58 protein-coding genes and 3 pseudogenes are annotated in these 55,559 nt (G+C 65.3%); 29 read left to right on the top strand and 32 right to left on the bottom strand.

Going from position 1 to position 55,559, the window contains the following annotated elements; all coding sequences use genetic code 11:
• The 9 genes and pseudogenes from PV761_RS14095 to PV761_RS14135 form a co-directional block, all read right to left on the bottom strand.
• Positions 1-153 (bottom strand): annotated as a pseudogene (locus PV761_RS14095) (3-oxoadipyl-CoA thiolase); the annotation flags it as partial.
• Positions 150-590 (bottom strand): 4-carboxymuconolactone decarboxylase, encoded by a 441-nt coding sequence (gene pcaC / locus PV761_RS14100; RefSeq protein ID WP_347897626.1) that lies wholly within the window; start codon positions 588-590, stop codon positions 150-152. The pseudogene PV761_RS14095 and the gene pcaC, both read right to left, overlap by 4 nt.
• Positions 587-1,405, bottom strand: coding sequence for an alpha/beta fold hydrolase (locus tag PV761_RS14105; RefSeq protein ID WP_347897628.1), 819 nt, complete (start codon positions 1,403-1,405; stop codon positions 587-589). The genes pcaC and PV761_RS14105 overlap by 4 nt, the downstream gene beginning before the upstream one ends.
• Positions 1,398-2,885, bottom strand: coding sequence for a lyase family protein (locus PV761_RS14110; RefSeq protein ID WP_347897630.1), 1,488 nt, complete (start codon positions 2,883-2,885; stop codon positions 1,398-1,400). Before PV761_RS14110 ends, PV761_RS14105 begins: the two co-directional genes overlap by 8 nt.
• Positions 2,882-3,472, bottom strand: a complete 591-nt coding sequence (gene pcaG, locus PV761_RS14115) for a protocatechuate 3,4-dioxygenase subunit alpha (RefSeq protein WP_347897632.1) — start codon at positions 3,470-3,472, stop codon at positions 2,882-2,884. Before pcaG ends, PV761_RS14110 begins: the two co-directional genes overlap by 4 nt.
• The gene (gene pcaH, locus PV761_RS14120; protein ID WP_347897634.1) at positions 3,465-4,373 is read right to left on the bottom strand and encodes a protocatechuate 3,4-dioxygenase subunit beta; all 909 of its coding nucleotides are present in this window, start codon (positions 4,371-4,373) and stop codon (positions 3,465-3,467) included. Before pcaH ends, pcaG begins: the two co-directional genes overlap by 8 nt.
• A 45-nt stretch (positions 4,374-4,418) precedes the next feature.
• Positions 4,419-6,395 (bottom strand): TIM barrel protein, encoded by a 1,977-nt coding sequence (locus PV761_RS14125; protein WP_347897636.1) that lies wholly within the window; start codon positions 6,393-6,395, stop codon positions 4,419-4,421.
• On the bottom strand, positions 6,395-7,276 hold the full coding sequence (locus PV761_RS14130) for a shikimate dehydrogenase (protein ID WP_347897638.1): 882 nt from the start codon (positions 7,274-7,276) through the stop codon (positions 6,395-6,397). Before PV761_RS14130 ends, PV761_RS14125 begins: the two co-directional genes overlap by 1 nt.
• A gap of 166 nt (positions 7,277-7,442) precedes the next feature.
• Positions 7,443-8,183, bottom strand: a complete 741-nt coding sequence (locus tag PV761_RS14135; RefSeq protein ID WP_347897738.1) for an IclR family transcriptional regulator — start codon at positions 8,181-8,183, stop codon at positions 7,443-7,445.
• A gap of 358 nt (positions 8,184-8,541) precedes the next feature.
• Between PV761_RS14135 and PV761_RS14140 the strand changes: the two genes are divergently transcribed.
• Positions 8,542-9,861: an MFS transporter gene (locus PV761_RS14140; protein ID WP_347897640.1), complete on the top strand. Its 1,320-nt coding sequence runs from the start codon at positions 8,542-8,544 to the stop codon at positions 9,859-9,861.
• Positions 9,862-10,031: 170 nt separating this feature from the next.
• On the opposite strand, the gene PV761_RS14145 is transcribed toward PV761_RS14140, so the two are convergent.
• From PV761_RS14145 to PV761_RS14160, 4 genes are all read right to left on the bottom strand, one after another.
• On the bottom strand, positions 10,032-11,114 hold the full coding sequence (locus PV761_RS14145) for an ATP-dependent DNA ligase (protein WP_347897642.1): 1,083 nt from the start codon (positions 11,112-11,114) through the stop codon (positions 10,032-10,034).
• Positions 11,115-11,184: 70 nt separating this feature from the next.
• Entirely contained in the window at positions 11,185-12,558 is a 1,374-nt protein-coding gene (locus PV761_RS14150; RefSeq protein WP_347897644.1) for an NAD(P)(+) transhydrogenase (Re/Si-specific) subunit beta, read from the bottom strand.
• Positions 12,555-12,851 (bottom strand): NAD(P) transhydrogenase subunit alpha, encoded by a 297-nt coding sequence (locus PV761_RS14155; RefSeq protein ID WP_028271409.1) that lies wholly within the window; start codon positions 12,849-12,851, stop codon positions 12,555-12,557. Before PV761_RS14155 ends, PV761_RS14150 begins: the two co-directional genes overlap by 4 nt.
• A complete protein-coding gene (locus tag PV761_RS14160; protein WP_347897647.1) occupies positions 12,851-14,023 on the bottom strand; it encodes a Re/Si-specific NAD(P)(+) transhydrogenase subunit alpha in 1,173 nt (390 codons plus the stop codon). The genes PV761_RS14155 and PV761_RS14160 overlap by 1 nt, the downstream gene beginning before the upstream one ends.
• Positions 14,024-14,160: 137 nt before the next feature.
• On the opposite strand from PV761_RS14160, the gene PV761_RS14165 reads away from it, so the two are divergent.
• The 3 genes from PV761_RS14165 (at position 14,161) to PV761_RS14175 (ending at position 17,255) form a co-directional block, all read left to right on the top strand.
• Positions 14,161-15,147, top strand: a complete 987-nt coding sequence (locus PV761_RS14165; protein ID WP_347897649.1) for a TIGR03885 family FMN-dependent LLM class oxidoreductase — start codon at positions 14,161-14,163, stop codon at positions 15,145-15,147.
• Positions 15,144-16,835 (top strand): alpha-amylase family protein, encoded by a 1,692-nt coding sequence (locus PV761_RS14170; RefSeq protein ID WP_347897651.1) that lies wholly within the window; start codon positions 15,144-15,146, stop codon positions 16,833-16,835. Before PV761_RS14165 ends, PV761_RS14170 begins: the two co-directional genes overlap by 4 nt.
• A gap of 183 nt (positions 16,836-17,018) precedes the next feature.
• Positions 17,019-17,255 (top strand): hypothetical protein, encoded by a 237-nt coding sequence (locus PV761_RS14175; protein ID WP_028271406.1) that lies wholly within the window; start codon positions 17,019-17,021, stop codon positions 17,253-17,255.
• 5 nt (positions 17,256-17,260) lie between these two features.
• Here the strand turns inward: PV761_RS14175 and PV761_RS14180 are convergent, their stop codons facing one another.
• Genes PV761_RS14180 through PV761_RS14190 form a run of 3 tightly spaced genes read right to left on the bottom strand, consistent with a single transcriptional unit; the run spans position 17,261 to position 18,951 of the window.
• Positions 17,261-17,548 (bottom strand): MoaD/ThiS family protein, encoded by a 288-nt coding sequence (locus PV761_RS14180; RefSeq protein WP_028271405.1) that lies wholly within the window; start codon positions 17,546-17,548, stop codon positions 17,261-17,263.
• Between the two features lie 9 nt (positions 17,549-17,557).
• Entirely contained in the window at positions 17,558-18,691 is a 1,134-nt protein-coding gene (locus PV761_RS14185) for an exo-alpha-sialidase (protein ID WP_347897654.1), read from the bottom strand.
• 59 nt (positions 18,692-18,750) lie between these two features.
• The gene (locus tag PV761_RS14190) at positions 18,751-18,951 is read right to left on the bottom strand and encodes a hypothetical protein (RefSeq protein ID WP_028271403.1); all 201 of its coding nucleotides are present in this window, start codon (positions 18,949-18,951) and stop codon (positions 18,751-18,753) included.
• A 232-nt stretch (positions 18,952-19,183) separates the two neighbouring features.
• Here PV761_RS14190 and PV761_RS14195 point away from each other — a divergent pair, with 232 nt between their 5' ends.
• From PV761_RS14195 to PV761_RS14230, 8 genes are all read left to right on the top strand, one after another.
• Positions 19,184-21,514, top strand: coding sequence for a CHAT domain-containing protein (locus PV761_RS14195; RefSeq protein WP_347897656.1), 2,331 nt, complete (start codon positions 19,184-19,186; stop codon positions 21,512-21,514).
• On the top strand, positions 21,511-21,870 hold the full coding sequence (locus PV761_RS14200; RefSeq protein WP_051628915.1) for a CU044_2847 family protein: 360 nt from the start codon (positions 21,511-21,513) through the stop codon (positions 21,868-21,870). The genes PV761_RS14195 and PV761_RS14200 overlap by 4 nt, the downstream gene beginning before the upstream one ends.
• Positions 21,871-21,966: 96 nt before the next feature.
• The gene (locus PV761_RS14205) at positions 21,967-22,473 is read left to right on the top strand and encodes a universal stress protein (protein ID WP_028271401.1); all 507 of its coding nucleotides are present in this window, start codon (positions 21,967-21,969) and stop codon (positions 22,471-22,473) included.
• Complete coding sequence (locus PV761_RS14210) at positions 22,470-23,003, top strand: DinB family protein (RefSeq protein WP_347897659.1); 534 nt, start codon at positions 22,470-22,472, stop codon at positions 23,001-23,003. Before PV761_RS14205 ends, PV761_RS14210 begins: the two co-directional genes overlap by 4 nt.
• A 240-nt stretch (positions 23,004-23,243) precedes the next feature.
• Positions 23,244-24,443: an MFS transporter gene (locus tag PV761_RS14215; protein ID WP_347897661.1), complete on the top strand. Its 1,200-nt coding sequence runs from the start codon at positions 23,244-23,246 to the stop codon at positions 24,441-24,443.
• Between the two features lie 66 nt (positions 24,444-24,509).
• A complete protein-coding gene (locus tag PV761_RS14220) occupies positions 24,510-24,854 on the top strand; it encodes a metal-sensitive transcriptional regulator (RefSeq protein WP_347897663.1) in 345 nt (114 codons plus the stop codon).
• A 95-nt stretch (positions 24,855-24,949) separates the two neighbouring features.
• Positions 24,950-25,180, top strand: a complete 231-nt coding sequence (locus PV761_RS14225; protein WP_347897665.1) for a cation transporter — start codon at positions 24,950-24,952, stop codon at positions 25,178-25,180.
• 72 nt (positions 25,181-25,252) lie between these two features.
• Complete coding sequence (locus tag PV761_RS14230) at positions 25,253-27,655, top strand: heavy metal translocating P-type ATPase (RefSeq protein ID WP_347897667.1); 2,403 nt, start codon at positions 25,253-25,255, stop codon at positions 27,653-27,655.
• Here PV761_RS14230 and PV761_RS14235 read toward each other — a convergent pair.
• Entirely contained in the window at positions 27,652-27,924 is a 273-nt protein-coding gene (locus tag PV761_RS14235) for a DUF2277 domain-containing protein (RefSeq protein WP_028271395.1), read from the bottom strand. The two genes, PV761_RS14230 and PV761_RS14235, sit on opposite strands and share 4 nt — an antisense overlap.
• 230 nt (positions 27,925-28,154) lie before the next feature.
• On the opposite strand from PV761_RS14235, the pseudogene PV761_RS14240 reads away from it, so the two are divergent.
• Positions 28,155-28,417: pseudogene (locus PV761_RS14240) on the top strand (hypothetical protein).
• Between the two features lie 124 nt (positions 28,418-28,541).
• Here the strand turns inward: PV761_RS14240 and PV761_RS14245 are convergent.
• Complete coding sequence (locus PV761_RS14245) at positions 28,542-29,504, bottom strand: EamA family transporter (protein ID WP_347897740.1); 963 nt, start codon at positions 29,502-29,504, stop codon at positions 28,542-28,544.
• A gap of 158 nt (positions 29,505-29,662) precedes the next feature.
• Here PV761_RS14245 and PV761_RS14250 point away from each other — a divergent pair, with 158 nt between their 5' ends.
• Positions 29,663-30,205 carry a CGNR zinc finger domain-containing protein gene (locus PV761_RS14250; RefSeq protein ID WP_028271828.1) on the top strand — a complete coding sequence of 181 codons (543 nt, stop codon included), beginning with the start codon at positions 29,663-29,665 and terminating at the stop codon, positions 30,203-30,205.
• A gap of 113 nt (positions 30,206-30,318) precedes the next feature.
• Here the strand turns inward: PV761_RS14250 and PV761_RS14255 are convergent, their stop codons facing one another.
• From PV761_RS14255 to PV761_RS14265, 3 genes are all read right to left on the bottom strand, one after another.
• The gene (locus PV761_RS14255; RefSeq protein WP_347897670.1) at positions 30,319-30,693 is read right to left on the bottom strand and encodes a hypothetical protein; all 375 of its coding nucleotides are present in this window, start codon (positions 30,691-30,693) and stop codon (positions 30,319-30,321) included.
• 82 nt (positions 30,694-30,775) lie between these two features.
• Positions 30,776-31,372 carry a hypothetical protein gene (locus tag PV761_RS14260; protein WP_347897672.1) on the bottom strand — a complete coding sequence of 199 codons (597 nt, stop codon included), beginning with the start codon at positions 31,370-31,372 and terminating at the stop codon, positions 30,776-30,778.
• An 84-nt stretch (positions 31,373-31,456) separates the two neighbouring features.
• A complete protein-coding gene (locus PV761_RS14265) occupies positions 31,457-32,809 on the bottom strand; it encodes an MATE family efflux transporter (RefSeq protein ID WP_347897674.1) in 1,353 nt (450 codons plus the stop codon).
• Between the two features lie 146 nt (positions 32,810-32,955).
• On the opposite strand from PV761_RS14265, the gene PV761_RS14270 reads away from it, so the two are divergent.
• Complete coding sequence (locus tag PV761_RS14270) at positions 32,956-33,390, top strand: DoxX family protein (RefSeq protein ID WP_028271832.1); 435 nt, start codon at positions 32,956-32,958, stop codon at positions 33,388-33,390.
• A 261-nt stretch (positions 33,391-33,651) separates the two neighbouring features.
• Here the strand turns inward: PV761_RS14270 and PV761_RS14275 are convergent, their stop codons facing one another.
• A complete protein-coding gene (locus PV761_RS14275; protein WP_347897676.1) occupies positions 33,652-33,834 on the bottom strand; it encodes a hypothetical protein in 183 nt (60 codons plus the stop codon).
• Between the two features lie 309 nt (positions 33,835-34,143).
• Here PV761_RS14275 and PV761_RS14280 point away from each other — a divergent pair.
• Both PV761_RS14280 and PV761_RS14285 read left to right on the top strand, forming a co-directional pair.
• Positions 34,144-34,503 (top strand): annotated as a pseudogene (locus PV761_RS14280) (hypothetical protein); the annotation flags it as partial.
• Positions 34,504-34,611: 108 nt separating this feature from the next.
• The gene (locus PV761_RS14285) at positions 34,612-35,628 is read left to right on the top strand and encodes a hotdog domain-containing protein (RefSeq protein ID WP_347897678.1); all 1,017 of its coding nucleotides are present in this window, start codon (positions 34,612-34,614) and stop codon (positions 35,626-35,628) included.
• 9 nt (positions 35,629-35,637) lie between these two features.
• Here the strand turns inward: PV761_RS14285 and dnaB are convergent, their stop codons facing one another.
• Complete coding sequence (dnaB, locus tag PV761_RS14290; RefSeq protein ID WP_347897680.1) at positions 35,638-37,017, bottom strand: replicative DNA helicase; 1,380 nt, start codon at positions 37,015-37,017, stop codon at positions 35,638-35,640.
• Between the two features lie 691 nt (positions 37,018-37,708).
• Between dnaB and PV761_RS14295 the strand changes: the two genes are divergently transcribed.
• A complete protein-coding gene (locus PV761_RS14295) occupies positions 37,709-38,176 on the top strand; it encodes a hypothetical protein (protein WP_347897682.1) in 468 nt (155 codons plus the stop codon).
• 2 nt (positions 38,177-38,178) lie between these two features.
• Positions 38,179-38,760, top strand: coding sequence for a hypothetical protein (locus PV761_RS14300; protein ID WP_347897684.1), 582 nt, complete (start codon positions 38,179-38,181; stop codon positions 38,758-38,760).
• Between the two features lie 57 nt (positions 38,761-38,817).
• On the opposite strand, the gene PV761_RS14305 is transcribed toward PV761_RS14300, so the two are convergent.
• Both PV761_RS14305 and PV761_RS14310 read right to left on the bottom strand, forming a co-directional pair.
• Positions 38,818-39,192, bottom strand: a complete 375-nt coding sequence (locus PV761_RS14305) for a zf-TFIIB domain-containing protein (protein WP_043439048.1) — start codon at positions 39,190-39,192, stop codon at positions 38,818-38,820.
• Between the two features lie 68 nt (positions 39,193-39,260).
• Positions 39,261-39,887 (bottom strand): FMN reductase, encoded by a 627-nt coding sequence (locus PV761_RS14310; protein ID WP_028271838.1) that lies wholly within the window; start codon positions 39,885-39,887, stop codon positions 39,261-39,263.
• A gap of 150 nt (positions 39,888-40,037) precedes the next feature.
• Here PV761_RS14310 and PV761_RS14315 point away from each other — a divergent pair, with 150 nt between their 5' ends.
• Entirely contained in the window at positions 40,038-40,460 is a 423-nt protein-coding gene (locus PV761_RS14315; RefSeq protein ID WP_028271839.1) for a DUF1801 domain-containing protein, read from the top strand.
• A 140-nt stretch (positions 40,461-40,600) separates the two neighbouring features.
• Here PV761_RS14315 and rplI read toward each other — a convergent pair whose 3' ends face one another.
• The 4 genes from rplI to rpsF all read right to left on the bottom strand — a co-directional run bounded on the left by rplI (position 40,601) and on the right by rpsF (position 42,373).
• The gene (gene rplI / locus PV761_RS14320; RefSeq protein WP_028271840.1) at positions 40,601-41,053 is read right to left on the bottom strand and encodes a 50S ribosomal protein L9; all 453 of its coding nucleotides are present in this window, start codon (positions 41,051-41,053) and stop codon (positions 40,601-40,603) included.
• Positions 41,054-41,070: 17 nt separating this feature from the next.
• Positions 41,071-41,310, bottom strand: a complete 240-nt coding sequence (gene rpsR / locus PV761_RS14325; RefSeq protein ID WP_003800144.1) for a 30S ribosomal protein S18 — start codon at positions 41,308-41,310, stop codon at positions 41,071-41,073.
• Positions 41,311-41,436: 126 nt separating this feature from the next.
• Positions 41,437-42,012 carry a single-stranded DNA-binding protein gene (locus PV761_RS14330; RefSeq protein ID WP_028271841.1) on the bottom strand — a complete coding sequence of 192 codons (576 nt, stop codon included), beginning with the start codon at positions 42,010-42,012 and terminating at the stop codon, positions 41,437-41,439.
• Positions 42,013-42,067: 55 nt separating this feature from the next.
• On the bottom strand, positions 42,068-42,373 hold the full coding sequence (rpsF, locus tag PV761_RS14335; RefSeq protein WP_011693941.1) for a 30S ribosomal protein S6: 306 nt from the start codon (positions 42,371-42,373) through the stop codon (positions 42,068-42,070).
• Between the two features lie 266 nt (positions 42,374-42,639).
• On the opposite strand from rpsF, the gene PV761_RS14340 reads away from it, so the two are divergent.
• The 7 genes from PV761_RS14340 (at position 42,640) to PV761_RS14370 (ending at position 49,994) form a co-directional block, all read left to right on the top strand.
• Positions 42,640-43,308 (top strand): DUF1345 domain-containing protein, encoded by a 669-nt coding sequence (locus PV761_RS14340; RefSeq protein ID WP_028271842.1) that lies wholly within the window; start codon positions 42,640-42,642, stop codon positions 43,306-43,308.
• A 325-nt stretch (positions 43,309-43,633) separates the two neighbouring features.
• Positions 43,634-44,791 (top strand): glycosyltransferase, encoded by a 1,158-nt coding sequence (locus PV761_RS14345; protein ID WP_347897689.1) that lies wholly within the window; start codon positions 43,634-43,636, stop codon positions 44,789-44,791.
• A gap of 287 nt (positions 44,792-45,078) precedes the next feature.
• The gene (locus PV761_RS14350; protein WP_347897691.1) at positions 45,079-46,254 is read left to right on the top strand and encodes a hypothetical protein; all 1,176 of its coding nucleotides are present in this window, start codon (positions 45,079-45,081) and stop codon (positions 46,252-46,254) included.
• On the top strand, positions 46,251-47,123 hold the full coding sequence (locus PV761_RS14355) for a glycosyltransferase (protein WP_347897693.1): 873 nt from the start codon (positions 46,251-46,253) through the stop codon (positions 47,121-47,123). The genes PV761_RS14350 and PV761_RS14355 overlap by 4 nt, the downstream gene beginning before the upstream one ends.
• A gap of 59 nt (positions 47,124-47,182) precedes the next feature.
• Complete coding sequence (locus PV761_RS14360) at positions 47,183-47,962, top strand: hypothetical protein (protein WP_347897695.1); 780 nt, start codon at positions 47,183-47,185, stop codon at positions 47,960-47,962.
• Positions 47,963-48,241: 279 nt separating this feature from the next.
• On the top strand, positions 48,242-49,288 hold the full coding sequence (locus PV761_RS14365; RefSeq protein ID WP_347897697.1) for an O-antigen ligase family protein: 1,047 nt from the start codon (positions 48,242-48,244) through the stop codon (positions 49,286-49,288).
• 25 nt (positions 49,289-49,313) lie between these two features.
• Complete coding sequence (locus PV761_RS14370) at positions 49,314-49,994, top strand: hypothetical protein (protein ID WP_347897699.1); 681 nt, start codon at positions 49,314-49,316, stop codon at positions 49,992-49,994.
• 76 nt (positions 49,995-50,070) lie between these two features.
• On the opposite strand, the gene PV761_RS14375 is transcribed toward PV761_RS14370, so the two are convergent.
• Together PV761_RS14375 and PV761_RS14380 are read right to left on the bottom strand one after the other, a co-directional pair.
• On the bottom strand, positions 50,071-51,411 hold the full coding sequence (locus PV761_RS14375) for a M18 family aminopeptidase (RefSeq protein WP_347897701.1): 1,341 nt from the start codon (positions 51,409-51,411) through the stop codon (positions 50,071-50,073).
• A 63-nt stretch (positions 51,412-51,474) separates the two neighbouring features.
• A complete protein-coding gene (locus tag PV761_RS14380; RefSeq protein WP_028271844.1) occupies positions 51,475-52,383 on the bottom strand; it encodes an intradiol ring-cleavage dioxygenase in 909 nt (302 codons plus the stop codon).
• Between the two features lie 602 nt (positions 52,384-52,985).
• Here PV761_RS14380 and PV761_RS14385 point away from each other — a divergent pair.
• Together PV761_RS14385 and PV761_RS14390 are read left to right on the top strand one after the other, a co-directional pair.
• Positions 52,986-53,471: an Hsp20/alpha crystallin family protein gene (locus tag PV761_RS14385; RefSeq protein ID WP_347897704.1), complete on the top strand. Its 486-nt coding sequence runs from the start codon at positions 52,986-52,988 to the stop codon at positions 53,469-53,471.
• A 68-nt stretch (positions 53,472-53,539) separates the two neighbouring features.
• Positions 53,540-53,845, top strand: a complete 306-nt coding sequence (locus PV761_RS14390; RefSeq protein WP_197024969.1) for a hypothetical protein — start codon at positions 53,540-53,542, stop codon at positions 53,843-53,845.
• Between the two features lie 62 nt (positions 53,846-53,907).
• On the opposite strand, the gene PV761_RS14395 is transcribed toward PV761_RS14390, so the two are convergent.
• Positions 53,908-55,386, bottom strand: a complete 1,479-nt coding sequence (locus tag PV761_RS14395; protein WP_347897706.1) for an amino acid permease — start codon at positions 55,384-55,386, stop codon at positions 53,908-53,910.
• Positions 55,387-55,559: the final 173 nt, after the last annotated feature.

The raw sequence follows: 55,559 nt of genomic DNA on the forward strand, positions 1-55,559 counted from the left end.
CTCGTCGATCCGCTCAACATCGAGCTTCGGAGCCCGCTTCACGATCTCACCGATCACATGCGCGGCAAGATCATCCGGCCGGACACCGGCAAGGCCCGAGCCGAACTTCCCAAACGGGGTGCGCACGGCATCGTACACAAAAGCCTGGTTCATGAGGTTGCATCCATTTCTTTAAAAACCTGTTGCGCGGTCTTGAAGGCGGTGTTCGCGGAGGGGACTCCGCAGTAAATGGCGGTCTGGAGCAGGATTTCCTTGATCTCGTCCCTGCTGAGGCCGTTGGTGATGGCTGCGCGGACGTGCATGGCCAGTTCTTCCCAGTGCCCGTGCGCCACCATCGCGGTGAGGGTGACCGCGGAGCGCATCTGCCGGGTCAGGCCTGGACGGGTCCAGATGCCGCCCCAGGCGATGCGGGTTATCATGTCCTGGAAGTCCTCGGTGAAGGCGTCCTTGTTGGCGTTGGCGCGGTCCACGTGCGCGGCACCCAGCACCTCGCGGCGGACCACCATGCCGCCGTCGTAAATTTCCTGGCTGGTGGCGTCCGGCTGGACCACGCCGTGCCGCTCTGTGCCTGACACTTCTGCGCCGCTCACTTGGCTGCTCCGCTGGTTTCGCTCCAGGTAATCAGGCTCTTCAGCAACTCGGCAACGTGGGCGGGCGCCTCGGCCGGAGCCAGGTGTGCCACGCCCTCGAGCGTCACCGCGTTTGCGGTCCCGCCGCCGGCGGTGATGCCGTCCGCGATTTCCTTGGCGAACGGCGGCGGAACCACGGAGTCCTCCGCGCCCGCCACGGCCTGGGTGGGAACCCGGATGCTGCCCAGCTCAGCGCGGACGTCGAATCCGGCCAGGGCTTCGCAGCAGAAGGCGTAGCTGAAGCGGTCGGCGTCGCGCAGGGAATGCAGCAGGCGGCTGCTGACCTCGGGCTCACGGTCCATGAAGCCGGCGGCGAACCAGCGCTGCGCCGAACCCTGGATCATCACCGCGGTGCCCTGGGTGCGGACGGTCTCGGCGCGTTCCAGCCAGCCTTCGGGCGTGCCGATCTTGGCGCCGCTGCACTGCACGGAGAGGCTCTTGAGGCGTTCGCCGTGCTTGATGCCCAGCTGCAGTCCGGTGGCCCCGCCGAGGGACACGCCCGCGTAGTGGAACCTCTCGCCCGGGGCGATTGAGTCGACAAGGTCGACGACGGCGTCAGCCAGTTCGGCGACGTCGAACGTTTCCGTCGCGGCCGGTGAGACGCCGTGGCCGGGCAGGTCCCAGGCGACGACGTCGAAGTCGGTCCCGAGCAGGGCGCCGGCCTGCGTCCACAGCACTGAGGACGTCCCCAGCGACGGCCCCACCACCACGAGGGGCTTGTCCCCCAGCGGTCGCTGCGGGGAGAGCAATACTGCCTTGACTGTGGGTCTAGCCACGGGAGTCTCCGTTCAGGTCTTTTTGGATAGGGATGCGCGCAAAGTCGGGGTAGGCAGCCAGGATGCGGCGGGAAATTTCGGCGGCCTGCCCCAGGTAGCTGGCAGGATCCAGGAGTTCTTCCAGCCGTTCATCGGACACCGCACTGGCGGGCACGGTCTCGCGCAGCAGGCGGCGGTACGTTCCGGGCTGTTCTTCGGGCGGTGCCTGGAGCGTACGGTCCACCACCTCCTGGAGCTGCTGTTTGCCGTTCCTGCCGTCCCGTTCGTCAAGCAGCGGCGCCACGGCGGCGGACACTCCTTCGCTGAGCAGCAGCGGCCCGGACAGCTCCAGGTTGCGGCGCATGGCATCCGGGAATACCTGGACGCCTTCGGCGAGCTCGCGCAGCTGCCCGGCCGCGCCGAGTGCCAGGCGGAGCAGCTGGCGGAAGGCCGGCCATTCACTGTGCCAGGCGCCGTCGGGACGCTCGTCGTTGAAGTTGGCCGCTGCCAGGTGCAGCTGCGCGGCCAGGTTCGGGGCCTGTAGTGCCGCGCTGCGGACCAGCACGGACAACACCGGGTTCTGCTTCTGCGGCATCGCCGAGGACACTCCGCGGCCGGCAGCCCGGGGTTCGGCGAGCTCGCCCACTTCCGGCCGGCTGAGGAACAGCACGTCGGAGGCCATCTTGCCCAGGGCATCGGTGACGCCGGCCAGGGCATCGCCCAGCGACGTCAGGGCCAGCCGGTTGGTGTGCCACGGCCCGGGCGCTGCCGCCAGGCCAAGGTGCGCGGCGAGGTTGCTGGCCAGGTCGAAGGGCGTCTCCACCGAGTCCTTGGTGAGCACTGTTCCGGCCGCCAGCGTGCCCGCGGCGCCGCCGGTCTGCAGCGGCAGCTCCACGGCCTCAAGGCGCCGGGCCGCAGCAGCCAGGCCATGGAACCATTGCGCCGCCTTCAGCCCGTACGTAAACGGCAGCGAGTGCTGCGTCAGGCTCCTGCCGACGCACAGCGTCTCCGCATGCTGCTCCGCCATGTCCGCCAGCGCCGTCGTGATTCCACGAAGGTCAGTCAGGAGCGCGGCAACGGCGTTCTTTGCCAGCAGCATCAGCGCCGAATCCAGCACGTCCTGGCTGGTCAGCGAGGCGTGAACCGCGCGCAGCGCACCAACACTGCCACCCGAGCCGGCAGCGTCCACGCCATCCGTATCCAGTGCCTTGACCTCGGTACGGAGGTCGGTGAGCAGCGGGATGACCGGGTTGGCGCCGCCTTGTGCGCGGACAGCGATGCCCGCCACGTCATAGCGGTCCACGTCCGCCGCGGAAGCCACGACGGCGGCGGAGCCGGCCGGCGCGAGGCCGGCCTTCTCCAGCACCGATGCCCAGCCGGCCTCGACGGCGAGAATCGCCGCCAGGACAGCCCGGTCCCCCGTCAGCGCCGCCACCGAAGGCGACGCCGACACGGGACTGAGGAGCCCGACGTCGCCGTCGGACAGGTGGGAAGCAGTCACTGGGAGGCGCCCTCGAAGTCAAGGAAAACGGTCTCGCCCTCGCCCTGCAGCCGGATGTCCCAGGTGAGTCCGCCGTCGGCGTCGCGGCGCGCAATCAGCGTGCTGCGGCGTTCGGGGTCCAGGGAGGAGAGCAGCGGATCAGCTGCCAGTGCTTCCTCGTTCTCCGGCAGGTACACACGGGTGAAGAGCCTGTTCATCAGGCCGCGGGCAAACACTGCCACCGAAATGAACGGAGCCGCCGCTGGTTTTCCGGGGACGGGCTCGGTGGGGCCGGGATTAACCGTGGTGAAGGTGTAGACGCCGGTGTTGCCCACCGCGCTCCGGCCGAAGCCGGTGAACGTGTATCCGTCGCGGACCAGTGAGCCGGTGCGGTGCACCACCTTGCCCTCGGAATCCGGCTGCCAGATTTCCAGGATCGCGTCCGGGATGGGGTGTCCGGCGCCGTCGTACACGGTGCCCTGCAGGCGGATGGACCCGGGTGATCCCGGGGCCAGCAGCTCGCGGTCCTTCTCGTACGGGAGGGCGTAGCCGTAGAACGGGCCAACGGTCTGGCCGGGGGTGGGGGTCAGCTTCGTGGTGTTACTCATTCTCGTCACCTTCTGTGCCGAAGGCTTCGTTTTCGGTCCAGGTCCGCTTGGAGCCCGTCAGGACGATGTCCCACTTGTAGCCGATCGCCCACTCGGGCTTGGTGAGGTCGTGGTCGTAGGTGGCCACCAGGCGGTCCCGGGCATCCTGGTCCACGATGGACTGGTAGATCGGGTCCAGCGGGAAGAGCTGGTCACCGGGGAAGTACATCTGGGTGACGATGCGCTGGGTGAACTCCTGCCCGAACAGCGAGAAGTGGATGTGCGCGGGCCGCCAGGCGTTGAGGTGGTTCTTCCACGGGTACGCGCCGGGCTTGATGGTGGTGAAGCTGTAGGAGCCGTCGGCCCCGGTGATGCAGCGGCCCACGCCGGTGAAGTTGGGGTCGAGCGGGGCGGGGTGCTGGTCCCGCTTGTGGATGTAGCGGCCGGCGGAGTTGGCCTGCCAGATCTCCACGAGCTGGCCCGCCACGGGACGGCCGTCACCGTCGAGCACACGGCCGGACACCAGGATGCGTTCGCCCAGGGGTTCACCGTTGTGCTGGATGGTCAGGTCCGCTTCCAGCGCGTGCACGTCCATGTGTCCGAAGGCCGGCGAGTACAGCTCGATGGTCTCCGGATCCGCGTGGTGCAGGTCCTTGGTCGGGTGGCGCAGGACGCTGCTGCGGTACGGTGCGTAGTCCAGCCTGGGCTGGATCTCCGGCTTGGCGCCGTTCTTGAGCGCCGCCGCGTAGGCCTCGCCGATCGACTTCATCTCGGCGCTGAGGTCCGCCTGCGATTCCGCAGCGGCATCAAGCGGCGCGGAGGTCTTCGGTGCGGCTTCGGTTCCGGCCTGGCGCGCCGCGTCCGACACGTCTTCGGTAATCGGGTCGGCGTTGAAAATCTCAAGGTTGATGTCTTCAGGCACAGCAGCCTCCTTTCAGATATTGATGGTTGGAGATGGTTGGTCAGTTCAGGTGGTCCGGCCCTGCTGGTGCAGGTAGTCGTACTGGACGGCGTGCCGCACCGGCGCGTTGGGCGCGCCGTAGCCGTCGTAGCCGCCGCGGCGTTCCACCACTTCGAAGAACACGCTGCCCACGGTGGCGGTGTAGAAGTGCAGGAACTCGCCGTCGGCATCACGGTCGTACAGGAGGTTCAGCTCCCGCAGCGTGGCCAGGAACGCGGGATCGAGGTCGAACCGGGCGTCCAGGTCCTCGTAGTAGTTGGCCGGGATCTGCAAGAAATCCAGGCCCCGGGCCCGCGCTGAGCGTGCGGTTTCCACGAGGTCGTCCACGGCGAAGGCGATGTGTTCCTGGTAGGTCTTCCGGTGCGCAGTTCCGGCCTCCGCACCATCCTGCTGGATAACGGGTGCGAGGTTCAGGACCAGGCGCACGGCGCGGTCGGCCGTCAGCATCACCTGGGAGCGCACCAGCCCGCTGGGGCTTGGCACCTCCGCGAACGGCTGCGGTTCCAGTGCCAGGGCGCTGGTGTAGAAGAGCACGGCTTCGTCAAAGTGCTGCCACGGCTGGGCGAGGTTCACGTGGTCAATCACGGCCCTGCGTCCGCCGGCGGCCGGGATTTCCAGGCCTTCTCCGAACTCGCGGGGCTCGCCGAATTCGTTGATCCAGGCGGCGGTGCCGTCCGGGCTGCCCTGGCAGAGGAAGATTTCGGTAGAGTCCGGCGCGGCGAAGCCCTGGAAGACTTCTTCGTTGGCCTGGCTCTTGCGGGGCACGGCGGGAGCCTTGAGCTGCTGGGCGCGGGCGGCGGCAATCACGGGCGAATCGACGTCAAAGCCGAGGGCTGCAATCGCGGGTGAAGAGTTAGAGCCGGCCCCGCCGGACGGATCCTGCTCGTTGATGATCACGCGTGCGTGGCCCATGCTCCACAATTGCACGTCTTTGGTGCGGTGTCTGCCGTTGAATTCAAATCCCAGCTGGCCCAGCACCTTCTCGAGGCCTGCAGGGTCGGCGGCTTTGACCTCGGCGAAGTTGAAGCCTGCCGGTTCGGCCACCTGCGGGAGCGTGGCCAGTTCCATGGGATAGCGGCGGCGGCCGGGGGCCGCATGCCCACCAACAGCTCCGCTGACGCCGGGTCCACCAACAGCGGCACTGTCCGTCCGGGCGTCGTTGGCGTCCAGCCACTTGGCGCTCTGCTCCTCCAGCCAGATCAGCGACCGCATGGCGTCCACGGCGGTGCGTTCGACGTCGGACTGGCGGAAGACGTCGTTGAACACCTCCAGCGACACCGGTCCGGTGTATCCGGCACGGACCACGTGGCCCATGAATTTGGCGAGCTCAAACTGGCCCTCGCCCGGGAAGACGCGGTAGTGCCGGCTCCAGGACAGCACGTCCATGGAGAGCTTCGGGGCGTCCGCCACCTGCACGAAGAAGATCTTGTCCGCGCTGAACGCTTCAATCGGCGCGGTATCCCAGTCGCGGGAAAGAATGTGGAAGGAGTCCAGGCAGGTGCCCAGGTTCGGGTGGTCCACGGTTTCCACCAGGCGGTGGGCGTGCTCGTAGTCGTTGACGTATTTTCCCCAGGCCAGCGCCTCGTAGGCCACTTTGACGCCGTGGTCCCCGGCGAGTCCGGCCAGCCGGGCGAGCTGTTCGGCGCGCAGGGAATCGTCGTCGACGGTGGCTGTGCCGACGTTGGAGCAGACCAGGATCGTGTCCATGCCCAGGCGGGACATCAGCTTGAACTTGGCCTCCGCCCGGCGCAGGTTGGCGGCGAGGACGTCTTCAGCAACGCTGTCGAAGTCGCGGAACGGCTGGTAGAGGTCCAGCGTCAGGCCCAGGTCTGCGGCCATCTTCCGGATCTCCTCCGGGCTCAAGGAGGACGTCACGAGGTCCTGCTCGAAGATTTCAATGCCGTCGAATCCCGCGATGGCGCAGGCCTGCATTTTTTCCTTCAGCGTGCCGGACAGGCACACCGTCGCGATTCCGGTGCGCATCAGGCAGCCACCTCTTCGGCGGCCACGAGCTCCAGGAAGTGGGCGCGCATGCGGTCCGCGTCCGGCTCCAGCCCGGTGAAGATCCTGAAGGCGTCCGCCGCCTGGCCCACGGCCATGCGTCCGCCGTCGAGAACTTCGCATCCCTTGGCGCGGGCCTCGCGGACCAGCTCGGTTTCGATCGGGCGGTAGACGATGTCCGCCACCCAGTGCCGTGATTCCAGCAGGGACAGGTCCAGCGGAACGCCGGGGTGAGCTGCCATGCCCACGGGGGTGCAGTGCACCAGACCGTCGGCAAGGGGCATCAGCTGCGGGAGCTCCGCCGTCGTGCGTGCGGTGACGGTGCTGCCCGGGAAGAACCCGGCCAGTTCGGCGGCACGCGCGGCGCAGCGGGCGGCGTCCGTATCCACGAGGTCAAGGTGGCGGACGCCGGCGCTGAGGAGGGCGTACGCGACGGCGGATCCCGCGCCTCCCGCGCCCAGCTGGACCACACGGTCAAGCTTGGCGTCCGGGAGGCCGGAGGCGAGGGCGGCCGCGAAGCCGGAGAAGTCCGTGTTGTGGCCGATGAAGCGGCCGTCGCGGATGGTCACGGTGTTGACGGCTCCGAGGCGGCGGGCGTCCGGCGACACTTCGTCGAGGTGGTCCAGGACCAGCTGCTTGCACGGATGCGTGATGTTCAGCCCGTTGAAGCCGAGGCGGTGCGCGCTTTGCAGGAGATCGCCCACGGATTCACCGGGCAGGCCCAGCTCCAGCAGGTCGATGGGGCGGTAGAGGTACCGCAGGCCCTGCACATCGCCTTCGCGCTCGTGCATGTGGGGCGTGAGGGACGGCATGACGCCATCACCCACGAGGCCCACCAGAAAGGACTCTGCTCGATTGCTCATCCGTTTAGCTCCTTTGACAACGGCATCCGGCGGACCGGGGCGCACTGGGCGCCAGCGGTGTGCCGGGTGGTAGGGATTACAGTACAGGAAAAGTTCACATATTGCACCGATGTTCTTATGACGAACAAATTACGACGACGGCGCATGGCCCCGCGGGCGGCGCACCTCATCGCTGCGGCAGCCTTGCGGCCAGTTCGGAAGCGGCTTCCTGGAGTGCGGGAACGAGCGCCACCAGGTCCTCCAGGCTGAGACGGAAGACCGGCACCGCCGCGGCCAGGGACGCAAAGGCGTAACCCTGGGCATTGAAGACGGGGACGGCCACGGCACGCATGCCCAGCTCGTTCTCCTCGTCCATGACGGCGTAGCCGCGCCGGCGGACCTGGTCTATCTCGGCGCGAAAGGCATCCCGGTCCGTAATGGAAAATTCCGTCAGCGGGTCAAGCGGCAGCTCCTCCACCAGCCGCTTCCGCTCGGAGTCCTCGGCAAAAGCCACCAGGGCCTTGCCCACCGACGTGGTGTGAAGAGCGCCAAGATGCCCCGGATCACTCGTCACGCGGAACGTCTGCGGTCCATCCACTTTGTTGACCGTCAGGTGATGGTTTCCGTCGCGGACGGAGAGGATGGTGGCCTCCCCGGTTTTCTCCGTGACCCGGCGGAGGATGGGCAGCGCCGTGCCGGCAAATCCGTGATGGTTGGAGACGCGCTGGCCCAGCTGGAAGACGCGCAGGCCCAGGTGGTAGCGGCGGCCGTCCGGCTCATAATCCACAAACCCGTCCCGCGTGAGCGAGCCCAGCAGGCGGTAGGTGGTACTGAAGGGGAGCTCCGCGCGGCGGGACAGCTCCGCCGCGCTGGCTCCCCGCGGCTCATCGCCCAGCAGGACGAGAAGGCCCAGGGCCTTGCCCACCATGTCCGTGCGGGAGTCATCCTTGGCGGCCCTGGACGAGTTCGCCTCGTTGGCCGTGGCCGGGGCTGCAGCTACTGCGCCCTCAGGCTCTGTGTTTTGGTTCACACTCATAGCTCGATGTTGCCACATTGTGAAAGCTATTTCTAGATGGTGATTATTTTTCTTGACAAGTGACAGCCCTCACAGCCATCATTGCTGTATCGCACAAGTAGCTCTCACCATGCGGCTACTCGTCCGGGTCTTCACAAGGACCACCGGCCGCCGCCACGAATGCCTCCGTCAGAGACGGAGGGCTGGAGACAGGCGGCAGCTGCGAAAATCCTGATCCATCCGCGACAATGTCGTCACACAAAGGAACACCATGAGCCAGACACTCCCGTCCACGACGCCGGGCACCGTTGCACCGGCCGGGACCCCGAAGAAGGCAGCCCTCGCCAGCTTCCTGGGAAGCGCCGTCGAGTACTACGACTTCTTCATCTTCGGTTCCGCCGCAGCGCTGATCTTCCCGCACGTGTTTTTTCCCAGTGCTGATGCCAATGCCGCCATCATGTCCTTCGCCACCTTCGGCTTCGCCTATGTGGCACGCCCGGTCGGCGCCGTCGTCCTGGGCCACTTCGGTGACCGTGTGGGCCGGCAGAAGGTCCTTATGTTCACCCTCGTGCTGATGGGAGCCTCCACCTTCCTCATCGGCTGCCTCCCCGACTTCAACACGGTGGGCTGGTGGGCTCCCGCCCTGCTGGTGCTCGCCCGCCTGTGCCAGGGCCTCTCCGCCGCTGGCGAGCAGGCAGGCGCCTCGTCCATGACCCTGGAACACGCCCCGGACAACCGCCGCTCCTTCTTCACGTCCTGGACCCTCACCGGCACCCAGGGCGGCCAGATCCTCGCCGCGCTGGTCTTCATCCCCGTGCTCGCCCTGCCGGACGAGATCAAGTACGGCATCGGCTGGCGCATCCCGTTCTGGCTCAGCGCCGTGGTGGTCATCGTGGCCTTCTTCATCCGCCGCACCCTGCACGAACCGCCGGCCTTCGCCGAAGCACAGAAGTCCGCCGCCATCTCCAAGCTGCCGGTTGCCGACCTCCTGAAGCACCACTGGCGCGACGTCCTCCGGGTTGTGGCCTGCGCCTTCATCGCCGCCGTGTCCACCGTTTTCGGCACCCTGGCCATCAGCTACGCCAAGACCGTGGCCGGCGTGGACGGCACCACCACCCTGTGGCTTGTGGTCGGCGCCAACTTCGTGGCCCTCGGCACCCAGCCGCTGTTCGGCATGCTGGCGGACAAGATCGGCCGCAAGCCGGTGTTCATCTACGGCGCCGTGGCCAGCGCGATCCTGACCCCGGTCTTCCTGCTGAGCCTCGAGTCAGGCAGCGTCCCGCTGATGTTCCTGGCCGCCATCGGCTTCTTCTCCTTCGGCTACGCAGCCTCCAACGCCGTCTGGCCGTCCTTCTACGCCGAGATGTTCAGCACCAAGGTCCGGTTCTCCGGCCTGGCCATCGGCACCCAGCTCGGCTTCCTGATGGCCGGCTTCGCCCCGGCGATCGTGGCCGCAATGGGCGGCATCAAGCCCGGCGGCTGGGTCCAGATCAGCATCTTCACGGCCGTCATCTGCGGCATCGCAGCAATCTCGGCCCTCACGGCCAAGGAATCCTTCAAGACTCCCACCCGGGAGCTCGGCCTGAAGTAGCAGCGGCAGCGCGGAAGCCGCCGTCGTGACCCTCTATTGATAGTCACAATGGTTCCGACACGGCGATTCCCTGATCTTCCGACCGGATGCACACATAAGAAGGTCACGACGGCGGCCCGTCCCCTTTGGGGGGCGGGCCGCCGCAGTTTGTCCGGGCGTTTGCGGCCGGATCAGGTGGCGAGCACGTCGTCGAGATTGTACTTCACGGGCTCTTCCAGCTGATCGTAGGTGCAGGATTCCGGCTCGCGGTCCGGCCGCCAGCGGACGAACTGGGCGGTGTGGCGGAACCGTTCACCTTCCATGTGGTCGTACTTCGCTTCCAGCACCCGCTCGGGCCGGAGCGGGATGAACGACAGGTCCTTGCCCGCGCTCCACCGGCTGCCTTCGGCGTTCCGCGGCGTCCGGCTGCCTTCCTCCTGCTTGGCCCAGGCCCAGGGGTGGCCGTCGAAATCCGTCACCAGGGGCTGGAGTTCCTCGAACAGGTCCTTGCGGCGCTGCATCGGGAAAGCGCCCACCACGCCCACGCTCGCCAGGACGCCGTCGCCGTTGTACAACCCCAGCAGCAAGGACCCGATCCGGTCCGGGCCGCTGGTGTGCACGCGGTACCCCGCCAGGACGCAGTCCGCGGTGCGTTCGTGCTTGACCTTCAGCATGACGCGCTTGTCAGGCTGGTAGCTGCCGTCCAGGGCCTTGGCCACAATCCCGTCCAGGCCGGCTCCCTCGAACTGGTGGAACCACTGTTGCGCCGTGCCGTTGTCCCGTGTGGTGGCGGTCAGGTGGACCGGCGCGGAACTGTCCGCAAGGGCCTTCTCCAGCATGCTCCGCCGCTCTGAAAACGGCCGTCCGGTGAGGTCCTCGTCGTCAAGCGCCAGCAGGTCGAATGCCACAAACTTTGCCGGCGTCTGCGCCGCCAGGAGCTTCACCCGGCTGGCTGCGGGGTGGATCCGCTGCTGGAGCGCTTCGAAGTCGAGCCGGTCACCGGAGGCACCCACCAGGACGATCTCGCCGTCGAGCACGCAGCGCGGCGGCAGGTTCGCCTTCAGCGCCTCCACCAGTTCGGGGAAGTAGCGGGTCATGGGTTTGCCGTTGCGGCTGCCGATTTCCAGCTCGTCGCCGTCCCGGAAAATGATGGACCGGAAGCCGTCCCACTTCGGTTCGAAGCTCCATTTCGGGCCGGAATCCGGGACTTCGGGCAGGGAGCTGACGGCTTTGGCCAGCATGGGCGCGATCGGGGGCATCACCGGCAGTTGCATAACGCCCATTCTTACCCGCCGGTACGCGCCGCACCACCCCTTCGGCGGTGTCCGTTGCGCGGCCAGGCTGCTACAGGGCCTTGACCGCCCCAAGTACCTTGGTCAGCGAATCCTTGGCGTCGCCGAACAGCAGGGTGGTCTGCGGTTCGTAGAGCAGTTCGTTCTCGATCCCGGCGAAGCCCGGCCGCATGGAACGTTTGAGGAACACCACCTGCCGGGCGTCGGCCACTTCCAGGATGGGCATCCCGTAGATGGGCGAGCCGGAGGACGTCTTCGCCGCCGGGTTGACCACGTCGTTGGCGCCCACCACCAGGGCGACGTCGGCGGTCTTGAACTCCGAGTTGATCTCGGTCATTTCCTTCAGTTCCTCATACGGCACGTTGGCCTCCGCGAGGAGCACGTTCATGTGCCCCGGCATGCGGCCGGCCACGGGGTGGATGGCAAAGTCCACCTGGATTCCGCGGAGCTGCAGGGCCTTGGCCAGTTCCGCCGCGGTGTGCTGGCCCTGGGCTACGGCCAGGCCGTAGCCGGGAACGATGATCACGCGCTGCGCGTAGCCCAGCAGCACGGCGACGTCCTCCGCGCTGGACGAGCGCACCGGCCGCTCACTGACGGCGGTGGATCCCGCCGTCGAGCCTCCCCGGAACGCCCCGAAGAGGATGCCCGCCACGCTGCGGCCCATGGCGGCAGCCATGGCCCGGGTCAGGATGGTACCGGAGGCGCCCACCAGGGTGCCTGCCACGAGCAGCAGCACATTGCCCAGCACCAGGCCGGAGGCCGCGACAGCCAGGCCGGTGAAGGCGTTCAGCAGCGAAATGACGATCGGCACGTCCGCGCCGCCCACGGGCAGCACCAGGAAGATTCCCGCGGCGAGTCCCAGCACCAGCAGCGCCAGCGCCAGGGGCAGCGAACCGGTCAGGACGACGGCGGCCCCGGCACCCGCCGCTGCCAGCAGCACCGCCGCCATGATCACAGGCAGGCCCGGGAAGACCACCGGCTTGGTGGTCATGAGCTCCTGCAGCTTGGCGAAGGTAACGGCGGAGCCGGCGAAGGAGACCGCGCCCACCAGCAACGTGAAGGAGATGGCCAGCCGGACCCAGGCGTCCTCCGTGTGTGCCAGTTCAAGGAGCGCCACAAGGGCAGCGGCGCCGCCGCCCACTCCGTTGAAGGCGGCCACGAGCTGGGGCATCTGGGTCATCTTCACGCGCCGGGCCACGGGGGCGGCCACCGCGGAGCCGACGGCGATCGCGCCGAGGATCCAGGGAATGTTGTCCAGCCGCGCCGAGAGGAACACACTGGCCACGCCCAGCACGGCTCCCGCGGCACCCACGAGGTTGCCGCGGCGCGCGGTGCGCGGTGAGTTCAGGCCCATGAGGGCGAGGATGAACAACACTGCCGCCAACAGGTACAGCAGTCCCGTCCAGGCCGGGTCCAGGATGCTCATCGCGGACCCTTCCCGTCCCTGCGGCCGCGGAACATCTCCAGCATCCGGTCCGTCACCACGAAGCCGCCCACCAGGTTGGCGGTGGCCAGGACGACGGCCAGCAGCGCCACGGCCAGTACCCACGGGTCGGCCGCCTGACCGGCCACAATGATGGCGCCCACCAGGATGATTCCGTGGATGGCGTTGGCGCCGGACATCAGCGGTGTGTGCAGCGTGCTGGATACTTTCGAGACCACCTCAAAGCCCACGAAGACCGCCAGTACGGTGATCGTGAGCAGGCTGATGCCGTCCATCAGGCCACTCCCTCGTTGTCGGGCTGTTGGTGCGCGGCAGCGAGGGCTTCCGCCGTGGGCGCGTGCCGGACCTCGCCGTCGTGCGTCAGGCAGGTGCCGGCCACGACTTCGTCGCCGAAGTCCAGGGTGAGCGCGCCGTCGCGGACCACCAGGGCGAGGAGGTTGGCAACGTTCTTGGCATAGAGCCGGGAGGCATCGGCCGGCATGGCCGACGCGGCGTCCTTGAGGCCCACCAGGGTCACGGTGCCCTGGCCGTCGGCGGTATCCACCTGGATCTCCTGGCCGGGGACCGAGCCTTCCACGTTGCCGCCGAATTCCGCGGCGAGGTCCACCACCACGGAGCCGGGCCGCATTCCCTGGACCATCTCCCGGCTCACCAGGAGCGGTGCCCGCCGGCCGGGGACGGCCGCCGTCGTAATCAGGACGTCCGCCTGGGCCACATGGGGTGCCAGAAGCTGGCGCTGCAGGGCACCGCGGTCCGCGCTGAGCTCGCGGGCGTAGCCGCCGGACGCTTCGGCCGTTTCCAGGTCCAGTTTGATGAAGGTGCCGCCCATCGAGGCGACCTCGTCCGCCGAGGCGGGCCTGATGTCGTTCGCCGAAACCCGGGCGCCCAGCCGCTTTGCCGTGCCGATGGCCTGCAGGCCTGCCACACCCACGCCGAGCACCAGCACGCGCGCCGGCGGGATGGTCCCGGCGGCTGTCATGAAGAGCGGGAAGAAGCGCGGCAGGCGGATGGCCGCCTCCAGTACGCAGCGGTAGCCGGCCACCAGGGCCTGGGAGGACAGTGCGTCCATCGACTGGGCGCGGGAAATCCGCGGCACCAGTTCCAGCGCGAAGGATGTCACCCCGGCATCCGCCAGGGCCCGCACCGTGGGCAGTTCGGACGACGGCGACGCGAGGCCAGCGGTGACGGCACCGCGGCGCAATGCCGCCGCCGTCGTTGCTTCCAGCGGCCCTACGTGGGCGAGGATATCGAGGGATCCGGGGTCCAGTTCGGGAACGATCCGCGCGCCTGCCCGGGCATACTCTGCGTCACTGTGGCCGGCCGCGGTTCCCGCGCGGGATTCAACCAGGACCTCGAGTCCCAGGCCCATCAGTTGCTGGACCGTCTCCGGGGTCGCGGCCACCCGTCGCTCGCCTTCGCGGCGCTCCCGCGTAATGCCTAGTTTCACCCGCCACTCCCTTTCCAGCGTCATCGCTGTCCGGTGTCCCGCTGTCCCGGGTCGGTATGGCTAGAGTCTATGCAGAAAGACCCGGTTCCGCCGGTGCTTTCCTCGACACACCTCCGCCACGCGGGTAGACATGAACGATGGCAACTATCGGTTTTCACGCATCGCATGAACAGATCAGCCCGGGCCAGCTTCTCCAGGACGTCCAGCTCGCCGAGCGGGCAGGCTTCGGTGCCGCCATGTGCTCGGACCACATCGAGCCCTGGTCCGCCCGGCAAGGCCATTCGGGCTTCGCCTGGTCCTGGCTGGGCGCCGCACTGGCCACAACCTCGCTCCGCTTTGGCGTGGTCACAGCACCGGGCCAGCGCTACCACCCGGCCATCATCGCGCACGCCTCGGCCACCCTGGCGGACATGTTCCCCGGGCGGTTCTGGATGGCACCGGGAAGCGGCGAGAACATGAACGAGCACATTACTGGCGATGCGTGGCCGGCCAAGGAAACACGCCAGCAGCGCTTGGAGGAGTGCATTGACATCATCCGCCGCCTGCACAACGGCGAGGAGGTGACGCACCACGGCCTGGTCACGGTGGAGCAGGCCCGCATCTGGGACGTCCCCGCGACCAAGCCGCCGCTGATCGCGCCGGCGATCAGCGTGCAGACCGCCCGGCGCGCCGCCACCTGGGCTGACGGCCTGGTCACGGTGAACCAGCCGCACGCGAAGCTGAAAGAGATGCTCGACGTCTACCGGGACAACGGCGGCCGGGGGAAGGCCGTGCTGCAGATCCACCTGTCCTGGGCGCCGCGGCAGGAGGATGCGGTTTCAATTGCCCTGGACCAGTGGCGGTCCAACGTTTTCGCCCCGCCCATACCCTGGGACCTGCCCACCGCGGCCCACTTCGACGGCGTCAGCACCGACGTCGGCGAGGACCAGGTCCGGAAGGCCGTCAACATTTCCGCCAGCCTGGACCAGCACGCCACATGGCTGCAGGAGTATGCGGACCTGGGCTTCGATGAGCTCTACCTGCACTTCGTCGGCCAGGAGCAGAAACCCTTCATCGAGGCGTTCGGCGAAAGCGTGCTGCCCCGGCTGCAGGCCGGCAGTGCGATCCGGGAGGTGACGGCATGAGGATTGCGGAGACGTCCGATCTGTGGTGGAAGAACGCCGTGATCTACTGCCTGGACCCGGAAACCTTTTTCGACGACGACGGCGACGGCACCGGGGATTTCGGCGGCCTGATCCAGCGCGTGGACTACTTGGCGGCCCTGGGGGTCACGTGCATCTGGCTCATGCCGTTCTACCCCTCGCCGGACCGGGACGACGGTTACGACATCACCGACATGTACGGAGTGGACCCGCGCCTCGGCACCATGGGCGATGTGGTGGAGTTTGTCCGGACGGCCAAGGACCGGGGAATGCGGGTGATCGCGGACTTTGTCATCAACCACACCTCGGACAAACACCCCTGGTTCAGGGAATCCCGGAAGTCCGTGGACAACCCCTACCGCGACTACTACGTGTGGCGGAAGGACACTCCCCCGGACACGTCGGAGCAGGTGGTGTTTCCCGGCGAGGAAACGTCCATCTGGACCCAGGACAAGGCCACCGGCGAGTGGTATCTGCACATGTTCGCCAAGCATCAGCCGGACCTGAACGTCGCCAACCCGAAGGTCCGGGACGAGATCGCCAAGTCGATGGGCTTCTGGCTGCAGCTGGGGCTGGACGGTTTCCGGCTGGATGCCGTGCCGTTCTTCCTGGAGCTGCAGGGCGTGTCCAAGGAGGACGCGGCGAAGATCGATCCGCACGACTACCTGGCGGCGCTTCGCAGCTTCGTCAACAGGCGGAACGGGAGTGCCGTTCTCCTCGGCGAAGTAAACCTTCCCTATAAGGACCAGCTGAAATACTTCGGCGGCCCGGACGGCAATGAGCTGAACATGCAGTTCGACTTCCTGAGCATGCAAAACCTGTACCTGTCCCTGGCCAGGGAGGACGCCCGCCCGCTGGCCAAGAGCCTCGCCGGCAGGCCGGCGATCCATCCTGACAACCAGTGGGCCATGTTCGTCCGCAACCACGATGAGCTGACGCTGGACAAGCTCACGGACGAGGAAAGGGCCGAGGTCTTCGCGGCCTTCGGGCCGGACCCGGACATGCAGATGTACGGCCGGGGGCTGCGGCGCCGCCTGCCGACGATGCTCGACGGCGATCCCGCCCGGATCCGCATGGTCTATTCCCTGATGTTTTCCCTCCCGGGAACACCGGTCCTGTTCTACGGTGAGGAGATCGGGATGGGTGAGGATCTGCGTGCCAAGGGCCGCTCCGCGGTGCGCTCCCCCATGCAATGGAATGACACGGCTAACGGCGGATTCTCCACGGCGCCGGCGGACAAGCTGGTGGCCCAGGTGGTTGACGGCTACTTCGGGCCGAAGAACATCAACGCTGCCCACGCCAAGCGGGACCCCGACTCGTTGTGGAATTTCATCGCGGCGCTCATCCGAAGCTACCGCGAAAGCCCGGAGCTGGCCTGGGGCGACTTCGAACTCATTAAGCAGCCCCATCCCGGCGTGCTCCTGCACAGCTGCACCCGCGCCGGTTCCACACTGGTCCTGGCACACAACATGGCCGCACAGCCCGCGTCCGTCACGGCAAAAGTCTCGTCCCCGGAAGATCCTGCGGAGAACTTCGCGGGGGCCGTCCTGCTGGACCTGCTCGACGGCGACAACGTTCCGCTGGCGGACGACGGCGGCTTCGACCTGGAGCTGGAGCGCTACGGCTACCGCTGGTTCAGGATCCAGCACCCCGCCGACCGGCGGATATAGCACAGGCGGATCTAGCATCGGCGGATAGGTGCCGGTGGGTGCTTTCCGGGCGGAAACAGGGTGGGCGCGGAAAACTAACGCGCCCATTACCGGCATGAAACGCGGCGGCAACAATGGCGCAGGACACTGGATGTGCCGGCAATTGCAGGCAACAGCACAAGCTCCAGCTCAGGAGGCCCCGCCATGTTGAAGGAAGCCAAAACCCATGTAACCCGTGTTCGTGCCCTGGACCAGTTGCACCGCGGCGACGAGATTGAAGCCCGCCTGTCCGTGGGCCCCAGCTATGACGACGTGGTGATCCGCCGGGGCCGCGTGCAGGAAACTGCGCCGGGCATCGGCGTCGTGTGGATCATGGACCGTCAGACCGGGATGCGCAAAGCAATCAATACGGATGAATGCAGCGTTTGGCGAGTAGCCTGAGCCCTTCAGCCGCCCGCCACGGACTGGATGATCACCACTTCCTGGCCGGCAGCCACTTCAGTTTCCAATCCCCGCAAGCGCCGGACCTCGTCCCCGTTCACGTAAATATTCACGTAACGGCGCAGGGCACCGGTTTCATCTCTCAACCGCCTCGCAAGGACCGGATAATCACCGGCCAGCGAGTCCAGCAAGATCCCCACAGTCACCGCCCCGTCGGCGGGCGTAGTCAAGATGGACTGCCCGCCGGCGAGCGGCTGGAGGATGCTGGGAAGCACCACGCTGATGTCAGCCACAACGGACCCTTAAGCGGGTACCGGGGCGCCAGGCACCAGGGCCGCGGACACCACGGCCGCGCGGACACACAGGACGTCCGGCAGATGTGACGCCACTTCGGTGAAGTGCTCGCCCTCGTCCGGGCTGGCGTAGACCGAGCCACCGCGCGTTCCGAAGTGCACCCCGGCCGGTTCCGCGGAATCCACCGAGGCAGCGTCACGGAGCACCGCGTTGTATTCGCCCTGCGGCAGCCCGGAATCAAGGCGCTTCCACGTCTTCCCGGCATCGTCCGTCCGGTGCACGGCCAGCTTGGCATCCGGCGGGATGCGTTCGCCGTCGGCTTTGAGCGGGACCACCCACGCGGTGCCTGCCCGCCGCGGATGCGTCAGCATCACAAACCCAAAATCTGCCGGAAGGCCTTCCGCGATCGACTCCCAGGTCTCGCCGTTGTCATCGGTGCGGTACACGCCGTGGTGGTTCTGCGCGTAAAGGCGGCCCTCGACGGCGGCATCCGCGGCGATCTTGTGCACGCACTGGCCGAACTCGGGGTTGGGATCCGGCATGAAGTACGCCGAAATACCCCTGTTCCGGGGCTCCCAGGAGGTTCCGCCGTCGAGCGACCGGTACACGCCGCCCGTGCTCATCGCGACGTGCACGTTCTCCCCGGAGGGATTAACCACGATCGAGTGTGCGGCCGCGCCGCCGTACCCGGCACCCCATTCGCTGCGGTGCGGATGGTCCCAGAGCCCGCGGTTGAGTTCGAAGTGTTCGCCGCCGTCGGTCGATTTCCACACGGAAATGGGCTCGGCGCCGGCCCAGACCACGCCGGGGCGGGCTTCGGCGTCGGGGTAGATCTGCCAGATGCGTTCCACCGCGGCGTCAGTGCCCTCCGGGAACTTGATGGCACCCTGCTCCGGCTCGGTCCAGGTGGCACCGAGGTCATCCGAATGCGCAACGGTGGGTCCCCAGTGCTCGGAGCGGACGCCCACCATGATCCGGGTACGCCCGTTGCGGGTGTCGATGCCGATGCTGGGGACTTCGCTCATCAGAAAATGCGGGCCGGACATGGACCATGCCTGCCGGTCGTGGCTGGTCGCCAGCCACAGCCCTTTTTTGGTTCCGATCGCTAGGACATAACTCTCTTCGGTGGCCATGCACCCCATGCAACCACTCCCGCCCGGAGGCTGCAATGGTTTTGACGCGGGTTTATGCGTGCTGGCGGTCAGTCCACGAATTCAGACTGGGTCTCGATGAAGTCCCAATCCGCGTTCGTGAGGACTCCGGTTGCGGTGTCAGGGTGCGGGCCGCCGGCCTCGGCAATCCCCTGCAGCACAGGCAACGGCAATTCCTCCATCCGCAGGTTCTCGCGCAGCCACTCCTTGCTGGCCAAGTCCAGATCAAGCCACCACATGTAGATTTCCACCGTGGACCACCTCTCCCTATGCCTCAACGTTATTCCGCGGCAAAGGGGTGTACAAGGGCCCAACGGCCGTGGCGCCCGCCTCCCCGGACACGCAGCCGCGCACCCCTTGTGCCGGCAGTCCCGCTGCGCCAATCTTGTCTTGTAGGGCTGTCCGGCACCGGAACAACCGGCACCGAACGACCGGAACCGAACGTCCGCTGTGGGGATGCCGCACTGCGCTGAGAAGGTTGCCATGGACGGTGACATAGAACTCGAACTTGCATCAGGCTCCGAGCGGGGCGAGTACACAGTGCGCGTGGTTCAGGCGCCGGCCGGGGGAAACGCGTCGGGGGTGTTCAGGCTGGACGTGGACCGGATCCTGGCACGCCGCACCGAATTGGAGTCCACCGTCCTGGCTTCCGCCGTGGCTGCCCGGCGCACCACGCCGGTGGCAGAGCTGCCAGTGCGGGGAGTGGGGCAGGAACTCTTCCAGGCCCTGTTTACCCGTGAGGTCTATGGAACTTACCGGGCCAGCCTGGGCGCCGCCCAGCACAGCGGCCAGCAGCTGAGGGTGGTGCTGCGGCTCGCTGCTCCTGAACTGGCGGCGATGCCGTGGGAAATGTTGTTTGATCCGGAAACCGAAAGCTACCTATGCCAGACGGAGCCGCTGCTCCGCCATATTCCCGCACCGGACTATCACCTGAACCCGCTGGAAATCGTCCCTCCGCTGAGGATCCTTGGCCTCATAGCCTCCCCGCGCGACCTTCCGCCGCTGGACGTCGAAGCGGAACGCGACCATCTTGCGGCGGCCTTGGCGGGCCCGGTTTCCGAAGGCAGGATTGAACTCGTGTGGGCGCCGGGCGGTGCGTGGGACGAGATCCAGTCGATGCTGCTGGACGGACCCTGGCACGCAGTCCATTTCATCGGCCACGGTGACTACGACGCCAGGAACGATGAAGGCCGGGTTGCCCTGGTGGGGGCCGACGGCCGGGCCTCGATGGTGCGGGCCATCCGCCTGATGGCCCTGCTGAGTGTTGCCGTACCCCGCCCTCGCCTGGTGGTCCTGAATTCCTGCTCCTCCGGCGAAACCGGCCGGGAGGATCTCTTCTCCGGCACAGCTTCCACCCTGGTCCGCAGCGGCATCAGTGCGGTGGCAGCGATGCAGTTCGCCATCAGCGACGGCGCCGCGATCGCCTTTGCCCAGGGCTTCTATGCCGCGATCGCCAACGGACGCGGCGTGGACGAGGCCGCCCGCGTCGGGCGGATCTCGGTCATGGGAAGCCCTGACGGACCCCTGGAATGGGTGACGCCGGCGCTGTACGTCAGGGGCGGCGACACAGCCCTGTTCAACTTAAAGGCACCACCCCGCCCCGCCGTGGGGGAAAAGGCCGCAGCGAAGGAGCCGGCCACGGGCACCTCCGCAAACAGCACGGCCGGATCAGCGGAGCCGTCCAGTGCCCGGATCCGGCAGGCGGAGCTCCGCGCGCTGTACGTGCAGGCCTGCGCGGAACTCAGGACCAAGCATTATCCGGTGGCCATCGAGTTGTTCGATGACCTGCTGACGCTTGACGGCAGTTACCGCGACGCGGCCCTGCTCCGCGCTTCCGCTGCGCAGCACCTGGAACATTCCGAGGCGTACCGCCACGCCAGGGAAGCCGAAGACGCCGGAGATTGGACGGCCGCTGCCGACGGTTACGCCGCAGTGCAGGAGGATCCCGACTTCCCCGACGCCGCCGCCCGGGCCCGGGAATGCGCCAAACGGCAGCGGACAGCCGACCTGCAGGGTGAGATGGAGTATCACGCAGGCAGCCGAAACTGGCAGGCCGTTGTGGACGTGGCGGCGGAACTGTATGCCCTGGATCCCGCCGCGTCAGATCCGGCCGGACTGGCGACGAAGGCGCGCAACGAACTGCGCCGCGAAAACGACGCTTTACGGGCCGCGGAGAAAACAGCCCAGCGGACCGCCCGCCAGGCTGCACCGGCCCCGGGCAGCGCAGCCGGCCCTGCACCGGCACCACAGTCGAGGCCCGCGCCGGCGGCATTGGATTCCAGGTTCCTTGCGGCCGGCGGGATTGTCCTGGCCCTGGCCGGGGCACTCCTGGCAGTCTTCTTCGCCTACCTCAAATGGGTCGACATGGACTGGTGGTATTCCGGCGGGGAAGTCAGCGTGCGTTTCGTCTACGCAATACTGGCGCCAGCGGGTTACCTCCTGCTCCTGCTCGCCGGCCTGCCTGATCGGACCGAAAGGGGGCGCGTGACGCTGGCGGTAGCGGCCGGAGCCGGTGCGCTGCTTGGCGTGGTGGGCGTGGAATCGGACCTTCTATGGGCTGCAACGGCCGCCACGTTGTTCCAAGCACTTTTCGGCGCATGGGCAGGCATTCTGGCCATCCGCGCTGCCAACACACCGGCCCTGGCCGGCTGGCTTCTCCTGGTCTGCCTTGCCACGCTGCCGCTGATGTGGCTCCCGGGCGATGACCTGTCGGCCAGGGCGCTGGTGCTAATGGTGCAGAACGCAACAGTCGCCGCCGGCGGTCTGATTTTCCTGGGACTGGCCCTCAGACAGAATTGGAAGGACGAGAGATGACGCGCCTGGTGGAATTTCCGACGAACGACGGCGGAACCGTGCTCCTGGAAGTTTCAGACAACACCGGCGGGCTGGTGACGCGCGGCGGCGGACAGAGCAGCGTTTTCGCCCGGGCACAGCAGACCTTTGAGCGCGCCCTCAGCAACATCCGGCCGGCGGTCCAAGGCGTCATTGATGAGCTCACAAGCCTTCCCGACAAACCGGACGAGGTCTCGGTCAAGTTCGGCCTGGACCTGCATGCCGAGGCCGGCGCCTTCATTGCCGCGGCCAGCACCAGCTCCAACTTCACGGTAACGCTCACCTGGCGCCGCCCCAAGCCGGCGCGGGAGGCTGCGGACGAGGACGAGCCGGACTAAGACCGCCCGGACTGAGGCGGCCCGGACCGGGAACCGTCCGGTGACCCGGCGGCCGGGGATGCTGTTCAAGGGATGCCCCCAGGGTCACAATGGAGTATGTCTCCAGAGCGCTTCAGCGGACCGCCTCCCCTGGTGGTCGGCGTACTGCCGGGCCAGCACGCCGAAGTGCTGCAGTCGGCCACCGGCCTCGCACAAAAGTTGGGCGCCCCCCTGCTGTGCGCCTACGTGGACGAGGCGAGCTACCTCGTCGAGTGGGATCCGGCCCGGTCGGCGCACCGGCTGTCCCTGCACCCGGACAAGGACGACGCCGATGTCCGCGCCGTGAGCCAAGAGCTCCGCGGCCTCGTGGGCGCTGCCTGCGATGCGAAGTCGGTGGAGTGGACGCTGCGGATACTGGCTGGAGACCCTGCCCGCGCCCTGGGCCGCGTGGCAGCGGAGGCAAATGCTTCCATGATCATCGTGGGGACGCCGGAGCGCGGGCTGGGGCACCGGCTCTCGGCAGCCCTCAACGGTTCTGTGGCCGCATGGCTGACCCATCACCAGGACCGGCCCGTCCTGGTGGTACCGGCCCACATGGGCGCCCACCGGGATACGTCCGGGTGAGCGCGGCTCCCGGGACTGTCCAGCACGGTTACGAGCGCAACCTCAGGGAACTTGAGCGATGGCTGGCGGACGCATCCGATTCCGATCTGCGCCGCCGCAGCTCGGGCACCCGCTGGACCAACGAGGAACTCCTGTTCCATATGGTTTTCGGCTACATGGTGGTGCAGGCCCTGCTTCCCCTGGTCCGCTTGTTCGGGGTCCTGCCAGCTCCGTTCAGCCGCGGGTTTGCGCGGCTGCTAAACGCCGGAACCGCACCGTTCGACGTCGTCAATTACCTGGGCTCCAAGGCTGCGGCCCGCGTGTTCAACCGTAAGCGGATGGCGGCGAAGCTCCGGCGGGTGACGCGCTCCCTGGAGCGGCGGATGGGCCGTGAGTCGGCCACGGCGATGGCCCGCGGCATGTCCTTTCCTGACCGCTGGGATCCGTTCTTCGCGCCGTGGATGTCGCTGGCAGATGTCTACGCCTACCCCATCGAGCATTTCGACTTCCATGCCACCCAGCTCAGTCTGGGCCCCCGCGGGACGTTGTAATCAACGGCATTGTGCATAAACGACGCTATGAATTAACACTGTGAAAAGAGGGCCGAAAGACCCTGTGAAAGTAAAGTGAAAGTAATTATTCGAGGTGGTGGCGCTCACTGCGACCGCCAAGTAAGCTGGTACTCGCAGGAAGAAGTTGAACCTGCCCCATAAGCTGCTCCGGAGTGCGTATCCCCCAATAACGCACTCCGGAGCTTTTTAATGTCCGGCCGCACGTCAGGAGCGAATTCCGTGACCACAGCGCCAATCCCCGCCGCGACCGCTGCGGTCACCGCGCCGCTCTACGCAGCAGGCTTTGTTACAGCCTTCGGCGCGCACAGCATCGCGGCAGGAATGGGTGCCCACAGTGGTGACATCGGACTGAGCCTGCTGAATCTGGGCATCCTGCTGGCTGTATACGACCTTGCCGAGGTGGTGCTGAAGCCGGTATTCGGAGCGCTCAGTGACCGTATAGGCGCCAAGCCGGTGGTGGTGGCGGGGCTCCTCGCCTTTGCCCTGATGTCGCTAATCGGGCTGTGGGGCGCGAACCCCCTGATGCTCGGCCTTGCCAGGGTAGGCCAAGGTGCGGCCGCCTCTGCGTTTTCACCGGCGTCGTCGGCGATGGTGGCGCGGCTCGCGGGCCCCAACGCAGGCACCTATTTTGGGCGCTACGGTTCGTGGAAGAGCCTGGGCTACGTTGGCGGTCCCCTGATCGGTGCGGCGCTGATCTTCCTCGGCGGCTTCGGCCTCCTCTTTGCCACCCTGGGCATCCTCGCGGCAGCCACAGCAGTGTGGGCCATGGTGGCCCTGCCGCGGCTGGCCCCCTTGCCACGGCCCCGCTACACGTTGCTGGACCTTTCCCGCCAAGTGACTCACCGCAGCTTCCTCGTTCCTACGCTCGTCCTGGCAGCTGCCACCGGAGCCTTGGGCACGGCAATCGGCTTCCTCCCCGCGCTGGCCACCGGGCACGGCCTGGATCCCGTGGCGGCAGTGGCCGCCGTCAGCCTGCTCGCACTCGCATCTGCTGCGACCCAACCCTGGATCGGCCGCCTGCGTGATCGGGGCAGGATCCAGGACGGGCCCGGCATGACGGCCGGTTTACTGCTGACGGCGGCCGGAATCACCTGCGTGGCGCTGTTTCCCGGCCCCGCCACCATTTTCGGCGCGGCGGCGGCGATCGGTGTGGGGATAGGCACGGCGACACCGCTGGGCTTCGCGCACCTGGCTGCCACCACGCCGCCTGAGCGGCTGGGCCGGACCATGGGATCAGCCGAGCTGGGACGGGAACTGGGCGATGCCGGCGGCCCCCTCCTGGTGGGTGCCGTGGCCTCAGCTTCCGCGCTGCCGCTGGGGCTCGGAGTCCTCGCCGCGGCCGTCGCGGCCACGTCCCTGCTCGGCATGGGCAGCGTCAGGCCCGGGCCTCCTTCCCGGGGGCAGCCTGGGGAACGGTAACAGGCGCAACGCAGATACCCCCTAGGGGTACTTGTTTTATACCCCTTAGGGGTATAGGTTTGGGGTATGGATTCGCCAACAGACGCTCCCGTGGCCGAGGACGCCGAAACCGCTCCCCGGCACGGCTACACCTCGAACAAGGACGCATACCTGCGCAGGCTCAAACGCATCGAAGGCCAGGTGCGCGGCATTGCACGGATGGTGGACGAGGACAAGTACTGCATCGACATCCTCACCCAGGTCGCCGCCGTAAACAAAGCCCTCCACGCTGTAAGCCTGGGCCTGGTGGAGGAGCACATCGGCCATTGTGTCGTCGGGGCCGCCTCTGAACCCGACCTGGCACTCCGTGCGGAAACCATTGATTTCAAAGTCAAAGAGGCTACCGATGCCATCGGGCGCCTGCTGCGGTAGCGGCAATCCCACGCACCCCACCATTCGGATGATCCAACCGGGTCAATCTGGCACCACCGGCAACATCGGCAACGCCGAAGATCAGGAGCACAACCATGAGCCCCGTATCCACCACAGTTAACGTGTCCGGCATGACCTGCGGACACTGCGTGTCCTCCGTCACAGAAGAACTCGAGACCCTGGACGGCGTGGAAACGGTCGACGTCGACCTCAACGCCGGCGGCATTTCCACCGTCACCATCACGTCAGACAAGACGCTTTCCCGCTCCGAGATCGGAGAAGCAGTGGCTGAGGCCGGATACCTGGTGGTGGCCAACGAAGCCTGAACGCGTCCGCCCGCCCTCCACAGGCGCGGACAGCCAGACCCGCACGACTGACACGCACATTAAGGACACTCTGTGAGTAACGAGCAACTGCTGCACCAGCCGGGAAGCCGGGTCATTGAACTCGATATCGAAGGCATGACGTGCGCTTCGTGCGTGGGCCGGGTGGAACGGAAACTCGGAAAGCTTCAGGGCGTTGAAGCCTCGGTAAACCTGCCCCTGGAGTCGGCCCAGGTCACGGTCCCGGCAGGCATCACTGACGAACAGATCACCGCCACCGTGGAAGCGGCAGGCTATAAGGCCAGGGTCCGCCCTCCCCGCTATCCGGGCCAGGGTGGTGACGCTGAGACTTCGACCGGCTCAGCCACGGGTTCCGGAGAGCTGCCCACCAGCGGCGACGCGGGGGGCATGCGGCAGCATGCGTCTGAGCGAGGTACGAGCGAGCATGCAGAGCATGTCCCCGGTGGCGCCGCGGCCAAGTTGCGCCCCAGGCTCATCGTCGCTGCCATTCTGACCGTCCCGGTGTTCGCAATTTCGATGCTTCCCTCCTTCCAGTTCCCCGACTGGGGCTGGGTGGCGGGGGTTCTTGCCTTGCCGGTGGTCACCTGGGCGGCCTGGCCGTTCCACCGGGCCGCGGCCATCAACGCCCGGCACTTCGCCTCGACGATGGACACTTTGGTTTCCATCGGCGTGATTGCCGCGTATCTGTTCTCGGCCTGGCAGTTGTTCGCCGATCCGCGCATGACCCAACACCCCGGCATGGAGATGGGCAGCGGGGGCCTCTACTTCGAAGTGGCCGCGGTGGTCACCACGTTCCTGCTACTGGGCCGCTACCTTGAGGCCAACGCCAAGCAGAAGGCAGGCGACGCCCTGAAGGCGCTGCTTGGTCTGGGCGCAAAGGCTGCCACCGTGCTGTCCGGCGGAACAGAGGTAAGGATTCCAGCCGATCAGCTGGCGATTGGCGACATTATGGTGGTCCGCCCCGGGGAGAAGATCGCCACGGACGGCGTGGTGATCGACGGCGCATCGGCCGTTGACGCCTCCCTGGTCACTGGCGAATCGGTCCCCGTTGAGGTGGGTCCGGACAGCTTTGTCATTGGCGCCACCATCAACACTTCCGGCCGCCTCCTGGTGCGCGCCACCCGGGTCGGCTCCGAAACCACGTTGGCCCAGATGGCCCGGCTGGTTTCCCAGGCGCAGACCGGCAAGGCTCCCATCGCCCGCCTCGCGGACCGCATCAGCGCGGTGTTCGTTCCGATTGTCCTCGCGATCGCCGTTGTCACTTTCGCACTCTGGATCATCGTCAGCGGCCCGGTGATTGATCCTGTTGAAATCCGGGCGGCATTCACCGCCGCCGTGGCGGTGCTGGTCATCGCCTGTCCCTGCGCCCTGGGACTGGCCACTCCTGTAGGCCTCCTCACTGGCACGGGCCGCGGTGCCCAACTCGGCATCCTGATCAAGGGACCGCAGGTCCTTGAAGACACCCGCACCGTGGACACCATCCTGCTGGACAAGACCGGCACCGTGACTACCGGACGCCTTGCCGTGGACAGCACCAGGGCCTTCGGCACGCACGCCGGCGCCGACGTGCTGCGGCTCGCCGGGGCTGTTGAGGCCGGTTCGGAACACCCCATCGCCCACGCCATTGCGGCCGCCGCACTGGCCTCAGAGCGCCGGAACGACGACGGCGGGCGGCTTCCCGCCGTCGAACAGTTCCGTTCCGCGCCGGGCGGCGGAGTTTCCGGACACGTCGCCGGCCGGTACGTCCTCGCCGGACGGACGGGCTGGCTGCGGGAAAACGGCATAAATGTCACGCCGGAACAGGAGCAGGCGCTCCAGTCCGCCGAAGAATCCGGTGCCACCGCGATCTGGGTTGCCGTGGACGGCGCGCCGGCAGGCATCGTCTCGCTGCGGGACACCCTCAAGCCGGGTTCGGCTGCCGCGATTTCGCGGCTGAAGCAGCTTGGCCTCCGGCCGATCCTCCTGACCGGGGACAACGCCGCGGTGGCCGCGCAGGTGGCCGCCGCCGTCGGCATTGCGCCGGAAGACGTGTTCGCCGGCGTATTGCCGGAAGGCAAGGTGGAGGCAGTCCGGAAACTACAGGCAGGCGGCGCCACGGTGGCCATGGCGGGCGACGGCGTGAATGACGCGGCCGCCCTGGCCCAGGCCGATCTTGGCATCGCCATGGGGTCGGGCACGGATGTTGCCATCGAGGCCGCGGACCTGACCGTGATGGGCAACGACCTGGGGCAGGTGGCCCAGGCCATCGAGCTGTCCCGGCGCACGCTGGCCACCATCAAGACCAACCTGTTCTGGGCCTTCTTTTACAACGCGGTCGGAATTCCGGTGGCGGCGCTCGGGTTGCTGAACCCCATGATCGCCGGCGCTGCCATGGCCGCGAGTTCGGTGCTGGTGGTTGCCAATTCGCTGCGGCTGCGAAGCTTCGGCAAGCCTGCCCCCGCTAGCCGAGCGGCCTAAGCGGCGCCGAACCGGACGGCGGCCTTCGCCCGGGCCTTGGCTGCTTCCTCGTCCCGGTCCTTGGCCGGGGCATGCGTCACCAACGAATCGAGCAGATGCTGGGTGGCATGGGCAATCTCATGCACGGCGCGGTTGAACGCCTCCTCGTTGGCCTTGGACGGCTTGGTGCTGCCGCTGATTTTGCGCACGTACTGCAGTGCAGCGGCTTCCACCTCGGCCGTCGTGGCATGGGGCTCAAAATTATGCAGGGTCCTAATGTTGCGGCACATATTCCCATGCTAGGCTCTGGACCGCCTGGGATCGAGGCTCGAAGCCCGTCCGGTCACCGACACCCTGCAACTGTCCTGCCGTCCTTGCAAGGCAGCGGTGCATGGGGAGCGGTGCCCATCGACGGAACGTCGGGTCGCGGGATAGTTTCTAGGTAATGGATCTTCCGGATGAGCCGGGGGCCGCTGGGGATGCCGATCGGATCGGATCCGTTGACTGAAGGAGAAAACTAATGGCTATTTGGGGTGCAGACATTGTTCAGCTCAAGGCGCTCGGAACAAGCTTCAGGCTGGTTCGTCGGAGCTTGAGAAGCAGAAGTCGCTGCTGACGAAGGCTCTCAACGGCACGGACTGGAAGGGCCCGGACGCGGAGAAGTTCCGCAGCGAATGGTCCGGTTCGCACGTGACGGCGCTGGCCAAGGTGGCGCAGGCGCTGGAGGAAGCCGGCAAGCAGGCAACCAAGAACGCCGCCCAGCAGGAAGAGGCTTCCCGCTAGGAACGCCGCCTGCCCGCCAGGGACGGACTTCGGGAAACCACCGTTTCCTGCCGGATGCCCCGGACGCAACCATGCGTCCGGGGCATCCGCGTGTCAACCGGTTATACGGGAATCGTGCGTCCGCTTAGGGAACGGGCTCGACGTCGTTGGCATGGTCCAGCTGCGCCCGCACCGGCACTGCCGGAATGCCGGCGCCGCGAAGCTCGTCCACCCGGACCAGCACCACGCCGCCCACAATCAGCACCCCGCCGAGCAACTGGACGGGACCGGGCAGTTCGCCGAGCAGGAGCCACGCCCAGATGACGGCGAAGAGCACCTCGGTGAGCGACACAAAGGATGCCACCTTTGAACCAAGTGCGCGGGCGGCCACAATGCCGGAAACATAGGCCAGCACCGTGGCCAGCACAATCAGTCCGCCCAGCGAGACCCACCATGGAGTGACCCATGGTCCCAGTTTGGTGTCCGTGGTGCTGAACGCCATGGGCAGGAGCCCCGTGGCGGCCGCCAGCCACATCACTGCGGCACCCACCATCAGCCCGCCGGACGCCAGGACGATCGGCGGCAGGGTGTCATTTTCCTTGGCGGTGATAAAGAAGTAGATCGCCAGGCAGACCGCGGCGGCGATTCCCCACAGGACGCCGACGAAATCGATCTTCACGGCACCTGTCAGGTCGAGCACCAGGACGAGTCCGCCGAGCGAAAGCAGCGTTCCGGCAATGGTGAGCGGCCGGGGACGCCTGCGGCTCGCGGCCCAGAGCCAGAGGACGATGATTACCGGGGCCAGGTATTCCAGCAGCAGGGCAACGCCGACGGACAGGCGCTCGACGGCGTTGAAGTAGAAGAGCTGGCACGCCGCCACACCGATGAGGCCGAAGAGCAGGATAGTCAGCCAGTTGTTCTTCAATTGGCTCCAGCGGCCGCGCAAGGCAGGAATCGCAGGGATGGCGAGGATTATGGCCGCACCGGTGAGGCGGGCGGTCACCGCCGCGCCGGGTGTCCAGCCGGTTTCGAGCAGGGATTTGGCGAAGGATCCGGAAAGGCCGAAGACCGCCGAGGAAAACAGCGCCACGCCGAGCCCGGACGCCATGAAGCCTGCAGCGGACCGGCGGGCGAAGCCCTGCCGGGAAGCGGCGCCCTGGACGGACGCTTCGGCGCGTTTGCTTACGGCAGGCACGGCTGCCTCCTGTCAGGAGTAAAGTGGGGTAATGGTCATGACATTACGCCCGGACCCTGTAAGGAGTCAAGATGGTTTTTGCCCCTGACACTGAAGTTGCCCTTCGCACCGTGGTGGGGCTGATCAACAGCGCGGCAAACGGCGAGGAGCATCTGGCCACTATGGCGGACCTGGACCGCTTCCTCGAGACGGAAGGCTTCTCGGGCGCACGATCGCGGGACGCGGCCGAACTGGCCAGCGTCCACAAACTGCGGAGCCAGCTTACTGAGCTGTGGACCATGGACGAGGACTCCGCCGTCGATACGGTGAACCGCCTGCTCCGCGACGCAAATGCACTTCCGCAGCTGATCAAGCACGACGAATGGGACTGGCACCTGCACGCCACCACCCGGGACGCTCCGCTGGCGGACAGAATGGGAACCGAGGCTGCCATGGCACTCGTGGACGTGATCCGAAGCAAGGAAATGGACCGGATGCTGGTGTGCGCGGCAGAGGATTGTGATGCCGTGGTGCTGGACCTTAGCCGGAACCGGTCCAAGCGCTATTGCGACACTGGAAACTGCGCAAACCGGGCCCACGTGGCCGCCTACCGCGCGCGGAAAGCCGCCTCATAGGAGCGATCTGCGGAAGTTTGGCCCAGGGGGAAGTTTGGCGCAGGGGGAAGTGGTGCCGGGGGAAGTGGTGCGGGGAACCAGCGCCGGGGAAACGCGAAACCGGTCCGGAGGATCTAGCGGGAGTCCCCGGGCGCGGAATCCGGGGCGTCGGGAGCCTGGGCGTCGGGGCGTCCTGCCTCCGGCCGGGCTGAATATCCGCCGTGCCCGGAGGACCTCTTGGAACTCAGATTGACGCCGGACCCCTTGCCGAGGTGGTCTGCATTTTCCTTGTGGCTCATCGAGAGCATCGCCGCGATGACCAGCGTCACGATGAACGCTATTCCGGCCCCCGTGAGGGCGAGGTCGAAGCGCGGCGTCCGGGAGCTGCCGCCGGAGGCGAAAATGAGCACGGCAAAAAAGGCCAGGACAGCCCAGAATGCGGAGAACATGAGGGGTCCCTTGACCGAGGTCCGCAGCTCGCGCGGTTCTCCTGGTTTCCGTTGTGCCAAGGTGTTTCCTCCCATGCAGCGCGGCCGGGGCCGGGCAGCTTAAGTAAAGCCATTGTTCTACACGAAGTAGAACCGTTCCCTACTAGTTTACGGCCTCGCTGGAAACGGTCCGCGCATCGTGCCGCAGCGTCAGGGCGGCCAGGATCCAGAGGACGCCGGAAATGATCGCCCCGCCGCCCGCAACGCCGAGCAGGGCGTGCGCTCCGAGGCTAATGAAGAAGGGCAGCGCCACGGCAGTTCCCAGGCCGATGACACCCGAGGCCAGCCAGTCGCGCGCCAGGACGCTGCGGCCGCGGAAAAGGATTCCGAGGTAGAGTTCCGCCGCCCCCAGGAGTCCCAGGCCCAGGGCCGCCAGGACACCGAAGACCAGTTCACTGCCCAGGAACACAACCGCCACACCGGCTCCGGTCATGATGGCCCCGGCCGCGGCCAGGACCTTGCCGGCAGGCGTTTTGGCGTCAAGGCCGAACTTCCCAATTCCGCGGAGCAGGGTCACGCCCACAGCGAGCAGGTACAGCCCGCCCGCCCAGCCCATTTCAGAGGCCGACGGCGACGCCCAGAAAACTGTCATCGCGCCGAAAGCGAGGGCAAGGACTGCCCTGGTGAGCACCGGTTTCCACAGGTCCGCGGCAGGAGCGGTCAGGGGAGCAGAATTGGGAGGAGATGCTGGGAGGGTCACGGGTCCAGTTTAGTGCGCAGCCGATTCGACGCGAACCGGCCGGCTTAAGGCCGGCCAGGCCTGTGGACCGGGCCTGAACGCCGACTACGTCGAACCAAGGACCATCCACCGGTCCGCTCTCGCTCGCAAACCTAGCGTCACCGCCCGGGCGCACATGTAGCCCAGCGAGAAGGCCGCCCACAGCCAGGTGAGCCCAGCTACTCCGTCGACGCCAGAGATCCGGACAGCGGCCAGCAGGGGCAGATACACCGCGAGGTTTACGACGCCGGCGATGGCCAGGTACTTGGCGTCGCCGGCGCCGATGAGGACGCCGTCCAGCACAAACACATAGCCGGCCACGGGCTGTCCGGCTGCCAGCACCCACAGGGCGAGCGTCAGCGCGGCCTGGACACCGGCGTCGGACGTGAACAAGGCGCCCGCCCACGGGGCCGCAACGGCCAGCAGCGCTCCGGTGACCACGCCGAATCCCGCTCCCCAGCGGATCATGGTCCGGGTCAGCTCACGGGCCGTGGCGGGATTGGCCGCCCCCAGTTCTTTGCCGATCAGGGCCTGGGCGGCGATGGCCAAAGCGTCCAGGGCGAATGCCAGGAAGGTGAAGATGGTCATGGCCAGCTGATGGGCTGCCAGGTTCACCGGCCCCTGGGCTGTGACCACCAGCACGGTTGCCAGGATCGCAATCCGCAGGCTCAGCGTCCGGAGCATGAGCCACGAACCCACCTTGGTCATGGAACGCACGCCGTGCCAGTCCGGCCGGAGGGAAACTCCGTGGTCGCGCGCATTTCGCCGGACGATCACCAGATACACCAGGGCCATCGCCCACTGGGCTATGCTGGTGCCCACAGCCGAGCCGGTCACGGACCAGCCCATGCCGTAAACCAGCGCCAGGTTGAGGAGGATGTTCAGGGTGAACCCCGCCGAGGCCACGGCCAGCGGGGTCCGGGTGTCCTGTAGGCCCCGCAGCACCCCGGTGCCGGCGAAAATCAGCAGCATGGCCACGAGCCCTGGCATGGACCAGCGGAGATAGTCGACGGCGAACTGGCGGACATCGCCCGTGGCGCCCATCAGATCGACCAGGAGCTCGGCGCCGGCGAACCCGGCCGCGGCGAGGACCAGGCCCAGCCCCAGTGCCAGCCAGACGCCGTCCCGGCCTGCCGCGAGGGCTTTGGAAAGGCTGCCTTCGCCAATAGCCCGGGCCACTGCCGGGGTGGTGGAGTACGCGAGGAACACCATAAGGCCCACGGCCGTGTGGAGTACCGCGGAAGCCAGGCCGACGCCGGCGAGCTGGGAAACGCCGAGGTGGCCCACTATGGCCGAATCCGCCAGCAGGAACAGCGGTTCTGCGATGAGCGCGCCAAATGCCGGAACGGCGAGACGGAGGATTTCCCGGGAGTTCCTGCCGGGGGGAACAGTCCGGGCGGCGGCGCGTGATTCTGGCACGGAGCCAGCCTAACCGGAGAGAACCGTCACATGCCGCCATAATTAGTTGACTCTTCAAGTAATGAAAGGGCAAGGTTAAGACTGAATCCTCAACCGCGCTGCTCCCGACGCGCGGTGACGTCCCACGATCCGAATGGCGAACCCCCATGAACCAGTCCACACTGACCACCACAGCACTCACCGTCCTCCGCGTCATTGCCGGATTCCTCTTTGCAGCCCACGGCTGGCAGAAGTTCAACGAGTGGACCATTGCCGGCACGCAGGCCGCGTTTAGCAAGATGGGCATCCCGGCAGCCGAACTGGCAGCCCCGGCAGTAGCCACCCTTGAGCTTGTTGGCGGCATCGCCCTGATCCTCGGCGTGCTGACCCGCGTCTTCGCACTCCTGCTCGCCCTGGACATGCTCGGCGCCCTGTTCCTGGTGCACGCCTCCGCGGGCGTTTTCGCGGCCACCGGCGGCTACGAACTGGTGCTGCTCCTGGCAGCGGGCGCCCTGGCCATTGCCCTGACCGGTGCCGGCAAGGTGGCCGTGGACAGGGCACTGTTCGGCCGCAGCAACTCCAAGCTCAGCGCCCTGGCCTAAAGCGAACACCAATACCCCGCAACGCCGGGCCGGTCACGCGAGTGGCCGGCCCGGCGTCGTCATATGCGTGACTGGAAGTATTCCCAGCGGGGAATATTAACCGGAAACTCCGGTCAGTTCATTGGGTACGTGCCGGAGTTCAGCGGATTTGGCCACCTTGCCTGAGCCAAGGTCCACTGCGTGGATCGCGCTGCTTGAGGGCTCGGTGACGTAGGCGGTGGCCCCCTGCACAAACAGCGCGGGGCGCGGGTCCTGCCATGATTAGGATTGGCTTGTGCCAAGTTCAACGAGCCGAAGTGCCGCCGTCTCGGTGTTCACCAGGGAGACCCGAGTGGGCCGCTCAAGGATTGCATCCCTGTCCACCTTGTAGTCGCACAGGACGACTGGCGATTCGGGCGTACCGGCCTGGTTGCCCATGCGTCCGTACGCATCGGGGCTTGACACTTTGGTAATCCGTCCGTCGCGGTAGACAAGCATGCGACGCAAGCCCGGACGGCTCGAAAATTTCGACCTGTCCGGAACCATCGCTGAACAGCGCGGTCCTGCCGGCATGGAAGACCGCGTGGCCGGACCTGCTGGCTTGGAACTCTATGTCCGTCAGTGCCGGCCGGGCGGCGTAGGAGTGCCCGTGATCGCCATGTTTTTCGGTCCACACTCCGGCATCAAAGACCTTGAACCCGCTTCCGGTGGAGACCAGGACATGGCGGCCATCCCCCGCGGGGTTGAGCCGGTTGAAGCGACGCCACGTACAGCGGGGTGCCGACCATCAGTAAGTGGAACTGGAACACCGAGTCCGGCGACAAGCTGCTGACAGCCACGGGCGCCAAATCCAATAACGGCACCAAGGGCACGCCTGCCATCCAGGCCGACCTCCTGGGTGACTGGCGCGAGGAAATCGCCTGGCCGTCGTCGGACAACACGGAGCTGCGGATCCACACCACCACAGCTTCCACCGACGTCCGTCTGCGGACCCTGATGCACGATTCCGTGTACCGGCTCTCGGCGGCCCGCGAGAACATCTCGTACAACCAGCCGCCGCACCCGGGCTTCTTCATCAGTGAGGGCATGGAGATGCCGTCCCAGCCGGACATCGTGTACACCGGGGCCCGCTAAGGATTCCGGACCCCGGCGACGCACGCCGCCCCACCCCATATGGCGGGTGGGGCGGCGTTTGTGTCATCCGGACCCGTTAGTGCGCCCGGTGGTCAGTAAACTCTCAGCATGAGCGAGTCTGCCGCCAATTCAGTGACCCTCCGCTTCCTTGCGGCCCCCATGGACGTCGGCCACAGCGGTTCCGTGGACGCCGGAACCGTGCTCGAGTGGGTGGACAAGGCCGCCTATGCCGCAGCAGTCGGCTGGGCAAAGTCCTACTGCGTCACGGCCTACGTGGGCAACATCCACTTTGCGGACCCGGTCAACAGCGGCGACATGGTCGAAGTCACCGCCACGATCGTCTATACCGGGCGCTCTTCCATGCACATCCGCACCGTCGTGTCCTCGGGCGACCCGAAGGGCGGCCCCGCCACCATGCGCAGCCAGTGCATGGTGATTTTTGTGGCCGTGGGTGCGGACGGAAAACCGGTGCCGGTCCCGCAGTTCGAACCTTCCACCCCCGACGAGATTGAGCAGCGCGACCACGCCCTGGCCCGGATCAAGGTGCGCGAAGACATCGTGCAGGCGATGAACGCGCAGCAATATACCGACGCCGGCACCGCCGAACGGGTTGTCCTCCGGTTCATGGCCGCCCCTACCGACGTGAACTGGGGCGGCAAGGTGCACGGCGGCATCGTCATGAAGTGGATCGATGAGGCCGCCTATGTGTGTGCGTCCCGGTACTGCGGCAAGGACACCGTCGCGGTGTTCTCCGGCGGGGTGCGTTTCTACCGGCCGCTGTTGATCGGCCACGTGGTGGAAGTGGAGGCACGGCTCGTGTACACCGGCACCAAGGGCATGCATGTTGCCGTCCACGTCCGGTCCGGGGATCCCAAGGGCCGGGAGATGAACCTGACCACGTACTGCCTGACAGTCATGGTGGCCAGGGACGCGTCCGGGAACTCGGTGCCCATTCCGCAATGGGTTCCGGTTTCTGAAGAGGACAAGCGCCTGCACGCCCACGCCCGGGAACTGCTGGAGATCCGGGGCCGGGCCCCCGGAAACCGGCTACCCAACCACCTGCTGTCAGCTGGCGGAGTTCAGGCTGGCGGAGCGCCTGCCGGCGGGGCGCACGCGACCTCGTAGTCCGGCCGGCTAGAAGCCGCCGCCGGCGTCGGCCGCCATGTTGGCGAACCGCGAGTAATGCCCCTGGAAGGCCACCACAATATCCTTGGTCGGGCCGTTACGGTGCTTGGCGATGAGAATGTCAGCTTCGCCGGCGCGCGGCGACTCCTTGTCGTAGACGTCCTCGCGGTGGAGCAGGATCACCATGTCGGCATCCTGCTCGATCGAGCCTGATTCACGGAGGTCCGAAACCATGGGCCGCTTGTCCTGGCGCTGTTCGGAGCCACGGTTCAGCTGTGAGAGCGCAATCACCGGCACCTGGAGTTCCTTGGCCAGCAGCTTCAGGGCACGGGAGAACTCCGAGACTTCCTGCTGGCGGGATTCCACTTTTTTGCCGGAGCTCATGAGCTGCAGGTAGTCCAGGATGACCAGCTTGAGGTCGTGCTGCTGCTTGAGCCTGCGGCATTTGGCCCGGATTTCCATGAGCGACATGTTGGGGCTGTCATCAATGAACAGCGGGGCCTCGTTCATCCGGCCCATGGTGGTGGCGATCTTGGACCATTGTTCGTCCTTGATGGTGCCCTTGCGGAGGTCCTGGAGGCCGATGGTGGCCTCCGCGGACAGGAGGCGCATGGCGATTTCGTTCCGGCCCATTTCCAGGGAGAACATCACCGTGGCGAGGTTGTTCTTGATGGCCGCGGACCGGGCAAAGTCCAGGGCGAACGTGGACTTACCGACAGCAGGGCGGGCGGCGATGACAATCATCTGCCCCGGGTGCAGGCCGTGTGTGAGCTCGTCCAGTTCGTAGAAGCCCGTGGGCACGCCCGTCATGCCTTCGTCGCGGTGGCCCGAAGCTTCAATCTCGTCCACCGTGGATTCCATGACGTCCTTGAGGACAACGTAGTCCTCAGCCGTCCGCCGTTCCGCCACGGCGTAAATCTCCGCCTGGGCCTGGTTGACGAGGTCTTCCACTTCGCCGTCCGAGCCGTAACCCAGCTGGACGATCTTGGTGCCGGCATTTACCAGCCGCCGCAGGACGGCACGTTCGGCAACGATCTCCGCGTAGTATCCGGCGTTGGCGGCAGTGGGCACGGTCTGAATAAGCTCGTGCAGGTAGGCGGGTCCGCCAATCCTGTTGATCTCTCCGCGCTTGGTCAGCTCGTCAGACACAGTTACGGCGTCGGCAGGTTCGCCGCGGCCGTAGAGGTCAATGACGGCCTCGTAGATGGTCTCGTGGGCGGGGCGGTAGAAGTCCTGGCCCCGCAGGATCTCAACGACGTCGGCGATGGCGTCCTTGGACAGCATCATGCCGCCGAGAACTGATTGCTCGGCAGGGATGTCCTGGGGCGGCTTTCGGTTGCCTTCGGAACTCCGGGTGCCCTCGATTGAGTCCAGGTGCGTAACTGACAAAGCTGCCGTCCTCCGTTGTGTACCGCGGCGTATCTCTCTAAGCCGTCGGTGCTGTGTTGCCATCTGCCATTGGGCTGACCTGCGAAGCCGGGCCTCGCTGTGCGCCATGACCAGAACTACCACCCGGCACTGACAGTCTTCCCGTGCAGGAAGGTGCCTGCACCCGCGGTTCCTGCCGAATCCCTGGTTATCCCCAGTTTGCGGAGGTTATCCACAATTGCTTGAAGGACTCTGCATCCGGACCGCCCGCAGGGGCTCGGTCCGGACTGCGGAAATCAAGTACCAATGCCCCAAAAACAGGTATCCCGCTACGTTAGTACCCCTGCCCGCGGCCACCAAGCCCACATACATGCACACCTGTGGATAAGTTGTGGATTAAGGGGTCCTGCTTGTGCACAGCCTGTGTGGCAACCTGTGGAAACAAAAAAACTTTGAGCCACAATAGGCGTCTGACCTGCGAAAACGTCCGAAATGCCATGTGGATGAAAAATACTTTTAAGGAACATTCATCCACAGCTTTCAGGTTCCCACTGGGGATACCGGCCGGTAACCCGGGCGGAAGTGACGAAAGATATACCCGGGCTGTGATCTACATCATCACGAAGGCGTCGAATTGACGCCCGCCCGGCCGGGCTGTATGCGAGCCGCAGAATATGCTGTGGATAACAGCGAACTGGCATAAGCTCTATGCATGGGCGATGTGTTGATAGTTATACTGCCTGCCCTCATCCTTGTGGCAGTCATCTGGGCCGCGACCACGGCCCTCAAGCCTCGGGACACCGGCATCTCAGACGCCGAGCGGTATCAACTTGAGCTGGCCCTGCGGTCGCAGGCACATTATGCCGCCCAGGTGAAAGCGGCCACCGCCGCCCGGGCGCGGGTTGATGCCGCCACCCGGCCAAGCCAAAACGAGCAACAGCAATCACAACAGGCCGACCATGCGCGGGCGGCCCTGCACGCCCAGGCGGGGTCAAGCCCGGGCGTAGGAATGCACGGCTATCAGGGCCCGGTCCTGCCCGGAGGCCAATTGAACCCGCAGTTCGCCCTGCAACTGCAGTCCATGGCCCGCAACGGCCAGAAACTGCAAGCCATCAAGATGCTGCGGCAGGCAACGCATTCAGATCTTTTGACCGCCAAGAATTATGTAGATCGGCTATAGCAATGGAATCACTGGTGATCCCCGTCCTGATCCTTCTCCTCGTGGGAGCCGCAGTCCTGCTGGCGGCCCGCGCCGTGGGTCGCCGGACCTCCGGCCCGAAGGCTTCAGCCGCCACGGCAGCCGGCAGCACGCCGCCCGGCGAGCCGGTTGAACTGGCCCGGGCCGCGGCATCGAAGCTCACTGAAGACCAGCACCGCAGGCTGTACGCCCTGATAGCGCAGGGGCAGGCCATGGCGGCCATCAAGCTCTACTACGAAGCCTCAGGCGAGGGCCTGCGGGCCTCCCGCGACGCCGTTGGCGCCCTGGCCGCCCACCCCCAGCCGTTTACCCCAGCGGCCCCTGAGGTGCCGGAACATGACGATGACGACGCACCGGAACGTTTCCCGTACCGGTACCGCGCGATTGCCAGCAAGGGCGATGTCACCCGGGAGGTCAGCAGCAATATGCTTAACGATGAAATCTACGGTCGGATTCGCACGCTGGCCAAGAGCGGCGACACTGAGGCGGCCGCAACGGCCCTCACCAAGCATTCGGACATTTCCCTCAAGCAAGCCCGCGAGTTCATCGCCCTGCTCGACGACTGAGCGGCCCGGACTCGCGCACTGCCGTAGGGCTGAGGGCACGCCGTTCGGGCGCGGCGCCTAGAAATCGAAGAGCTCGCCGAGCCAGCCTTCCTTTTTCTTGGGCCGCCGCCGGTCGTCATAGCGCCGGTCGTCATACCGGGGTTGATCGTAGCGGGGACGGTCCCGCCGGTCGTCATAGCGGCGATCATCCGGCCGCCTGTCGTCCCGGCGCGGATCCGGATTGTTGTACAGCGGCGGCGGAATAAGTCCGGGGACGGGTGGAGCGGCCGGCGCAGCCGGTGTTTGCGGCCCTGCCAACTCGGCGGCGCGGTCGATTATCTTGTCCAGTTCGCCGCGGTCAAGCCACACGCCCCGGCACTGCGGACAATAATCAATCTCCACTCCGCTGCGCTCACTCATGACCAGGTCTATTGAATCCACAGGGCATTTCATGTTCCGCACAACGACTGGAACTGCGGAAAAGTTCGACATGCACTGGGCGGGTCCGCCGGAGGTTGCACCTAGCGGCCGTTCGAGATTCCCGCCAGGAGCTGTTCAAAGGGCAGCGACTCAGCGGCGTCCGTCTTCCGCCGCGTCGGCGCGGCCGCGACCAGGGCCGCGAATTCATCGGCGGCCCGGTCGATCCGCACCGAAAGGGGCGTGCCGCCGTCGTCCGTGTTGCCCCAGTCCTGGGGGCCGGCGAAAACGCCAGTAGCAGCCACCCGGGTCCGCAAGTAGCTGAACAGGGGACGCATGGCATAGTCCAGCACCATCTGGTGGCGGTCGGTGCCACCGGTGGCCCCGAGGAGGACGGCCTTGCCCTCCAGGGACTTGGGATCCAGGACGTCGAAGAAGGACTTGAAAAGGCCGCTGTAGGAGGCGCTGAAGACCGGCGTGACAGCAATGATGCCGTCGGAATCCTCCACGCCGGCGATCACGTCGGCAAGCCGGGGTGCCGCGTAGCCGGTGACGAAGTTGTTGGCAATATCCACAGCGAGGTCACGGAGTTCCACCACGTCAACGGCCACCGCGTACCCCGCGGCAGCCAGCTGGCGTTCGGCTGCGGCAGCGAGCTGATCGGCCAGCAACCTGCTCGACGACGGTACGCCAAGTCCGGCGGAGAGGACGGTAATGCGGCGGGTTTCCACGGTTTGCTCCTGAAGGTCATCGGTAAATCCAGAGTACATGCGTTTGCATCTATCGACTAAACCCGGCTGTGCCTGGGTTTATTCCGCAGCCCGGGATCACTGCAGTGCGGCCCTGCTGACAACAGTGGCGGCGTCTGCCAGACTGCCGTCATGGCTGAAAACAAGACCCAGGCGACGGACGCTTCCGTGGAGGAGTTCCTGGAGGGCGTGGAGAACGCGGCACGCCAGCGGGACGGCCTGCGGCTTCTGGCACTTATGAAGGAAAACACCGGCGAAGCGCCCGTGATGTGGGGTCCGAGTATCGTCGGTTTCGGCAGCTACCACTACCGTTATGAGAGCGGTCGCGAGGGGGACACGGTCGCCGTCGGGTTCTCCCCGCGGAAGGGGAGCCTTTCGCTGTACGGGCTTACTTACGCGCCGGAGGCGGCCGAGCTGCTGCCCCGCCTGGGAAAACACAAGGTCGGCGCGGGATGTCTCTACATCAACAAACTGGAGGACGTGGATGAGGCGGTCCTGGCCGAACTCATCCGGGCCGGGCACCGGCACTCCACCACCGTGATGCACCAGGAATAGGACCCGGAAGAAACCCTGCATTGCAGGCGGTACCCGGTGTTAAGAACAAAGGCCCCCGCGCCCGGTTCCCAAGGGAATCCGAATACGGGGGCCTCCAGCAGTTCAGGACTGCGTAGTGCTCTGGCGATAAGCCGGAGGAACTACTTGCCTGCGACTACGTCGAGTTCGATCACAGCGGCAACGTCGTCGTGCAGACGGACGTTGGCCTGGTAGGAACCGACCGACTTGATGTGTGCCGGCAGTTCAACCTTGCGCTTGTCGATCTTGCCAAGGCCAGCGGCCTCAACAGCGTCGGCCACGTCGCCCTGCTTGACGGTGCCGAACAGGCGTCCGGTCTCGCCAGCCTTGACAACGAGCTTGACCGGCTTGGCGGAGAGTGCAGCGGCCTGCTTCTGAGCGTCTTCCAGGGAAGCATGCTCGCGGGCGGCGCGGGCAGCCTTGATGGACTCAACCTGCTTCTCGCCACCTTTCGACCAGGTCAGGGCGAAGTTGCGGGGCAGCAGGTAGTTACGTGCGTAACCGTCCTTGACCTCGACAACGTCGCCAGCAGCACCGAGACCGGTTACTTCGTGGGTCAGAATGAGCTTTGCCATTTTAGTTAATCCCTTCCTTAGCCGCGGCCAGCGCCGGAGTAAGGCAGCAGAGCAACTTCGCGGGCGTTCTTGATTGCCTGGGCGATCTTGCGCTGTTCCTGCACCGTGACGCCGGTGACGCGACGGGCGCGGATCTTTCCGCGGTCGGAGATGAACTTGCGCAGCAATGCTACGTCCTTGTAGTCGATGACAGTGATGTCAGCGGCCTTCAAGGGGTTGGACTTTGGTTTGGGCTTACGGAGTTCAGCCTTAGCCATCGTGGAGCTCCTATTCTAGGGAGCCCGTGGATATTGATCCACGGGATGGTGGTGGTTCGACGGCGGCACTCACCCGGGAGCCGTGAGGCATCCCGGCGGGTTCCGGCGCCGGACCTTAATTATTGGTTAGAAGGGAGGTTCGGAATCCGGGCCGTTGCCCCAGCCGCCGCCTGCATTACTGACCCCGGGCGTTGCCCAAGGGTCTTCCTGCGCTGCGGGCTGGTTGCCGCCCCAGTTTCCTCCGGTGTTGCCGCCCTGGTTTCCACCCTGGCCGCCACCGAATCCACCGCCGCTGTTGCCTCCGCCGAAGCCACCCTGACCACCCTGACCGCCGGAGCGCTGGGTGCGGTTGACCTTGGCGTTGGCGTAGCGCAGGCTCGGGCCGATTTCATCGACTTCGAGCTCGATAACGGTGCGCTTCTCGCCTTCTTTGGTTTCGTAGGAACGGCTCTTCAACCGGCCGGAAACGATAACCCGCATGCCCTTGGTGAGGGATTCTGCGACGTTTTCGGCTGCTTCACGCCACACGGATGCGCGGAGGAACAGGGTTTCCCCGTCCTTCCACTCATTCGACTGGCGATCAAAGGTGCGGGGCGTAGAAGCGATGGTGAAATTCGCTACTGCCGAACCTGACGGTGTGAACCTCAGTTCGGGGTCATTGGTGAGATTACCGATGACCGTAATAGTGGTTTCGCCTGCCATCTACTGCCTCCTTGTTCGTTCCTGCGGGGTAAAGATTGAATGCACGGAGCTGAAATTACTCAGCAACGACCTTCTGCTCTTCGGGGCGGGTGATCTTGGTGCGCATGATGGTCTCATTGAGACTCAGCTGGCGGTCAAGTTCCTTGGCGGTATCCGGCTTTGCGGTGAAGTTCACCACTGCGTAGATACCTTCAGACTTCTTCTTGATTTCGTAAGCCAGGCGACGACGGCCCCAGATGTCAACCTTTTCGATGGTTCCACCATCGTTGGTGATGACGTTCAGGAACTTCTGAAGCGACGGCTCAACGGTACGCTCTTCGACCTCGGGGTCGATGATTACCATCAATTCGTAAGGACGCATATGTGAACCCACCTCCTTTGGGCTAAGCGGTTACGGCATTTCCGTAACAGGAGGTTCATTTGCGGTGCCATGCTCATCCAGTCCCCCAAACGGAGGCAGGACGCAGCACAGACTTCAATATCTTAGTGCATTTAGGCCTGTTTCGGCGATTCGTGGCCCTTTCAGGCTAGTCCCGGGGCCATACAGGGCGGAAACGCTCCGGCCGCTATGTGGAAAAGCCGTGCGAAGCCGGGTCCGGCGTGTTTGTTTGGCTAGAGTAACGACACATGGACACCAGACCTCCGCCCGCCACGGTCAAACGCAGCCGGCTGCGGTTCTTTGCGATGGTCGCGGCAGGAACTGCGGCCGCTGCGGCAACCGGTTTTTCAGGACTGTGGGTGGAGGCGCCGGCGGTCGGATGGGGCAGCGCCGCCCTGGTTTACGTCGTGTGGGTCTGGCTTGTGGTGGGCAGGTTGGGACCTGCAGAAACACGCGCGCACGCGACCTCCGAGGATCCGTCCCGCAGCACCACCGACCTGCTGATCCTGGTGGCCAACGTCGCCAGCCTGGCTGCAGTTGCCGCAGTCGTGGTGGACTCCCACAGAGCCGACGGCGGCTCGCGGCTGAGCGGGGGGCTGCTGGCCCTGGCATGCGTCGCCTTGTCGTGGATCCTGGTGCAGACTCTCTTCACCCTCCGCTATGCCGAGCTGTACTACAGCCCTGGAAAGAGGGGCGTCTCCGACGCTGGCGGCATAGATTTCAACCAGGATCGGCCGCCGCAATACACCGATTTCGCCTACTTGGCCACGAGCCTCGGCATGACTTACCAGGTGTCCGACACCAACCTGCAGAATCACCTCATCAGGGCGGAAGCGCTCAAACACAGCCTGCTGTCCTACCTTTTCGGCACCGTCATCCTTGCCACGACCATCAACCTGGTGATCGGACTCGCCTGACGCCTGCGTCCGCGTGCGTCCGGAATTACTTGCTCCAAAATCATGAGTTCCCGCCAACGGGGACGTCGCGGTGCGAGTGGCCGAGTCCTTCGTCCGAGTGGTGGATTCTCTAGTACTGCGTAGACGCAGCCGCTATATTTTTCCTCAGTTCATCACCAATACCTGTGTCCTTGCCCGGAGCCACCAGCCGGGCCTACGGGTCGCGATGTAAGGGGCATCGTCGGTGAGAAGACTGGAGTTTGGCTACAGCCGCCGGTAACCGCCGGGGCAAGTGGATACGGATCACAGAAAGCACGGTCTCTTTCTTACATAGGAAGGCAACCGCATGCTCCAAACCGACAATGGCCACCGCAAGCCAGTGCAGCAGGTATTCGTGTACATCCCGGGAAGTCGCTGGGAAAATGTCCAAGGCACCGACCACCGGCTGGCGGCAGCGTTAGCTCATCAGGTGCCAGTGCTCTGGATTGATCCCCCGCTCCCGATCCATCGCGCGCTCAGGCTCGGGCCGAGTGCACTTCACGGAACCACTGAATTGAGCAATGTCGCACCCGGCATAACCCGATTGCGCTCACTCTCAGTGCCAGGCTTTACCCGGCCGATACTCGCTCTTGCCGCCAAACACCTGCTGGGACGCGCCGTTAGGACCGCGCTTGGTGAAATGGGAATGGATCCCCTCGCAGTGTTGCTTTCCTCTCCTTCCACAGGTTTCCCTAGGCGAATATCGGGCCAGAAGATCCTTTTCGTCACCGACGACTGGGTGGCCGGAGCCGCCATGATGGGGTTGTCTGGCCGGTTCGTTCACCGCACACTGCGGCGGAACCTTCGCGAGGCGGACGCCGCTGCGGCTGTGTCCCCATATCTGGCCGAAAGCCTGAGGCTAAGGTTCCCGGACCGCCTGACCCCAGTTGTTCTGGCTAATGGCTGTGAATTGCAGGAATGCCTCCAGCAGGTCGGCGAACGGTCCGCGAACGCCGCCCTCGTAGGCCAGTTGAACGAACGTCTGGATATGGATCTTTTGGAGGCGGTCCAGGAGGCCGGGATTCCGGTGCTGGTCATCGGTCCCCGGACGGACCGTGATCCAGCAGCCGGGCAGCGCCTTGACGCCTTTCTCGCGTCTGAGAGCGTCACTTGGCTAGGCGAACTCCCCGCCACGGAACTCAGGCAGCATCTGGAACAAGCCGGCGTAGGCCTGACACCTTACGCAGATACAGCATTCAACCGATCGAGCTTTCCGCTGAAGACCCTTGAATACCTTGCCGCGGGCGTCCCAGTTGTCGCCACCGATCTGCCGGCCGTCCGGTGGTTAAACACCGACTTAGTGACTGTAAGCCACGGGCGTGAAGAGTTCGCGCAGTGCGTGCAACAGGCGTTGGTTGGTCCGCACGATCCCGCTGCGGAGGAGCGGCGCCGTCATTTTGCGAGACTCCACACTTGGGAGGCAAGGGCGGGGCAGCTCCTTGAACTGGTGGGAGCGCGCAGATAAGTCAGGAGTTGTTAAGAGCGATGTGCAGCAGTGACCGGTTGATCGGAGTAACAGCGATGAGCGGAACCAGAACGACTCGGGCAACAAGGCCACAAGAGCGGAGGGATCAAGGCATGCGCGGAACCGGAACGACACACGAACGAAAAGGCCTCGAGCGGAGGGCCCCCGGCAGCGGACGGACCATAAGAACCTGGCTGGAGTCCGCAGCCCTACTAACTGCCGTAGGACTCGTCGCTTCGGGATGCTCCGCGCCCGATGCAAGCTCTCGAATAGACGCCGCACCCGTTGTGGCAGTTCAAGACCTACCCAGGATTCCTTGGGAAGGCGGTCCCGACTACTGGAAGAAGTTTGCCAAGGCAGATGGTGCAGGCTGGGACGACCCCAACTTTTTTCCCATCGCCATTTGGTACAACGGGATCAGCAGCGACGCCGAGGTCCAGTACGACAAAGACCATGGCATCAACACCTACATGGGGATGTCAGATACCACTCCATATTCTTTGTTTGAGGCCAACGGCGTTTACTGGATCGGCGGCAAACTCAATGACACATTCACGGAGCAGAGCCGCAACTGGGTCGGCTCGTTCCTGGACGACGAGGTCGACGGACGTTTCACGCCGGACGCCGGGCGTCAGCACCTACAGGCACTGGCTGCCAACACACCCCAAGGGTTTTTCAAGTATGCAAATTTTACCCAAATGGTAATTAGCCACTACATGGTCGGCTCGGATGCGCAGCAATTTGTGAATAACTTCACCGATGCCGTTTCCGTGGACATGTACTGGTACACCATTCCTTACTGCAGCCTTCGTCCTTACACAAATGCGCATCTGGCACCAGTTTCCGAACAAAACTGTCGCACTGCATCCAGCTACGGAAAAACGATGAACGCACTCCGCATGCAAGACGCCGCGGATGGAAAGCTGCAGCCCTTGTGGCAGTTCGTGGAGAACCTTAACGGAGGGCCCGGAGAAGGTCCGTTTGTGGCCAACATATCGGCAGGACAACTGCAGGGAGCCGTAATGAATTCCGTGATCAACGAGGCCCGCGGCATCGTTTATTTCAACCAGAGCCTAAGCGGAACCTGCGGCGGAGGGAGCGTACTGCGCCTCTCGCAGGTAATGCCCGGCTTCTGCGGAGCCGATCAGATGGAGGCCGTCAAAACGGTCAACGCCAGAATTCGGGAACTTGCGCCAGTAATAAATACACAGTCTTATGACTTTTCACTGGGAAATCAATTGGACACAATGCTGAAAATTCGCGACGGATACGCGTATATTTTTGCCATGGTCGACGGAAATTCCGCGCCGGGCAGCAGGAACTTCAAGCTTCCCGACGGGGTCAAAACGAACCAAGCTGAGGTCCTCTTCGAAAACCGCACTGTCCAGGTCGACGCGGCGGGATCTTTCGCTGACACGTTCGAGTCCGAATACGCGTACCACATTTACAAGGTGAAGTTGTGACATCACAGGCCGACCACGTCCTCCTTACCCGGTTCAACCTTCCCTCGCGAGGCGCCGAAAGCATGATCAGAGCCAAGGATGGATGGCTCAAGACGCGTGTGCATCTGTTCGAGAGCTACTGCCTGCCATCCGTCCGGCGCCAATCAAACCAAAATTTTTATTGGATCATCTATTTCGATCCGCAAAGCCCGGCATGGCTAAGGGAACGCATTGCGGATCTCAACAAGGATGCAGTCTTCATCCCGATCTTTCGCTCCGAGGTCAGCAACGACGAATTGTTGCAGGACCTGCATGCCGTCACGGGGGCCAGGCATAAAGAACTCATAACCACCAACCTGGACAACGACGACGGGCTGGCAATCGACTTCGTTGCACGTCTCCAGGAGGCCCGTCCGGTGGGTACACGCACTGCGATTTACCTGGTCAACGGTTTGATCCGCTGCGGCACGGGAGTCTATCTGAGGACGGACCGCGCCAATGCATTCTGCTCGGTCAGGGAAGACTGGGCAGCCGCCCGTACATGCTGGTCAGACTGGCACAATCTCCTGGGTCGCTCTATGAGTGTCAATGAAATCGGCGGGGGGCCGGCATGGCTTCAGTTGGTTCACGACTCCAACGTCAGCAACAGGATTCGCGGGAGGCGTGTCTCTGCAGATCCATACCGCGAGGCCTTCGGCCGCCTGCTTGACGGCGTCTCCGTCCTCGGGCCTCTGGACGAGTTCAAGGATTGGGCGGTAGGGAGGCCACACCGGTTCGTTAGGGAAGCTGGCCGGTCATCGCTTAAGAAGGTCGCCCTGAATGTCTTAGGCAAAGAGGGCCTGGACCGCCTCAAGGCAGGCTGGGCGCTCCGTCCTGTACATCGACGATAAGGGGAAAGCTGCGATGAGATGCTACGGGATCCGGGAACCATCGAAATGGGGGATATTCCATGTTCTTACGTGACCTCTACGCCAGCGCAAGGCGCCGCTGGTACTTAGTTCTCGCCGGACTACTGATAACTGCGGGGATGTCCTTCTGGGTGTTCCGGGTGGCGCCGGTGACTTACGAAGCAACCGCAAATGTGGCACTCATACCGCCGCCAACAGCCGTGATATCCGGAGACAACCCCTTTCTGTACATGGGTGGCCTTGATCAAGCCATGGGAGTCTTCACCGTCAAGCTCAATTCGGATTCCGTCCGTGGCCCGATAGAGGATTCCTATCCGGCGGCGGAATATTCTACCGAACGCGACTCGAGTACCAGCGGCCCCATCGTTCGTGTGAAGGTTTCGGGAGACTCCTCGGCAACAACATTGGAGGTCCTGAATCGGGTGCTGGGTGTAATGCCTGCGACGATGGCTTCCCTTCAGGATGAGCTATCCCTGCCGCAGGCGTCCCGAATCTCTTTGCTGACCCTGGGTGTCGATAAGGACACAACACTTGTGAGTGAGGCCCGGACACGAGCGTTGTTGGTCGTTGCCGCGATCGGTTTTGCTGCCACGCTGTTGTTGACGGGGCTGGCGGACAAGAGACTGATTAGGCGCCGCGGGAAGAAGCACGTTGGGGCTATCCCTTCGCCCACCGATGATTTCACCCTTTCGGAAAGCGAATTGCCGAAGCGGAGTCGCGCGCAGCGAGTGCCGGTGCCCTCCGGATCATATTCCGGCACTGCCCCGTCGGTCACGACCAGTCCTGAGCAGCACGATCCCGTCGCCGATCTGCGGCGGTAATGCATGTTTACCAACAGCAAACCTCAGCGACAGGTGACACTGCCCAGCTTGACGCGAAGAGCCGCCGGACCGGACGCGGCAACCGTCTTGGCGGCCTACCTTATTCTTCTTCTGGCCATCCCGTCCAACAGAAGTGTCGCGGCACTTGGAGGCGCAGGCGCTCCGGCCTCCCTTTTCGCCCTCGGGGCCTTGCTTTGGTGGTGTTGGTACCACGTTCAGCGTCCAACTCCGTCGCTCGCCCGCAATTCCCAGCCGGTCCGCATAACCTTGCTAATTTTCGTGGCTGCCGCCCTGGCGAGCTACGCTGTCGGCGCGTCCCGGGCCCTCCCGTCCGCCGAAATCAATGCACTGAATCTCGGGCTGGTTCGTGTTGCCGCGTTCGCCGGCGTCCTACTAGTGGCCACGGACGGAATCCCCAACCGGGAACGGCTGATAAAGCTCGTGCGCTGGCTCTGCTTTCTTGGCGGTATGTTTGCAGCCCTCGGACTCCTTCAGTTCTTCACTGGTCAGTCATTTGTTGAAAAGCTCAACATCCCGGGACTGACTGTTTCTGACTTCGGCGCTCTCCAGGACCGCGGCGGCTTTAACCGATCCATCTCCACGGCCCGCAACCCGCTCGAATACGCCTTTGTACTGGCCATGACCCTTCCCCTCGCGCTGACATTAGCCCTGTACGACAACGGATCCCGCCTCCTTGTGCGCTGGTTTCCTGTGGCGACCATGACACTGGCTGCCCTGCTCTCCGTATCGAGGTCTGCAATCATCGGCGTGCTGGTGGCAGTTGTGGTCCTCATGCCCTCATGGAGTCCGGCTGTTCGCCGCTGGGCCGGCGTGACGGCCGTAGCGCTGGTCGGTATCGTCTGGGTTTTGGTACCCGGCATGATGGGCACCATTAAGGGCCTGTTTGGCGGTCAGGACCCGAGTCTCAAATCTCGGACTGACAGCTACGACATCGTTTCGACCTTCGTGGAAATGAATCCGCTTCTGGGTCGCGGCTTTGGGACGTTCCTGCCGGAATACAGGATTCTCGACAACCAGTACCTGGTCACTCTCATCGACATGGGCGTCGTCGGGCTAGTCGCGTTTTGCGCCATTCCAGCCGTTGGTTTTATCGCTGTAATTGCGGCGCGAAGCCATTATGCGGAGCCGCTTCTGGCCAAACTCGGCCCAGCGCTTGCCGCTTCGCTTGCCGCCGGCGCTGTACTCACGGGATTCTTCGACGCATTATCGTTCCCTCAGGCTGCCGGTGTGTTGTTCCTTGTGGCCGGTCTCTGCGGGTCCTATTGGCGAATGAGGGATTCACAGGGAACTGAGCGCTATGCGTAGCCCTAAGCGCCTACACCGGTTGCGAATGAGCGCCATCCTTCGGCGCTGGTACGTGGTTCTGACTGTCTTAGCACTGATGTTTCCGGCCGTGTTGCAGGCAGGCGGGTCCACGGGTGTCTACTGGAGCAAAGTCGACGTCGTCTTTTACCCACCGAGCGGTGCGGCAGCCGGGAATCCCCTGCGGGCGGATTCCCAGGCGACGATCCACTACGCCGCAATGGTAGAGCGCTTAGTGAATGGCGAGCGGGGCCACTCCGAACCCGGAACGACGAATGCCAATCTATACGGCACCGGACTCCGGAACGGCTACTCCATCTACATCCCCAGTTCGGGCGGTCAATGGCAGAACTCATTCGATCGTTCGGCAATCACCGTGGAAGTCGTTGCAGAGACGCAGCATGACGTCGGTAAGGTCCTCGCCGGGATCGTGGACCGGATTGAACAGACGGCATCGGAACGGCAGGAGGCCATGGGCGTGATACCGCAGTCGTACATCACAACGAGCCTGTCCCCTAGTACGCCCGAAATCAGCTACCAGCCCGCCGAGCCCGCCTACGCCGCCAGTGCCCTGGCGGTGCTCGCCATGGGCTTGGCTGTAGCCGCGGCCAGTTTCGTCGACCGCTTGACGCTCCGTAGGGCTCGCCGCCACGGCCAGCCCCCGCATCCTGCACCCATGCCCCGGAACCGCACTGAAGTGCGTTCCTGACCGAGGTGCCTCCTGACTCGGCGGCCGCGGCCTGCCTCGGCCTGCCTCGGCCTGCCTAGGCCGGGGTCCGGAAGACCTACGCTGCCGTCCGGAAGAACAGTTCGGTCACCCGGGCCAGCCGGAACGGGTCCTCGACGCCGCAGAGTTCACGGGCGGAGTGCATCGACAGCAGCGGCACCCCCACGTCCACGGTCCTAATACCCAGGCGCGTCGCCGTCAGCGGCCCGATCGTGGACCCGCACGGCATCACATTGTTGGACACGAACTCCTGGTACGGGACGTCCGCCTCACCGCACAGCCGTGCCCAGAAGGCGGCACCGGGGGCGTCGGTCGCGTAGCGCTGGTTGGCGTTGATCTTGAGCAACGGGCCGCCGTTGAGGACCGGGCGGTTCACGGGGTCGTGGCGCTCGGCGTAGTTCGGATGCACCGCGTGGCCGGCGTCGGCGGAGACGCAGAACGACGCCGCCAGGGCCTGCCGACGCTGGCTCACCGACGCGCCAAGGCCGTCCGAAACGCGGACCAGGACGTCCTCCAGGAGGGGTCCGCAGGCGCCCGATCGCGAGTTGGAACCGATCTCCTCGTGGTCGAAAGCCGCGAGGACGGCGATCGGGCCGCCGTCCGCCTGCTCCCCGGCCTCAGCGTGGGCGATGATCGCGGCCAGGCCGGCATGGGTGGCGGACAGGTTGTCCAGCCGTCCGGACGCGAAAAATTCACCCTTGGCCCCGAAAACCGCGGCAGGCTGCGTGTCTGCCACAACGACGTCGTATCCGCCGATCTTTGACGGATCCACCGGCGCGGAGCCGGGATCCGCTGCCGTGGCCCGTTCGGCCAGCAGCGCCAGCAGGTCCTCGCCTGCCGGATCCCCTAGTCCGAAGACGGGGTTCATGTGCTGCTGCTTGTCCAGTGCCAGGCCCTCGTTTACCGCCCTGTCCAAATGGATGGCGAGCTGGGGGAACCGGAGCAGCGGCCCGGTGGCGGTCAGGCACTGCGTGCCGTCCAGCATCACCAGCCGTCCGGCCAGCTGCAGTTCCCGGTCCAGCCAGGAGTTGAGCAGCGGGCCGCCGTAGACCTCCACGCCGGCCTGCAGCCACCCGAACTTTCCGGTGGTGGGCTTGGGCTTGAGCTTGAATGACGGCGAATCGGTGTGCGCCCCCAGGATATTAAAGCCCGTGGTGGGTCCGGCACTCTCCGGTGTCACCCAGGCGATCAGGGCCCCGTCGCGGACTACGTAGAACCGCCCGGCGGCGCCCGCACCCGGACTGCCGGCCGGCCACGCGGCCAGTTCATCGAGCCCGGTGAAGCCAGCCTCATCCAGCCGCAGCGCGGCTTCCTGGACTGCATGGAAGCTCGACGGCGACGCGCTGACATACGCGCCGAGGTCCTGGATGTGGTCTGCGGCAGTGGCGTGGGAAGGCATGGCTCCGAGTCTAGCGGGGCCGCGACGGCCCGCGCCGAACCCCGGTTCCGGGAGGCACCGCACCTACACCGTGACGTTGAGTCCGGCCGTGTAACCGGCGGCCGACGAACCGGACATGGTGGCCAACTGGTAGATGCCGCCGTCGTCGCCAAAGACGTTGTCTGAGGTGAGCGTGGTGTTGGGAAAGTTCCGGGCGCTGGTCTCATAGCCCGTCGTGGCGTAGACCTCGTTGCAGGCCGCCTCTGTCATGGCGATCTGGGAGACAGCCAGTACCTGCCCTGCCACCGTGGCATTGCTCATGGATTCGAAGACTTCGAAGTGGATGTGCGGCCAGCGGCCGTTGTACGCCCCGGGATAGATGGTGGTGAACGTAACCTGGCCGTTGGCATCCGCTTCCTGCACCCCGCGGAGGAAGTTCTCGTTTTCGAGGCCGGCGTCGTACATGGAGTACTTGCCGTCGCGGTCGCAGTGCCAGGCGTACACGGCGGCTCCGGCGAGGGGTTTGCAGCCGTTGGCGTTGTCCAGGAGCGTCAGGGTGACCGTCAGCGGGATGCCTTCGGCCTTGGTGGTGGAAGTCCCGAAGCTGGCCGTGATGTCCTGCCGGACAACGCCGGATGCCTCCAGGACGTTCGGGCCGTTGGATCCGTCTCCCGGGTAAGGTCCCGCCGTTTCCTGCGGTATTTCCACCCCGCATTCCGCGATGGCCCGGGTCAGCGTGGGTGACGCCGTGGCGGACGCCGACGCTGAGGGCGTGGCAGTCGCCGGGGCAGACGGCGTCGCCGTCGCGGTGGTGGAACTGCTGGCGGTTCCCGGTGTGGAGCCCGGCGTGCAGGCTGCCAGCGCGGCGGCCGCTGTGCCGGCACCGAAGAACAGGCCCAGGGAACGGCGGCTCATCAAGGTGGAGAGGTCGAACTCCAAGCCGCGGTCGTGGTTGGGGTGGGGTTCGTGGGGCGGCTGCGGTGAAGTGGTCATGGACCCATAAGACTCCGAAGGGCTATGCCGCGCATAGGCCCTTCCTGTGTGCACGCTGTGTTGCTGTGGAGGATGCCGGGGATTGCGCCGCAGCTGTGTGGGCGTTGGCGGTCCGTGCCTTGACCGGCTCACTGATGGGAGGGCACAGGTTGCTGATCAATCCGGTGCCCGCGCATTCACGCATCGCCTCGATGCCGGCGGCCGCCGCCCTGGTGTCCGGAAATGACCGGGAAACGCCCAGTTCCGAACCGTCCGGCCCTATCATCCTGAATCGCACGCCCGATGCCTCGTCCACATAAAGTTCGAATCGTCCCGCCATGGTTTCCTTCCAAAAGGTGGTCGTGGGGATCCCAAACGATGCTGCCCGGTGGTGTCCGGCGGAAGAAGGGGCAAAAGTCCTTTACCCGCGAGTAACTCCGGTCCTGCGCCAACGTGCGCCTTGCGCCATTGCGACGGCGCGGACCATCCGGGGACTTTGGGCCCTGTTGGTCGTTCCGGGATGGGTATCTACTGGTCTGTGAGCCGGGCCGCTGCGTTGCTGCCTTGCCGAAGGAAAGCCCTGCCAGTAACCCGTCCTGCCAGGCAACAACCAGGAGAGAGCCATGTCCGGTGCGTTGAAATGGTCCCCGTTCGAATCGGCCCGATGGCCGTCTGCCCCGGATGGGTCAGACAGGAAACCGTCGCAGTTCTCCGGCTCCAACGGGCGGTCCTTTGAAACCACCGACAGCCTGGTCCCCATCCTCGTCGAGGAGGTCAGCGTTGACGAGTACGTCGACCAGGAGGCACTCGTTGTCCGCGCCTACCTGCCCGGCGCTGACCCGGACACGGACATCGAAGTCTCCGTGGCCGGGGGTGTGCTGCACATCCGTGCGGGGCACGAGCACGCCGGCGGCCGATCCGAGGGCACCCGCATTCATTCCGGGCAACGGTACCGCCCCTTCGACCGCAACCTGCCTTTGCCGGAGGGCGTTACGGACGAGGACATCAAGGTGACCTTCAGGGACGGCGTCCTCGAAGTCAGGACCCCGCTTCCCGCGGTGCCCGGAACGGACGCTGCAGAGAAACGGCTCCCCATCAGCCGCGGTTAACGGCAGCTCCACCAATCACAGCCGGGCAACCGGGAAAGAGGCAAAATACACATGGAACGGCGCGCCCAATGGAACTGAAATCACAGTGGCATCTGCTAGATCCCGCCACCCGCCGGTGGCTCATGGACAACCCGGGCTGCGTCGTGCTGCCCCGGACGATCGCGACCCGCGTTGCGAGTGTTGCGGACGAACCGGTGGTCCGCGACCAGCACGGTGCAATTCAGCTCAGCGCGGCCGACGTCAGCTTCATCCGCACCCGGGTTCACAGTGCCGCGACCAGGGAGCACCGTTTCTTCGACGCCGTGCAGCCCGGCAGCCCGGCTCCGGCGGATGCCGGAAATCCGGAGAGCGCGGAGTCCGGGCACCTGGACTGACGGCACCCGGACTCCGGTTCGGGGGCGGCTGGTGCCGCACCTGCTGAGATGTAACCTTTGGTTTACGACGCCGGACCGGCACCAACGCCGGCTTCCTCCGCCGCCGTTCGTTCCTTCGCGGTTCCAGCTTGCGCTGCTTCGTCTGCCGTTGCTTCCTCTGCCGCGGGCTGTTCCGTTCCGGCGCCGGTGGCGCCGAGACCCTTGCGGTAGCGCCAGACGCCGACCCCGACCACCACTGCGGCCAGTGCCAGTGAGAGCAGCAGGGATTCCCGGGTGGATTCCAGGATCACCATGCCGATCAGGAGTGCAATGATGCTGGCAATGGCTACCCAGGTCAGGTACGGGAAGAGCCACATCTTGAGGGCCAGGTCCTTGGCGGCGGCACCCATGCGCCGGCGGAGGATCAGCTGTGACGACGCGATGACCAGCCAGACGAACAGCGCAATAGCACCCGAGGTGTTCACGAGGAAAAGGAACACCGTGTCCGGCGCGATGTAGTTCAGGCCAACGGTGATGAAGCCCACCACGGTTGAGGCCAGCACGGCAGCGGCCGGCACGCCGCGCTTGGAAATTTTCGTCCATGCCCTCGGTGCGTCACCGCGGCGGGAAAGTGAGAAGAGCATGCGGCTGGCCGTGTAGAGCCCGGAGTTCAGGCAGGAGAGCACCGAAGTCAGCACCACGACGTCCATGATGGTGCCGGCGCCAGGAATCCCGAAGAGTTCGATCACTGCGACGTAGGGGCTCTTTGCCACGGAGGCGGAGTTCCACGGGAGGAGGGTGACCACAATGGCGATGGAGCCGATGTAGAACACCAGGATGCGCCACACGGTGGACTTCACGGCCTTCTTGACGGCGTCCACCGGATTCTCGGATTCGCCGGCAGCGATCGTGGCGATTTCAGCGCCGAAGAACGAGAACACCACCACCAGGATGCCGGCCAGGACCGCACCCGGGCCGTTGGGGAGGAAGCCGCCGTTATTGACCAGGTTGTCCAGTCCGGGGGCGGGAACTCCCGGGATGAGGCCCAGGATGGCGGCAACGCCGAAGAGCAGGAACAGCACGATCGCGGCCACCTTGATAGAGGCAAACCAGAATTCGAATTCTCCGTACGATTTCACCGATCCCAGATTGGTGAGCGTCAGCAGCACCATAAGCACCAGCGCCCATACCCATTGGTCGATGCCGGGAACCCAGCGGTGCATGATGGCGGCACCGGCCGTGGCTTCGATCCCGAGCACAATGATCCAGAACCACGCGTACAGCCAGCCGATGCTGAAGCCTGCCCACCGGCCCAGGGCCTTGTCTGCATAGGTGGAGAAGGATCCGGTTTCGGGGTTGGCTGCAGCCATTTCGCCGAGCATCCGCATCACCAGGATCACCACGATACCTGCGGCCATGTAGGCGAGCAGAATGCCGGGGCCGGCCTGCTGGATGGCAGCACCGGAACCCACAAAGAGTCCGGCTCCGATCACGCCGGCAATGGCGATCATGGAAAGGTGCCTTGGTTTCAGGGACTTGGAGAGCTGTTGGTCAGCGTGCATGGAAGCGCCGTCCTTCGTTGAGGGTGTGGGCCCCGGACGGACACGGATTCCGTGTGTCAGGCCACATTTCTTTTTCACCCTAGACCGGATGCCGGAGGACAGATCTTGTGCAGTCGAACATTTTGACGGCCCCCGAAAAGGAGCTTCCCACAATGCCGAGCATCAATGGGCAA

This window comes from Arthrobacter sp. CC3 (genome assembly GCF_039907775.1).
Taxonomy (GTDB): Bacteria; Actinomycetota; Actinomycetes; order Actinomycetales; family Micrococcaceae; genus Arthrobacter.

Excerpts from the sequence above, each read along its gene's own strand:
- pcaG (WP_347897632.1), bottom strand. The coding sequence starts at position 3,472 with ATGAGTAACACCACGAAGCTGACCCCCACCCCCGGCCAGACCGTTGGC.
- PV761_RS14125 (WP_347897636.1), bottom strand. The coding sequence starts at position 6,395 with ATGCGCACCGGAATCGCGACGGTGTGCCTGTCCGGCACGCTGAAGGAA.
- PV761_RS14130 (WP_347897638.1), bottom strand. The coding sequence starts at position 7,276 with ATGAGCAATCGAGCAGAGTCCTTTCTGGTGGGCCTCGTGGGTGATGGC.
- PV761_RS14135 (WP_347897738.1), bottom strand. The coding sequence starts at position 8,183 with ATGGTGGGCAAGGCCCTGGGCCTTCTCGTCCTGCTGGGCGATGAGCCG.
- PV761_RS14140 (WP_347897640.1), top strand. The coding sequence starts at position 8,542 with ATGAGCCAGACACTCCCGTCCACGACGCCGGGCACCGTTGCACCGGCC.
- PV761_RS14145 (WP_347897642.1), bottom strand. The coding sequence starts at position 11,114 with ATGCAACTGCCGGTGATGCCCCCGATCGCGCCCATGCTGGCCAAAGCC.
- PV761_RS14150 (WP_347897644.1), bottom strand. The coding sequence starts at position 12,558 with ATGAGCATCCTGGACCCGGCCTGGACGGGACTGCTGTACCTGTTGGCG.
- PV761_RS14155 (WP_028271409.1), bottom strand. The coding sequence starts at position 12,851 with ATGGACGGCATCAGCCTGCTCACGATCACCGTACTGGCGGTCTTCGTG.
- PV761_RS14165 (WP_347897649.1), top strand. The coding sequence starts at position 14,161 with ATGGCAACTATCGGTTTTCACGCATCGCATGAACAGATCAGCCCGGGC.
- PV761_RS14170 (WP_347897651.1), top strand. The coding sequence starts at position 15,144 with ATGAGGATTGCGGAGACGTCCGATCTGTGGTGGAAGAACGCCGTGATC.
- PV761_RS14175 (WP_028271406.1), top strand. The coding sequence starts at position 17,019 with ATGTTGAAGGAAGCCAAAACCCATGTAACCCGTGTTCGTGCCCTGGAC.
- PV761_RS14185 (WP_347897654.1), bottom strand. The coding sequence starts at position 18,691 with ATGGGGTGCATGGCCACCGAAGAGAGTTATGTCCTAGCGATCGGAACC.
- PV761_RS14195 (WP_347897656.1), top strand. The coding sequence starts at position 19,184 with ATGGACGGTGACATAGAACTCGAACTTGCATCAGGCTCCGAGCGGGGC.
- PV761_RS14200 (WP_051628915.1), top strand. The coding sequence starts at position 21,511 with ATGACGCGCCTGGTGGAATTTCCGACGAACGACGGCGGAACCGTGCTC.
- PV761_RS14205 (WP_028271401.1), top strand. The coding sequence starts at position 21,967 with ATGTCTCCAGAGCGCTTCAGCGGACCGCCTCCCCTGGTGGTCGGCGTA.
- PV761_RS14220 (WP_347897663.1), top strand. The coding sequence starts at position 24,510 with ATGGATTCGCCAACAGACGCTCCCGTGGCCGAGGACGCCGAAACCGCT.
- PV761_RS14225 (WP_347897665.1), top strand. The coding sequence starts at position 24,950 with ATGAGCCCCGTATCCACCACAGTTAACGTGTCCGGCATGACCTGCGGA.
- PV761_RS14235 (WP_028271395.1), bottom strand. The coding sequence starts at position 27,924 with ATGTGCCGCAACATTAGGACCCTGCATAATTTTGAGCCCCATGCCACG.
- PV761_RS14245 (WP_347897740.1), bottom strand. The coding sequence starts at position 29,504 with ATGGCGTCCGGGCTCGGCGTGGCGCTGTTTTCCTCGGCGGTCTTCGGC.
- PV761_RS14250 (WP_028271828.1), top strand. The coding sequence starts at position 29,663 with ATGGTTTTTGCCCCTGACACTGAAGTTGCCCTTCGCACCGTGGTGGGG.
- PV761_RS14270 (WP_028271832.1), top strand. The coding sequence starts at position 32,956 with ATGAACCAGTCCACACTGACCACCACAGCACTCACCGTCCTCCGCGTC.
- PV761_RS14285 (WP_347897678.1), top strand. The coding sequence starts at position 34,612 with ATGAGCGAGTCTGCCGCCAATTCAGTGACCCTCCGCTTCCTTGCGGCC.
- PV761_RS14295 (WP_347897682.1), top strand. The coding sequence starts at position 37,709 with ATGGGCGATGTGTTGATAGTTATACTGCCTGCCCTCATCCTTGTGGCA.
- PV761_RS14300 (WP_347897684.1), top strand. The coding sequence starts at position 38,179 with ATGGAATCACTGGTGATCCCCGTCCTGATCCTTCTCCTCGTGGGAGCC.
- PV761_RS14305 (WP_043439048.1), bottom strand. The coding sequence starts at position 39,192 with ATGAAATGCCCTGTGGATTCAATAGACCTGGTCATGAGTGAGCGCAGC.
- PV761_RS14315 (WP_028271839.1), top strand. The coding sequence starts at position 40,038 with ATGGCTGAAAACAAGACCCAGGCGACGGACGCTTCCGTGGAGGAGTTC.
- rplI (WP_028271840.1), bottom strand. The coding sequence starts at position 41,053 with ATGGCAAAGCTCATTCTGACCCACGAAGTAACCGGTCTCGGTGCTGCT.
- rpsR (WP_003800144.1), bottom strand. The coding sequence starts at position 41,310 with ATGGCTAAGGCTGAACTCCGTAAGCCCAAACCAAAGTCCAACCCCTTG.
- PV761_RS14330 (WP_028271841.1), bottom strand. The coding sequence starts at position 42,012 with ATGGCAGGCGAAACCACTATTACGGTCATCGGTAATCTCACCAATGAC.
- rpsF (WP_011693941.1), bottom strand. The coding sequence starts at position 42,373 with ATGCGTCCTTACGAATTGATGGTAATCATCGACCCCGAGGTCGAAGAG.
- PV761_RS14340 (WP_028271842.1), top strand. The coding sequence starts at position 42,640 with ATGGACACCAGACCTCCGCCCGCCACGGTCAAACGCAGCCGGCTGCGG.
- PV761_RS14345 (WP_347897689.1), top strand. The coding sequence starts at position 43,634 with ATGCTCCAAACCGACAATGGCCACCGCAAGCCAGTGCAGCAGGTATTC.
- PV761_RS14360 (WP_347897695.1), top strand. The coding sequence starts at position 47,183 with ATGTTCTTACGTGACCTCTACGCCAGCGCAAGGCGCCGCTGGTACTTA.
- PV761_RS14370 (WP_347897699.1), top strand. The coding sequence starts at position 49,314 with ATGAGCGCCATCCTTCGGCGCTGGTACGTGGTTCTGACTGTCTTAGCA.
- PV761_RS14375 (WP_347897701.1), bottom strand. The coding sequence starts at position 51,411 with ATGCCTTCCCACGCCACTGCCGCAGACCACATCCAGGACCTCGGCGCG.
- PV761_RS14380 (WP_028271844.1), bottom strand. The coding sequence starts at position 52,383 with ATGACCACTTCACCGCAGCCGCCCCACGAACCCCACCCCAACCACGAC.
- PV761_RS14385 (WP_347897704.1), top strand. The coding sequence starts at position 52,986 with ATGTCCGGTGCGTTGAAATGGTCCCCGTTCGAATCGGCCCGATGGCCG.
- PV761_RS14390 (WP_197024969.1), top strand. The coding sequence starts at position 53,540 with ATGGAACTGAAATCACAGTGGCATCTGCTAGATCCCGCCACCCGCCGG.
- PV761_RS14395 (WP_347897706.1), bottom strand. The coding sequence starts at position 55,386 with ATGCACGCTGACCAACAGCTCTCCAAGTCCCTGAAACCAAGGCACCTT.